Raw genomic sequence first — 56,091 nt, 5'->3', positions numbered from 1 at the left:
CGGCCCTGGCGGTGTGGAGGTGAGCGAGCATCGCCGTGGCCGAGTCGAAGGCGGAATGCACATCGGTCGTGGCGATGATCTGCCGCAGCTGTCGGGTCATGGAGTGACCTCGCAGATGTCGGCGCCGAGGGCGTGCAGCTTGGTGGGCAGGTCGGCATGGCCGCGGCGGAGCTGTTCGAGCCCGCCGAGGGTGGTGACGCCACGAGCGGTAAGGCCGGCGATGAGCAGGGCAGAGCCCGTGCGGATGTCGGTGGCCTCCACCCCGGCGCCGGTCAGCTGCTGCGGGCCGGTGAAGCGGCACTCGGTGGGGGAGAGCTCGTGGAACTCGGCACCCAGGCGAGCGAGTTGGGGCAAGAGGTTGCCGTGGCGGCCCGGGTTGATGGTGTCAGCGAACAGATGGGTGCCGGGGCGGGAGAGGGCAAACGCAATCAGCGGTGGTTCGAAGTCAGCGTCCAGACCGCCAGGGGAGAGGGAGGCGATGGCTCGCAGTGGCTTGTCGGCGGGGTGGGCGTCCCGGGCCTGCACGGCGAGCATGTCGTCCTCGGTGTCGGCGGGTACACCGAGCGATCGCAGGGCGGCGACCAGAGGAGCGACGTCATCGCCGCGCACGCCGCAGATGCGCGCGTCGCCGCCGGTCGCCGCGACCGCACAGGCCAGTGTTCCGGCCTCGATCTTGTCGCCCGGAACCCTCCAGGTGATGGTTTCCGTGGGGGCGGCAGGGTGCGGCGCGAGCGTTAGGACGGACTCGCTGACCCGGCATTCCCATCCGGCCACCTGCAGCGCTTCGACGATGCTGAGCACTTCCGGTGACAGGTTGGGCTGGCCAAGACGCAGCGGCCGTCCGGCTACGACCGCGCGCAGGAGAGCGGCGATGCTCGCGCCCCGTGAGCGGAAGGGCAGCATGATCGAAACCGTTCCGGTCGGGGCGGATGCTGCCTCTACGAGGTAGCCGTGGTCGTCGACGGTCGTGCGGTCACCGAAGCGCTCGTAGACCTTGAAGTGCTGCTCCATCCCGCGTTCCCCGATTCGGCAGCCGCCAGGCCAGGGAAGTCGGACTCGCCCGTATGCGCCCAGCAGCGCGGGTACGAGGTAGTACGAGGCCCGGATGCGGGCGGCGGTTTCGGGATCAGGGCCCGACTGGATTCTGTCGCTCGGCAGGATCACCACGGTGTGCGGATCACTGACGGGGCGGGCCGTGTGCCAGCCGGCCTGCTGAAGCAGGGTGAGCATGGTCTCGACGTCGGTGTTGCTCGGAACGTTGCCCACATGCACCGGTCGGTGCATGGCCGCGGCGGCGGCCAGCAGTGGCAAGGCCGCGTTCTTAGACCCGTCGACACCGACGGAGCCGGTAAGGGGGCTGCCGGGCCGGATGGCGACTACTTCGGCTGCGACTGGGGGAATCCGTACGGCTGTCAACAGTCAACTCCTCTGCAGGGGAAGGTGTTGTGGGGGCTGGCACGGTGCGCTGACCTTGAACTCGGCCCAACAGCGCTTGCCTCGTGGCACCTGATCGAATCCGTGGCGATCCGCGAGCGCGGCGACGAGGAACAGGCCGCGTCCTCCTTCCTCGTCCGCTTCGGGCAGACCGACCTGCGGGACGTCGGGGCTGGTGTCTGTCACCTCGATCAGCAGACGTGCGGCGCTCAGGCGCGCGCCGGCCGAGATCGGCCCGTTTCCCGCGTGCCGCACCGCGTTAGCGATCAGTTCGGCGGCCACCAGCTCCGCCGTGTCCAGGAGTTCCGGCCCCAGGAACGCATCCCAGTTCCGTATCGCGCCCGCGAGCTGCCGCCGCGCGGACGCAGCGGCAGCAGGTGTGCCGGAAACGGGAAAACGGACTTGGTGCACTTCCATGAGAGACCTCCTGGATCGGTGCGGCTCCTCCACGCAACCGCGCCAAGCGCAAGCGGAGCCAGGCCATGTGCCGGGGCTGCATCACTTATGCAGGAGCTGCATCACGGCCAATCGCCCCTCGGATACGCTCCGTTGAGCAGGCAGGATCGGCGACGGCAGGAGGAGCCGTGGCACAGATGGCCGAGGCACAGAACGAGGCGAGACGGATCGGCGAAGTGATCCGTCAGGCACGCGTGTTACAGCGGCGCTCGCAAAAAGACGTCGCCGCCGCACTGGGGTATCACCAGTCGAAGGTGAGCCGCCTGGAGAGTGGCCGGGGTACCGATGATGTCCGCATGCTGCGCGAGGTCGCACAAGCACTGGACATTCCGCTGCACCGCCTTGGCCTCGCTGCCGCGTCGAGTACCAGCACCTCGGACCTTGAGGCAGAGGACATGCACCGCCGTACCTTCCTTGCCGCGGGCGTGGCCGCGCTCGCGGTTCCGCCTTCGCCCGCCGCAGCCCACCACGATCTGGTTCAGGTCCTGCTGCCCGGTACGAGTCCAGAGGCCACGGGCCAAGCTTTGGACATCAATGGGCTGCGCGATCGGACACGGGCCGTGCGGCGGTTGTTCTGCACGTGCGACTACACGGAGTTGGAGCGCACCCTGCCGGGGCTGATCGCCGACCTGCGCCAGGAAGCCGGTGGCTCGTCCGGCACGGCTGAGGCGTCCGGATTGCTCGCGACCGCGTACCAGACGTCAGTGAGCCTCTTGCTGAAGCGGGCTGATCAGGGCAACGCCTGGCTCGCGGCCGGTCGCGCCATGGCCGAGGCGGAGCGGTCCGGGGACCCCGTCGTCCTCGCCGCCAGCGTCCGCGTTCACGCCCACGTCCTCGTCCGCGAGAAGCACACCTCGCAGGCCGTGAACATCATCCGCCACACCGCCAATCAGCTCACCGGCTCCTACGATCAGCGGCCGCCGCGCTACCTGGCAGCAGTTGGCCTGCTGCTGCTCCGTGGGGCGACCGCAGCCAGCAGGAACGGAGACCGCGGCACCACCGAGGACTTCCTCACCGAAGCCCGAGAGGTGGCTCGCTACGTCGCTTTCGACCGGCCCGACGCCTGGGCGAACTTCAGCCCCACCAACGTTGCCCTCCACCAGGTCAGCGCGGCCGTCTCCTTCGGTGACGCAGGCATCGCCCTGGAAGCAGCCCGGCCGCTCATGCGCCGGCACATCCCGGTCCCCGAGCGCCGTGCCGCCCTGTGGGTCGACGCCGCCCGCGCCTACAGCCAGCAGGGCCGCCTCGCCGACGGCTACCAGGCGCTGCGCATTGCCGAGAGCTGCGCGGCCCAGGACATCCGCCGCCCCGCTGTCCGGGAGCTGGTCGCCGACATGGCAGCTCGCGATCGCCGCCGTACGCTGCCTGCACTGCACCACTTCACCTGTCAACTGGGAGTCCCTGCGTGAGCGACCAGCCCGACCAGCAGACCAAGAAGCCGTTCCTGTACGTCGTCGTGTGCGCGGCCGGAGTCGCCGGCGACGTCGGCAAGCTGATCAGGGCCGCCCAGGAGGCGGACTGGGACGTCGGCGTCATCGCCACCCCGCAGGGCCTGGGCTTCATGGACGCGACGGCCATCGAGACCCAGACCGGCTACCCGATCCGCTCGGCATGGCGCTCCCCCGGCGATCCCCGCCCGCTGCCGCCCGCCGACGCCATCGCGGTGGCCCCGGCCACCTTCAACACGGTCAACAAGTGGGCCGCAGGGATATCCGACACGCTCGCCCTGGGCATCCTGTGCGAGGCGTACGGCTTCGGCATCCCCACCGCCGTCCTGCCGTACGTGAACTCGGCACAGGCCGCCCACCCCGCATACGGACAGAGCCTCGACCGGCTCCGCGAGATGGGCGTCCTGATCGGTTCGTACGAGCCGCACCGGCCGAAGGCCGGCGGAGGGGCCGACCGCTACCGGTGGGAGGAAGCGCTGGAGCTGCTCACCCCTAGGTTGTCCGAGCGGGTGTGATCAGCGTCGTCGAACGTGCGGCGCCTGCGGGGGCAGGGCAGCTGTTGCCGCCGGTATCGGTTCGCCGGGGCGCCATGCTGCGCTGCGGGCCTGCGCTGCACGGGCGCGTGCGCTCGGCGCTGGCCTTGCGCTGAGACGCTGGACACGCCAGGTCAGGACCCGTGCCGGGTGGCGAGCATCGTCCAGGGCACGCTGATCGGCGGCCTGCTGGAGGAGTTGCTCGGGGTCGTGTCCTGCGGCCTCGGCCTCGGCGAGTGTGGCAGCGAGGGCGTCGAAGGCCGCGTCCTCCAGCACCTGCTCCGCGTGTTCGGGCACGGACCGTCGGATGACGTGGACGTGCCGCTCGACCGCCTGCTGCGGCGGTCGGCGCTGGGCCAGGGCGGCTAGGGGCGCAGCAGCCACCTGGTCGTAGGCCGCCTGGAGGTGGATCACGGCCTGATGGGCGGCTGCAACTTGCTGATCGTGGTGGCGGAGCTGGTGCCAGCGGGTGGCGGCGATGACAACGAGGATCGCGGCGTCGAGGAACATCGCCAGGGCAGCTCCGTCCCTGGGGGCAGTCTCGCGGAGCATGGCCCGCACGGCGCCGCGAAGAGCGCGGGCGTGGTGGTGATCGGCTCGGATGCGCGAGCGGGTGGCGCGCTCGAATTTGGTGGCCGCCTCTCGGAGCTGAGAGCGGATGGGTGTGGGTGCGAGGAGGGGGAGGGCGTCCAGGGCTTCGCCGAATGCGGCGAGGTGGGCCTGGGCGGCTTCATCGTCGGCCTGGTCGAGGTGGTGGGGGATGCGCTCGGTGGCGGCGGTGGCCTGGTGCCAGGAGTTGGGCCTGCGCCGGCCCGGCTGGTCGATGGGCTGCGTGGCGGTGGCTTCGAGGCGCTCGCGGATCTTGGGGAAGGACAGGTCCAGGGCGAGTTCGGAGCCCGAGAACCAGACGGGCTCGTTGCTGGCGGTGGTGGTGTCTTCGCAGGCGACCTTGTAGCCGCGTACGTCGCCGGAGGGGAAGTGCACGACCTCGACGAGCACTCCGTCGACGTGGCTCAGCAGGTGTACGAACTCCTCGGTGCTGGTGGCAGCGGCTACTGCGGTGCGGACAGTGGAGCGCAGACGTTCTCGGGCGGGCTTCTGCTGGCCTTGGCGGTGGGCCTTTTCCTGCTCGGCGCGGGTCGAGCGCTTCGCGGCGGTGCGGTCACCGCGTACGACTTGCCGCAGGCCGTATTCCTTCTCGATGGAGGCGAGTTCGCGGTCGGCAGTGACGTAGTCGTTCCAGTGGCGGGCGGTGCGCATGTCGCGGCGGACTTTGGTGGCGGCGATGTGGATGTGGTCGGGGGCGTGGCGGACGGCGACCCAGCGGCAGCCGTCCGGGTCGCCGTCCGGCGCGATGCCGGTGGCGGCGACGATCCGGCGGGCGATGTCGGCCCACTCCTCGTCGCTGAGGATGCGGTCTTCGGGTGCGGCGCGTACCGAGCAGTGCCACACGTGTCGCTCGGGAGCGCGGCCGAGCCGTGTGGCCTGCTTGACGTGCAGGTCCAGGTCCGCCACCAAGAGGTTCCTTGTGGCGTCGACGTCCTCGGATCGGCCTGGGTCGGGGGCGAAGCCGTCCCAGGAGGCGACCAGATGCGGGTCTGTGTGGTCCTTGGCCCTCTTCGTGTCGAACAGGTACCGGATGAGGCCGGCGGTTTCCTTGCCGCTTCGGATGTTCGCGATCATCAGGCCGTCTTCTTGGCGGCTGCCTGGTTTGTGGCTGCCGCGATGTGGCGGACGGTGGTGCTGACCACGTCCAGGGTGCGGTCGACCTGGCTCAAGAGGGCGGGGTCCCCAGGGTGTGAATGACCACCAGAGTTGAGCTTCCTGGCGATCTGGTTGATGTTGTGGCCGATCTTGGCGACCTCGCCACGGAGGGCGGTCAGCTCGTCGATGTAGTCGTCGATCGGGGTGCGCTGGCCGGGCAGGGCGAGGTCGCCGTGGACGTGGGCCATGACGACGGCACCGACGTAGTGGGCGCCGGTGATGTTCAGCGACCTGGCCGTGCGGAGGATGTCGGCCTTCTCGTCGACGCTGTAGCGCACGTCGACACGCTCCTTGCGCTGGGTGTCTTTGCGCTGGCGGCGTCGGGCGACGCGGTGCAGCGCGGCGGCGTCGGCGGCTCGCGTCAGCGGAACGGCGGCGGTATCGACGGGCTGTTCCCCCTCGGGCACCCCCTGGTGCCCGAGGGCCTCCGCCACCCCCGGGGCGGAGGCTGCCTCGTTGGACCGGTCCTTGGACGGTCCAGCGGCATACCTTGCTGGCTGGGTAGCGGTGGTCGTCATCGCCTGCTGGGTGGTGGGGAGTTCGTCGTGCGGGTCGTGCATGGGGAGGTTCTCCATGGAGCGTTGGTGGTGCGGGGTGATGTCGGGTGGACTCGTTGCGGGTCGAGCACCCGTCCCCGCGCTGACCTGCGCGGGGACGGGTGATGCGAGTCGAGAGGGAGGGCGACGGGAGCGGTCGTAGGCTCAGAAGGCGCCAGCAGGGACCTTGGTCAGTCCGGTCTGCTCCTGAGCGGCGGCCTCGTCGAGTTCGGCCTGTAGGGCTTTCTTGATCGTCTCTGCCTCGGCCTTGCCGATGGTGAGGCCCTCGCCGCGGATCGCATCCTCGATGTGGCGACGTGAGGCGCGGCCACCGCGTCCTAGCGGCGCACTGCGGGCGATGGTGAGGAGTTCGTCGGACACCGTGCGGAGCTTCTGGACTTCCGGCTCGGCAGAAGGCTGTGGCTTCCGCGCCTTGGCGGCGCCCTGTGCCAAGTCGGCGGAAACCCGAGCCACGTCGATGTGGTCGTCTGTCACTTCGAGAGCGAGTGGGTTCGGGCGATCGGGGTCCTCTTCGGCGGGGGTGGCGGGCTGGGCGCCATCGGTGCCGCTGGGGATGTGGTCGGCAGGGGTGTGGCGTACGACGGCGCTTACCTCCTGGGTGCCAGGCGTGGGACGACGGCGGATCACGATGTAGAGATGGACGGCGCCGGCCAGGGCGAGCGGGGCGATGGCGGACAGGACGCCGACGGTGATGTCGTCCAGGTGCAGTCCGTCCGGGCGGGTTTGTTGGTTGAGGCGGACGGCGTGCAGGGCGTTGGCCCAGATGCTCGTGGCGGTGGCCAGTCCGACGAGTGCCCACACGTAGAGGCGCGAGAGCAGCGGTGCGGTGCGCAGGATGAGCAGGGCGCCGACGCCGATGGCGATGAACCCGTCGATCACGAGCGGGAAGGCGTAGGTGAGCATTCCGCGGATGTGGATGGCGACGGCCATCTGACGGAGTGCGTCGTAGGAGAGGGCGAAGCCGATGGCGCCGAGCAGGGCGATGCCGAAGCGGATCGCGGAGCTGCCCGGTATGACGGAGGGTGCGGTGAGGGCGGTGCGAGGAGTCAAGCGGAAGCACTCCAGGTGGTGTTGGGCGGCGCTCAGGGGCGCAGGAGGAAGGGGCCGCTGTGCGGTGCGGTGACTCGTACCACCCGTTGCATGCCTGGCCAGGGCAGGTACGAGAGACATGACGATGTCGGGTTGACCCGTTGCGGGCCGATCACCCGTCCCCGCGCTGACCTGCACGGGGACGGGAGTGACGGGTCGAGCCGGGTCAGGCTGCGGTGCTGGTGGCGGAGCCTGCGGCCTCGCGGGGCTCGGCTGTATTCGCCGTTTCGGCTGCCGGTGCGGGGCAGTAGCGGGCCCAGGCGTCGAGGAACTGGTTTCGGGCGTAGCCCTTGGCCTGGCCGCCGCCGGGGAACCGATGATTGCCCGGGCGGATGCCGTAGTCCTCCAGCAGAATCCCGAGGCGGCGCGAGGTCAGCCCGGTAGAGCCGTACTCGGCCCATGGCGCTTCCTCGTCGCTGTTGAGCTCTTCGAGTAGACGGCTCGTGCGCAGCGCGGCGGGGTTGCGCTCGGCGGTGAAGACCCGGCGGATGTCGATCAGGATGCGGGTGCGCAGCCCTGTGTCCGCGTCCTTGCCCGACTCGTGGGCGGTCATCACCCGGCAGGCCGTTCGCGCCAGCATGGGCCAGTCGCCTCCGGCGAGGTCGGCGACGATCACCAGGGGCTCCCAGGTGTCGGCGGCGCGGTCCTCGACCGGCATGCCCGGCTCGGCGTCCATCGCCTCGGTGCGGCGGGGCTGGAGCCAGGCGGTCAGGCGGTCGCGTACGGCGTGCAGGGCCGGGGTGTCACGCCCTGTGCGGAACGCTGCGACGGTCTCGCCTGGTGCCCGGCGGCGCATCCGGATGACCACCGACCGGTCCATGATCGTGTCGGGGAGGTCACCGATGCCCGCCAGGGCGGCCATGGCGAAGGTCGGGAAGGCGACCGGTGTGTGTTCAGGGCCGGTGACACGCAAGGTGGGCCGGTTGCGCTGGTGGCCGGCGTTCAGCAGGCCGCGCAGGTCCTCGTTGCGCTCAGCCGACTTGGCGGTGCCGAACAGCGTGTCGGCCTCGTCGACCAGGAGCGTGGGCGGATCCTCGGCGGTGATCGAGCGGAAGATCGCCGCAGGGCTGGCGTTGACCGTGATCAGCGGTGCATGCACGGTCTCGGTCACCACGTCGAGCAGCCGCGACTTGCCGCACCGCTTGGCCGGGCCGACCACTGCCAGGCGTGGCGCGTGCTGCCACGCGGGCTGCAGATGGGTGGCCGCCACCCACAGGGTTACTGCGGTGAGGGCCTCCTCGCTCGGCATCACGACGAACTGCTTGATCCGGGCCCGCAGGTCATCCAGGATCTGAGCCCCCTCGAACGCAGGCACGACATCGGGTTCGTCGTCGCGGGCCGCGTCTGCGGGTGGCGCGGTGTGAGTCGGCTGGCCGATTGCATCGGCCGGTGTGCCGTCGGCCTGGAGGGATGGCGTATTCGGCTGGGGTTCGGTCATACTGAGCTTCAGCTCCTCTGCTCGCGGGCCATATGGGACGGCAATCCCGGCCACGCGGGTCGATCGCTAGGGATGGCGGTTGAGAGGTTTGCGCTTGGCCCCCGGTGACAGCCGGGGGCTTTTTGCATGTGGGGCTACGTGGGGACTCCTGGTGCTGGTGGGGCGGGGCTATCAGCATGCCACACGAATTGCCGATTGCAGAAGCGCTATGCGTGATGCAGAAGGATGTTATTGTGGGCAGGTCGCTGCGTACGGCAGTGACTCGCTACGAACGGAAGGAGGTGGCCGTGACGGACGAAGACGCCCCGCAGGGCGTGCTGCTCAGCGGTGAGGCGAACGTCGCGGTGCGCATCAAGCTCGAGCGCGAGGCGCATGGATGGAGCACCAACGCTCTGTCCGACCGCCTGAACGAGGCCGGCTTCGACATGAACCCGTCGGCGGTCTGGCGCATCGAGAACGGCAAGCGCCGTATCAACCTTGACGAGGCCATCGGCTTCGCTGAGGTCTTCGGCATCGACCTGCGCAACCTCGTCGGCCCCCCGCAGCTCGCCGCCCAGGCCCGCGCGATGGAACTCATCGACGCCATCGTGGACGCGTACCGCGAGACCCAGCGCGCCAACGCCGCCTTCACCCAGGCACGTGACGCCCTGGATGCGTACCTCGCCGAGCACCCCGACATCCGCGAGGAAGCGGACGTGATGGTCTCTAACGCCATGGCCGAGGCAGCTACCAAGCATCTGCTGGAGTCCTACCGGCCGTCGTCCGCCGAGCATCGCGAGGACACCAACTCCTCAGGCCAGGCGTAGCCGCCGACCCTCATTCACCCCCGTCCTGGGCCCGCAAACCCCCAGCACGGACACTTCACCACATCCCTAGCGATCGACCGGCGGGCCGGTGTTGCCGCACCATGCCTGCCAGAAGAGGACTCATCCCTTGCGCCAATCCGCGATACCCCCTGCCTCCGCGCCAACTCCGCACTCGGAGGCCGCTCTCCCGCGCCTGTATGTCCCGGAGGAGGTCGCCGCCGTCCTCGGCTGCTCCGCCTGGTGGGTCAAGGACCGTGCCCGGCGACGCCTCATCCCGTTCACTCGCGTCGGCCGCGCCTACCGCTTCACCGGCGAGCACCTCGCGGAGATCATCCGCATGCACGAGGCCCGCCCCGCCTCCGCGCGGCAGCAGCTGGCAACTGCCTCAACTCCCAAGCCGCCAACCCGCAAGCCCTCTCCACCGTCTGCAGTCCCCACGGTCTCCCTGCGAGCCCGGCCACCACGCCGAGCACGCCAGAGCCAGTTCGGTACCGCCGCTTAGGGCGACGACGAGGAAAGGGAGGAACACGTGGGTTTCGCGGAGAAGCGCGGAAACTACTGGCGCGGCCGATACAAGACCGCGCCCGGCAAGCACCTCACGGTCGTCGACGAGACGGGCAAGGCGATCAGGTTTGCCACCAAGGGCGAGGCTCAGCGCGCTGCGAGCGAGGCCGAGAACAAGTACCGGCGCGGCGACTGGCGCGACCCGGCGCTCGGCCAGGAGACCTTCGGCGAGTACGCCAACCGCTGGTACGAGAGCCAGGACCTGGCCGCCTCGACTATGCAGAACTACAAGCGCCACATCGAGGAGCACCTGCTCCCCGAGTTCGAGGACAAGGCGCTCGCCGGCATCCTGCGCACGGACGTCGACCTCTGGGAGAAGAAGGAGAAGGCCGCCTACGCGGCCTCCAGCGTCAAGACCTGGCGCTCGACGCTCCACCTGATCTTCGAGGACGCGATCGACGAGGGCCTGATCACGTCAAACCCGGCCGCCAGGCGGCGTGGACGCGGCAAGCGCGCGGGCCGGTCCCGAGACCGTGGTCCCGAGAAGGTCGTCACCGACGCGCTCGGCATCCTGCTGACCGCAGAGAGGGCCGCCCTGCTCTCCGGCCGCGACGACGAGTTCGTCGCCGTGGTCCTCAAGGGGTACACCGGCATGCGCTGGGGTGAAATCGTCGGCCTGGAAACCGAGTTCGCCCGTCCTGGGGCTGTCCGCGTCGAATGGCAGCTGTACGAACTCGACACGGGCGAGCTGGTGCGCTGTCCGCCCAAGGACGACAGCTACCGCACCATCGACTCGATGGACTGGCTGTCAGCGCTGGTGGCCAACCACATCGCCCGTACGAAACCCACCCCCTGCCCCTGCCACGGCAAGACCTACGTCTTCCGAGGCCAAGGCGCGGCCCGCACAGGTGGCCATCAGGGCGCCAAGCTCGTCGACGTCGCCCGCCGCGCCGGAGTCTCCACGGGCACGGTGTCCAACGTCCTCAACCACCCCAACCGCGTCACCGAAGCCACCCGAGCAAAGGTGAAGCAGGCCATCGCGGACCTCGGGTTCGTACGGGGCGGCGCCGTACCGGAGCACGCTTCCCACTGGCGCCGAAACGGCTTCGCCACCTGGCTGTTCACCCCGGCGGTCTCCGGCTGGTACCCGAAGAAGGCCCCGCAGGAGGCGCGGCCCGTGCCCCTGCTCGGTGAGCCGTGGCCAGGAGTGCCGGCGCGGGGGCGCGGCGCCAGCGAGCGGGCCGACTCCTGCTGGGTTCCGATCGCCAAGGGCCTCACCCCGCACGGCCTGCGCCACACCCATCGGACGATGATGGAGGACGTCGGCACCGAGAAGGTCCTCATGGACGAACGCATGGGTCATATCGACGGCTCCGTTTCGGCGCGCTACGCCCATGTCACTCCTGGCATGCGCAGGCGCCTCATGCTCGGGCTGACCGAGCAGTGGGATGCGGCACTCGATGTGCGTTTGGCAATGAGTCCCACGTCATCGGTGCGCGTACTGCGCGATCTCCTGCACGCACGCACTGTCGCGCAGCAGTAGCTCCCTGGCGGTGCCCCCCCGCAACGGTAGTGCGAGGGCACCGCCAGGGAGCCGGGGATCTGTTGAGGGGGCGTGGCACCCCCCAGCGTCGTCGGTTTCGAAAGCAGCGCGAACTGTCATGCAACAGCTCAAGCGTCAAAAGGCACGGGTGTAGCGAGTCCCGACGTCAGGGGCACGAATGGGTGGGCTGGGGTAGACAACGACGCCGATCTGCTGGGCTGTTAATCACTGCTGGATGCAACTTCTCTGGTCGGGAACCTCCTTGACGCTGCAACAGGCAGGTATGGGAGGGGCGGAAGGCCCCCAATCTTTGCAACTCGGAAGCAGTGAACGAGAGTTCCTGAACCAGAGATGCAAAAAATTCATGATCAACTGAAGTGTGGGGTGTATGGTATCTGGCCAACCGCTAGTTTCGGATCGGAGTGGTACGTGAACAGTTCGACCCCCCAGTGGGCTCGCGAGCAGTACGGCGATGACGCTGATTCGATCCGCGCCGCCGTTTGGTGGGCTCTGGAGGACACTCAAGAGGCGACGCTCGATGTGCGAGCATCGGCGCGATCCAAGTACGGGTTCGCGCCTGGCGGCGCACGCATGACTAATCAGTTCGAGCGGCTCGTTGAGCGCATCCTCGACCTGGGGCTCGAAGGTACCGAGGTCGTGAAGACCGGTGCCTGGTACAAGCTTCCACTGGTTCACAACACCGTGCTGTTTCCTGTCTGTGCCGATGTGGAGGGTCCGGAACCGCCCAATCACTGGCCGCGGAACAAGCGGTTGTCAGGGCTTGTGAAGGAGATCTTTGTCGCCACGAGTCCATCGGCCAAACTTTGGGTAGCGGAGCCGTTGCCTGACCTCGACGTGCAGGAACTGATTCTGCGCCCGTCCCTGGAGGAGCTTGCGGAGCGGGATCCGCGCCCGCAGCTCGTCCTCGTCGTCTACGAGATGGACAGTTCTGGTCTCAAGCGTGCGTGGTGGGGCAAGGCCGCGTTGCTTGACGAGGAGACGGGGAGCCTCGAATGGATTACGGAGCGATCGGTGCTGAGTGCGCCTAAGGGCACCCCCCTGTTCGCCGTTCCTGATGCAGGCGCGGATGATGATCGCTTCGACTCCGGTGACCTGCCGGAGGTGCCGATGAGTGGTCGTAGTGAGGAAGAGCGCAAGCTCGAGATCCCCCCGACTACCGAAGTGGCCGAAGAGACTGAGGACGACTCTGCTGAGAGCGATGAGGACTGATCATCCGACACTCCCCGGACTGGGTCTGGACGACGCGAGGCTGAAAGCCATCTGGGATGGCTTTCATCCGCCCAGACTGACTCAAGCACGCCATCTCGCGGGACTGACGAAGAAGGAGGTGGCGCAGGGGATCGGAGTATCACCCGCAGCCATCGGGCAATACGAGACAGGCAGCAGCAAGCCCCGCATGGGGCTGATCCCGCGGCTGGCTGAGGTTCTTGACGTGCCAGTCCAGTTTTTCCTGGCCGGCCGTCCCATGGGCAAGCTAGATACGTCCATGGCTCACTTCCGAGCATTGCGCTCTACCAGCGGGGCGCAGCGCAACACGGCACTCGGCTTCGCGGGGCAGACGTGGGAGCTAACGTACGCGCTCGAGAAGCGGGTTCGACTGCCACTCGTCGACCTGCCGGGCTTTGCTGGTGGAGAGATCCATCCCGGTACTGACCTTCCTGCGGACCCCGTAGAAGCTGCACGCGAGCTGCGGAAGTGCTGGCAGTTGGGCAAGGGGCCGCTTCGTCACTTGGTCCGGCAAATGGAGGCACACGGGATCGTAGTGGTCTCTCCGTCCGAGGCGGACCGAGCGACGGCGAAGATCGACGCCTTCGCAAGTGGGGGGCTCCCACGCCCCCTGGTCGTTCTGACACCAAACCGCGCAGATGATGTGTACCGGCACCGGTTCAGTGCTGCTCACGAGCTTGGTCACCTTGTGCTGCATGCGGCATCTACAGGGGACGCCCGCCAAGAGCGTGAGGCCGATGCGTTCGCGGCTGAGTTCCTCACACCTCGGACCAGCATCCTTCCCTTGCTGCCCGGAAGGATGGACCTGGCGCGGCTGGCCGACCTCTCGCGGACTTGGGGTGTGTCAGTCAAGTCCTTGATCTACCGGTGTCGCGAGCTGGGGCTCGCCTCGGATGCCACGGCAAGCCGGGCCTATCAGCGTCTCAACGGGCTGGCTGGCCAGCCCGGCTTCTCGGCCGAACCGGTGAGTGGATTCCCGGGAGAGCAGCCGGTGATGCTGCGCCAAGCCTTTGAGCTGGCGGAAAAGGATCAAGGGTTGAAGATCAGTGAGCTAGCGCGGGAGCTGGCCTGGAAGCCGGCGCGGGTTAGGGAACTGCTCGGGATGCCTGATAGCCGTCCGGTGCTGCGCTTGGTGTGAGTCACAGGAGGGGCCGGATGCTCATCCGGCCCCTCCTTTTGTGCATCCCGCACAGGGATGAGTCAGGGCGTCCAGTTCCCGGACATCTGAAGCGGAGGAGGCGGCGCATTCATCTGAGGTGTGTGCACCTGCTGGCCGCTAGTGGAGTCGGGGAGCCGTTTGGGAGTCAAACCTCAGGGTCGGCTCCCAAACGGCTCCCAAGGTGCCCTCGGAAACCACTCAGGGGCCTGACCCGCTAAGCGGATCAGGCCCCTGACCTGGTACTACGGCTGTCGGGGTGGCGGGATTTGAACCCACGACCTCTTCGTCCCGAACGAAGCGCGCTGCCAAGCTGCGCTACACCCCGATGTCGCTGCTGTCCTGCTTGTCGCGGCGACGTCGTTTACTTTAGCCCACCGGCGGCTGGAGACGAAATCCGGTTTATGGGCGGCGGCCGACCGGGTTCGGGCGGGTGTGGTCCAGGGCTACCAGGAGTACCGCCAGGGTGTAGAAGGCGAGGCCCAGGAGGAGGGCGTTGGCGAGGGCGCCGCGGTAGCCGTGCTGCTCTGCGTCCAGGAAGGGGTAGAGGTAGCGGCCCGGCGTGCCGGGGAGGAGCAGCTCCGCTCGGGTGAGGAAGAACGCCAGGTAGGCCAAGGGGTAGAGCATCCAGCCCGCCGTCTGGCGAAGGCGGAGGCGGGCGGGCGGCGTGAGGATCAGCCAGTCCACGAGGGCCGCCACGGGTGCCGCCGTATAGAGGAGCTGCAGGGCCAGCCACTGGCCGTGCCAGGCCACCGGCGGGTGTGTCGCGCCCGTCATGGAGAAGGGGGGCGTGGTGTGGCCCAGGAGCAGGTGGTAGACCAACCCCGAGATCACGATGTAGAGCAGTGCCGCGCCCGTCAGGGACGAGGACAGCGGGCGGGACGCCTGCCAGGCGCGGCGGGCCGAGGCCAGGCTGACCAGGGCCAGGAAGATCGCCGCCTGTATCCCGAAGTAGCTCATGATCTGGCCCGGGCTGCCCAGCAGCAGCTCCAGGGCCACGCCCGCCGACGCCAGTGCGGCGGTCAGGAGGCGGAACACCGCGGTCAGGGGGCGACGGGTGGGGGCCACCACCGCCGTCGCCGGAACGTGGCCGGGCAGCAGCACGGGCGTGCCCGGGACCGCGGGGAGGTCCGGGATGTCCCGGGGTATCGGAGCCGTCATGCCCTCAAGGTAGGAAGAAAGGGGCATGACCGGCATATTGGCCTACGCCGAGTGGGTTACGAGGTGAGTGGGTTCCCGGGTGGGGCATCCCCCGGCCGGCCGGCTCCCCGCCTCGCCCCCCTTCCTCCCCTCCCCTCCCCTCCCCTCCTACTCCCGCCCCACCAACGTCAGCAGCGTCGCCTCCGGTGGGCAGGCGAAGCGGACCGGGGTGTAGCGGTTCGTGCCGCAGCCCGCGGAGACGTGGAGGTACGACGTACGGCCCTCCGCCGTGTGCCGCGAGAGGCCCTTCACCCGTTCCGTGTCCAGGTCGCAGTTGGTGACCAGGGCGCCGTAGAAGGGGATGCAGAGCTGGCCGCCGTGCGTGTGGCCGGCCAGCAGCAGGGGATACCCGTCGGCCGTGAACGCGTCCAGGACGCGCAGGTACGGGGCGTGGACCACGCCCATCGAGAAGTCCGCCGTACCGGACGGGCCGCCCGCCACCTGCACATACCGGTCCCGCTTGATGTGCGGGTCGTCCAGTCCCGTCAGCTCCACCGTGACGCCCTCGACCTTCAGGACACCCCTCGTGTTCGTCAGGTTCAGCCAGCCCGCCCCGTCGAAGGCGTCCCGCAGGTCCTCCCACGGGTTGTGGATCACGCCGACCGCCGGCGGGTTGCCGTTCAGGCCGTGATTGCCGCTCGTCTTCTCCAGCAAGTAGCGGGCGGGGTTGCGGAGTTTGGGGCCGTAGTAGTCGTTGGAGCCGAAGACATACGCGCCGGGGAAGTCCATCAGGGGGCCGAGCGCGTCCAGGACCTCCGGGACGCCCTCCGGGTCGGACAGGTTGTCGCCCGTGTTGATCACGAAGTCCGGGCGCAGACCCGCCAGCGACCGCAGCCAGCGCTGCTTCTTGCGCTGCCCGCTCACCATGTGGATGTCGGAGACCTGGAGCACGCGCAGCGGGCGCATCCCCGGCGGGAGGACCGGGACCGTCACCCGGCGCAGGCGGAACGAACGGACCTCGAAGCCGGCCGCGTACAACACACCGGCGGCACCGAACGCCGCGATTCCCAGGGGTACTCCGTATCGAGCGCGCATACGACCATCGTGTCAGACGGAGAGAGGGCCCAGAGACCGGGCGGTGCAAAGAAAGAAGGAGAGGGGTGGGGGAGAAGGGCCGGTTAAAACGGCGGGCGGCCCGCGTGCGGCACCTGCGACAATCGGGACCATGACCACCACGCTCAAGTCGAAGCTGCACGACGACCTCAACTCCGCGATCAAGGCACGTGACGAGCTCCGCTCCTCGACGCTCCGGCTGACGCTCGCCGCGATCACCAAGGAGGAGGTCGCGGGCAAGGAGAAGCGCGAGCTCTCCGACGACGAGGTGCTCAAGGTGATCGCCAAGGAGGCGAAGAAGCGCCGGGAGGCGGCCGAGGCCTTCGCGCAGGGCGGCCGCGCCGAGAGCGCCGAGCGGGAGAAGGCGGAGGGCGAGCTCCTCGACGAGTACCTGCCCAAGCAGCTCAGCGACGAGGAGCTGGGCGGGATCGTCGCCGCGGCCGTCGAGGAGGCGAAGGCGGCGGGCGCCGAGGGGCCGCGGGCCATGGGCGCCGTGATGAAGATCGTGAACCCGAAGGTGGCCGGGCTGGCCGAGGGCGGCCGCGTCGCCGCCGCGGTGAAGAAGCGCCTCCAGGGCTGACACCGGAGGCGACACCGGAAGCGCTCCAGGGCTGACTTCGGAAGCACCCGAGGCTTCGGGAAGTCCTGGAGGCTTCGGGCGGCACGACGGCGGGGCCGCACCTCTGCGAGAGAGGTGCGGCCCCGCCGTCGTACCCGTGGGAAAGCAGTAGGAAAGCAGGAGGCAGGTCAGCCCCTGCCTCCCCCGTTCCCGTTGTTCCCGCCGTTCTCGTTGCCCTGGATGAAGCCGTCGGGGAAGGAGAAGGTCGGGTTCGGGGTGGTGGTGCCCGCGGTGGTCGCGCCGTCCGTCGTGCCGCCGTCGCCCGTGCCGCCGCCGATGAGACCGCCGATCAGGCCGCCCGTGTCGTCGCCGTGGCCGTTCCCGTTGCCGTTTCCGTTGCCCTTGTCGTGGTCGTCCTCGTCCGGGATGTCGATGAGGTTGAAGGACTCCGACTGCTTGCCCTCCAGGGCGCCGGTCATGGCGTCCTTCCAGATCGGGCCGGGCGTGTCGGCGCCGTAGACCTCGCTGTGGAAGACACCGCCGATGGTGATGTTGGTCATCTCGATGTTCTGCTTGGCGCTGCCGACCCAGACCGCGCCCGCGAGGTTGGGCGTGTAACCGACGAACCAGGCGTTCTTGCGGGAGTCCGTCGTACCCGTCTTGCCCGCGCTCTCGCGGTCGTCCAGGCCGGCCTCCTGACCGGTACCGGAGTCGACCACTCCGCGCAGCAGGGTGTTGATGGTGTCGGCGGTCTTCTCGCTCATCGCCCGCGAGCAGGTCGACTTCGGCACGGCCAGGGACTTCTGCTCGTTGCCGACCTTCTGGGTGATCGACTCGATGGCGACCGGCGTGCAGTACATACCGCGGTCGGCGAAGGTGGCGTACGCGCTCGCCATGGTCAGCGGGGAGAGACCGATCGCGCCGAGGGCGATGGACGGGGTCTGCGGGAGCTTCGAGCCGTCGCCCTGGTGGACGTGGAGCGCGTCGGTCATCTTGACCACCGGGCACAGGCCGATGTCGGAGATCAGCTGGACGAAGTAGGTGTTGATGGACTTCGCCATCGCCTTCTTCATCTGGTACGGCCCGACCTCGGACTCGCTCTCGTTCTCGACCTGCTCGTTCTCCGTGTTGACCCACTGCTTGCCGTCGCACTGCTGGACGGGGCTCGGGTAGTTCATCTTGTACGGCGCCGAGTACTCCTGCGTCGCCGGCTTGCCGCCCTCGATGGCGGCCGCGGCCACGAACGGCTTGAACGTCGAACCCGTCGGGAAGCCGTAGTTGGAGCCGCCGTAGTCCCGGTCGACCGAGAAGTTGTACTCGGTCTCGTTCTTGTTGTAGCCGTACGGCTTCGACTGGCCCATCGCCAGGATCTTGCCGGTGCCGGGCTCCACGAGGGTGGCGGCCGCGGCGACCGAGTCGGCCTTGTAGACGTGGTCCTTGATCGAGGACTGCACGGAGTCCTGGGCCTGCGGGTCCAGGGTGGTACGGATGGTCAGGCCGCCCTGGTTCCAGAGCTTGGCGCGCGCCTCGCGGGTCTTGCCGAAGGTCGGGTCGGTGAGGAAGACGTTCTCGACGTACTTGCAGAAGAACCCGGCGCCCTTGGAGGCGGTGATGCAGCCGTTCTTGGGCTGGGTGACATGCAGGCCGAGCGGGGCTTCCTTGGCCTTGTCGGCCTCCGCCTGGGAGATGTCGCCGAGTTGGGCCATGCGCTCCAGCACGACGTTGCGCCGCTTGGTGGCCTCGGCCTCGTCGTTGACCGGGTCGTAACGGCTGGGCGACTGTACGATGCCGGCCAGCAGGGCCGACTGCTGGAGGTTGAGGTTCTTGGCGTGCTGGGAGAAGTAGCGCTGGGAGGCGGCCTCGATGCCGTAGGCCTGCTCGCCGAAGAAGGTGATGTTCAGGTAGTTCTCGAGGATCTTCTTCTTGCCGAGCTTCTCCTCCAGCTGGATCGCGTACTTCAGCTCCTTGACCTTGCGGCCGAGGGTCTGCTGGGTGGCCTGGGCGACCTTGGTGGGGTCGTCGCCGGCCTCCTCGATGAAGTAGTTCTTCACCAGCTGCTGGGTGAGTGTGGAGGCGCCCTGGGCGACCCCGCCGCTCACCGCGTTCTTGTTCAGCGCGCGCAGGACGCCCTTCAGGTCGATGGCGCCGTGCTGGTAGTAGCGCGAGTCCTCGATCGCGACGATCGCCTTCTGCATGTACGGCGAGATGTCCTTGAGCTCCACCACCGTGCGGTCACGGGAGTAGACCTGGGCGATCTGGTTGCCCTGGCTGTCGAGGATCCTGGTCCGCTGGCTGAGCTGCGGGCTCTTCAGGTTGGCCGGGATGTCGTCGAAGCCCTGGACCGAACCCTTGGCCGCGAGGCCCAGGGCACCGGCCGCGGGCAGCGCGATGCCCGCCATCACGGCTCCCGCGAGCACACTGACACCGAGGAACTTGGCGGCCTGCTGCGTGGCCGACAGACCACCGCCCGAGCGCTTCTTTGGCATGGGGGCAGCCTAATCCGTAGGGATGAGCATTCCGCGTGAGCGGGCGGCTCTCGGGATGTTCGAGTGCCGGATCGTGACATAGAGGGCGACGCGACCGGAACACAGGCTGGGCTGCGGCCGATCCGCCTGACGGCATGGCGGCGCCTCGCCGACGGCGCGACGACATGAACGGCCTACCTTGCCATTCGCCGGACACGCGCGCAGGCCTTGGCCTAAGCTGCTCTCAACTGTCACAGCAGCGCGGCCACGTATCAATACGTCCGGCGACCCCGAATCGTTCCGGAACCTGCCCACTTTTTTTCGGGTGATGTGTTGATGGCGTGTCCGAATCCGCCTCGTGTGTCATCCGGCGTCCGTTGTGGCGCACCACAGCTGTCCCGGTTTGCCGGGATGGTCACGCATGTCGCCAGCTCACTCCCGCGGGTGATCTGCCGCTTACCCATAGTCCGTTCGGGCCATTCAAGATTGGGCCCGAAGGGGGTGTTGCGCTGTGCCCACCTTCCGTAACGTCCTCAACTGGCGGCGGTGAATATGCCGCTGCCGCCGTGGGGGAGCCTCGATTCGGGAGAGGACGGCGCCGGTATGGGCTGGGTAACCGACTGGAGTGCGCAGGCTGCCTGCCGCACTACCGATCCGGATGAACTGTTCGTTCAGGGAGCAGCGCAGAACAGGGCCAAGGCGGTGTGCACCGGATGTCCGGTACGCACGGAGTGCCTCGCCGATGCGCTGGACAATCGCGTCGAGTTCGGCGTGTGGGGAGGAATGACCGAGCGGGAGCGCCGCGCACTGCTGCGCAGGCGGCCCACCGTGACCTCCTGGCGCAGGCTCCTGGAGACAGCGCGCTCGGAGTACGAGCGGGGGACCGGCATCGTCCCCCTCGACAGCGACGAGGTGTACGAGCACTACGCGGCGGTGAGCTGAATCACCCGCCGCACCACCGACTGAACCACCCGCCGAACCTGCCGGGGGGATACGCCCTCCGAAGACTAGACGGGCATACGACTACGGGCCTGTGACCGACTCCGGTATGTATACGGCTGCAGGGCCTGTGACCGACCGGTTATCGGCTACGGCTACGGGCCTATGGCCGACTACGGGCATACGGCTACGGCAGCTCCGGCCGGCCGGCCGCGAGCCGGTCGCCGATGTCCCGTAGTCCCGCGAGGTCGTGCACATCGCCGGGCAGCGCGGCCACTTCCACCACGGCCACCTCGGGGTGGCGCGCGGTGAAGCGGTCACGTGTGCGCTGCTCGCGGGAGAGCAGCTGCATGCGCTCGGCGTGCAGCCTCAGCAGGCCTGCGGTGAGCTGGTCGACGGTGCGGTCCGGGCCGCCGGAGGAGTCGGGCTCGGACGAGTCGGGCCCGGGCTGGGACGAGGGGGATTCGTCTGCCTGGGGTGCCTGGGGCGTCGTCGTCGCATCGAGTCCGGACGAGGGGGAGCCGTCGGACTCGGACGCGGATGATTCAGAACTGCCGTACGTGTCGGGAGAGTTACGAAGTCCAGCTTTCCCGACACCCTGATCCACAATGCGGGGCTCCTCAAGATTTTCCGCGACCTCGAGATTTTCCGCGGCGGCGAGCGCACGCTCGGCGGACAGCCGGTCGGCGCCGCTGCCGTGCACGCGGTTGAGGACCAGACCGACCAGTGGCATGTCCTCCGCGGCCAGCCGCTCCACGAAGTACGCGGCCTCACGCAGCGCGTCCCGCTCCGGAGCCGCCACCACCAGGAACGCCGTACCGGGCGCCTGAAGCAGCTTGTACGTCGCGTCCGCGCGCGTGCGGAACCCGCCGAACGTCGTGTCCATCGCGGCCACGAACGTCTGGACGTCCTTCAGCAGTTGCCCGCCGAGCAGCTTGCCGAGCGTGCCGGTCATCATCGACATGCCGACGTTCAGGAAGGCCATGCCCGCCCGGCCGCCCAGCTTCGCCGGCGCGGTGAGCAGACGGATCAGTTTGCCGTCCAGGAAGGAGCCCAGCCGCTTCGGCGCGTCCAGGAAGTCCAGCGCGGAGCGGGAGGGCGGGGTGTCGACGACGATCAGGTCCCACTCGTCCCGGGCCCGCAGCTGGCCCAGCTTCTCCATCGCCATGTACTCCTGCGTGCCCGCGAAGCCCGCCGAGAGCGACTGGTAGAAGGGGTTGGCCAGGATGGCGGCCGCCCGCTCCGCGTCCGCGTGCGCCTCGACGACCTCGTCGAAGGTGCGCTTCATGTCGAGCATCATGGCGTGCAGTTCGCCGCCGGCCCGTCGCCCGCCGTCCTCGGCCGGGTCGCCGTGCGGTGCCCCTGCTCGCTCCTCGGTGCCCTTCACCTTCCGTGGCACGTTGTCGAGCGAGTCGATGCCCATGGACTGTGCCAGCCGCCTGGCCGGGTCGATGGTGAGCACGACCACCTTGCGGCCGCGCTCGGCCGCCCGCAGCCCCAGCGCCGCCGCGGTCGTCGTCTTCCCGACCCCGCCCGAGCCGCAGCACACCACGATCCGGGTGTTCGGGTCGTCGAGCAGCGCGTCGACGTCGAGCGCGGGCGCGTGGGCCAGCCGGCGCGTACCGTCCTGCGCCGGCTCCGAGTCCGGGTCCGAAGTCATGACATCCCCTGTTTCCGCAGCTCGGTGGCGAGTTCGTACAGGCCCGCCAGATCCATCCCCTCGGCGAGCAGCGGCAGTTCGTGCCGCGGCAGGTCCAGCTCGGCGAGGACCGCGCGCTGCTCGTGCTCCAGCGCGTACCGCTCGGCGTACTCGTTGGCCTGTGCGAGCAGCGGGTCCACCAGCTGCCCGGCCTTCCCGCCGCGCCGCGCCCCGCCCAGCCCCGCGGCCGACAGCGCCTGCGCCACGGCGGTGCGCGGCACCGTCCGTACGAGTTCCAGATCGGCCGCGTCCAACACCTCCGGCCGGACCATGTTCACGATGACCCGGCCCACCGGCAGGCGCGCGGCGCGCAGTTCGGCGATGCCGTCGGCGGTCTCCTGGACCGGCATCTCCTCCAGGAGGGTGACCAGGTGCACGGCCGTCTCCTTGGACTTCAGCACCCGCATCACGGCCTGCGCCTGATTGTGTATCGGGCCGATCTTGGCGAGGCCGGCCACCTCGTCGTTCACGTTCAGGAAGCGGGTGATGCGGCCGGTCGGCGGGGCGTCCATGACGACGTAGTCGTAGATGAAGCGGCCGGCCTTGTCCTTCCTGCGGACCGCCTCGCACGCCTTGCCGGTCAGGAGGACGTCTCTCAGCCCCGGCGCGACGGTGGTGGCGAAGTCGATCGCGCCGAGCTTCTTCAGGGCCCGGCCGGCCCCGCCGAGCTTGTAGAACATCTGGAGGTAGTCCAGAAGGGCCAGTTCGGGATCGATGGCCAGCGCATAGACCTCACCGCCTCCCGGCGCGACCGCGATCTTCCGCTCCTCGTAGGGCAACGCCTCCGTCTCGAAGAGCTGGGCGATGCCCTGCCGACCCTCGACCTCCACGAGAAGCGTCCGCTTCCCCTCGGTCGCGAGGGCCAGCGCGAGTGCGGCGGCGACCGTCGTCTTTCCGGTCCCGCCCTTGCCGCTGACGACCTGGAGCCTGCTCACATCTTCGAGACTAACCAGTCGGCCGGACACTCACGCGGGAGGCTGTGGACAACCGTGCGTGCGGTCGGCCGCCGAGGCCGGTGGCAACGGGCCGTGACCTGCCCGGCGGTCGGCCACGTGTCCCGTCCGTCACAGCGGATACAGTCGGCCCCATGACCAAGTGGGAATACGCAACCGTGCCGCTGCTCGTCCATGCCACGAAGCAGATTCTGGACACCTGGGGCGAGGACGGCTGGGAGCTCGTCCAGGTCGTGCCCGGGCCCAACAACCCCGAACAGCTCGTGGCCTACCTGAAGCGGGAGAAGCCGTGACGAGCGCCGTCGAGGCCAAGCTGGCCGAACTCGGTCTTTCGCTGCCGGCGGTCGTCCCGCCGCTCGCCGCCTACCAGCCGGCCGTCCGGTCGGGTGCGTACGTCTACACCAGCGGCCAGCTGCCGATGGTGGACGGCAAGCTCCCGGTCACCGGCAAGGTCGGCGCCGAGGTCACCGCGGAGGAGGCCAAGGCACTGGCCCGCACCTGCGCGCTGAACGCCCTGGCCGCCGTGAAGTCCGTCGCCGGTGACCTGGACCGCATCGCGCGGGTGGTGAAGGTCGTCGGCTTCGTCGCCTCCGCGACCGACTTCACCGGCCAGCCCGGCGTGATCAACGGCGCCAGCGAACTGCTCGGCGAGGTCCTCGGCGACAAGGGCGTGCACGCGCGCAGCGCGGTGGGCGTCGCGGTGCTGCCACTGGACGCACCGGTCGAGGTCGAGGTCCAGGTCGAACTGCTGCCGTAACCGCGACCGGCCGGCCGCCGACGTAGCCGCACCCGGCCGCTGCTGAAAACGGCATCCGGCTGCCGTGGCGACCGCGTCCGGCTGCCGCCGCGACCGCATCCGGACGCCCCCGTGGCACCTCCGGGTGCCCCGGAGCCCCTCTCGAACATTCGCTCCCCACGGGATAGCCTCCGGTAATGGCCGATGGACAGTGGTATCCCCCGGAGTGGCCGGACCGCATCCGCGCGCACGCGGAGGGCACCCTCGTACCGGTGTCCCCGAAGCGCGCGGCGACCGTCCTGCTCCTGAAGGACACCCCTGGCGGCCCCGTCGTCCACATGCTGCGCAGACGCGCCTCCATGGCCTTCGCCGGAGGCGCGTACGCGTATCCCGGCGGCGGTGTCGACCCGCGTGACGACGACCACCAGGTCCGCTGGGCGGGCCCCACGCGCGCGTGGTGGGCGCAGCGGCTCGGCGTCGACGAGGCGGGCGCCCAGGCGATCGTCTGCGCGGCCGTGCGGGAGACGTACGAGGAGGCCGGCGTCCTGCTCGCGGGCCCGGCCGCCGACGCCGTGGTCGGGGACACCACCGGGGACGACTGGGAGGCCGACCGCGCGGCCCTGGTCGTCCGTGACCTGTCCTTCGCCCAGTTCCTGGACCGGCGGGGCCTGGTCCTCCGCTCGGACCTGCTGGGCGCCTGGACGCGCTGGATCACCCCGGAGTTCGAGACCCGCCGCTACGACACCTGGTTCTTCGTCGCCGCCCTCCCGGAGGGCCAGCGCACCAGGAACGCCTCCACGGAGGCCGACCGCACGGTGTGGATCCACCCGGCGGAGGCGGCCGCCGGCTACGCCGAGGGCGAGCTGCTGATGATGCCGCCCACCATCGCGACCCTGCGCCAGCTGACGCCGTACGCCACGGCCGCCGAGACGCTCGCGGCGGCGCCCGCGCGGGACATGACGCCGGTGCTGGCCCGCGCCCGCCTGGAGGGCGGTGAGATCGTCCTGACCTGGCCGGGCCACGACGAGTTCACCAAGCACATACCGACCGACCTCACGACCGGGGGAGCCTGAGCATGACGAACGCAGCAGCCCTGCCCGGCCAGCCGCGCGGCGGGGTCCTCTCGGGTCCCGCCACCGCGCGGGCCGTCAACGTGCTGGCCCCCAACGCCTCCGTGATGACCCTGGACGGCACCAACACCTGGATCGTCGCCGAGCCCGACTCCGACCTGGCCGTGGTGATCGACCCCGGTCCGCTGGACGACGGCCACCTCGAGAACGTCGTCGACACGGCCGAGAAGGCCGGCAAGCGCATCGCGCTCACCCTCCTGACCCACGGCCACCCCGACCACGCCGAGGGCGCCATCCGCTTCGCCGAGCTGACCCGCACGCGCGTGCGTGCCCTCGATCCGGCGCTGCGCCTGGGCGACGAGGGACTGGCGGCCGGCGACGTGATCACGACCGGCGGCCTGGAGCTCCGGGTCGTAGCCACACCCGGCCACACCGCGGACTCCCTCAGCTTCCACCTGCCGGCCGACCGCGCGATCCTGACCGGCGACACCATCCTGGGGCGCGGCACGACGGTCGTGGCCCACCCGGACGGCCGTCTGGGCGACTATCTGGACTCGCTACGACGGCTGCGCTCCCTGACCGTCGACGACGGCGTCCACACGGTCCTGCCGGGCCACGGACCCGTCCTGGAGGACGCCCAGGGCGCCGTCGAGTTCTATCTGGCCCACCGCGCCCACCGGCTCGCCCAGGTCGAGACGGCCGTGGAGAACGGCCACCGTGGCCCGGCCGAGGTCGTCGCCCACGTCTACGCGGACGTGGACCGCTCCCTGTGGCCGGCCGCGGAGCTGTCGGTACGGGCCCAGCTGGACTACCTCGGCGAGCACGGGCTGATCTGACTCCGGGCCTACTCCCAGCCCTCGGGTCTGGGTGTCCTCACGCCGTGCACGCGCGCGTACTCGTCCGCGAGCCACGGGCCCAGGTCGTCGACATACGTCCGCAGCACCGCGCGGTCGCCGACCGGCTCGTACCCCGACTCGGCCGCGCGGCGCAGCTGTTCGGACCGCTCCGGGTAGTAGCCGGCGAACGCCTCGGCCATCTCCCGCAGATCGCTGGTCCAGCCATTCCAGCGGGGCATGACGAGGGTGAAGCCGGTGCGCACGAGGTGCCGGGACATGAAGCGCACCAGGGGCCGCAGAGCCTCCTCGCTGTCGCCCGCGGCCGCGATCCGCTGCCGCCAGCGCGGCAGGTACCGGGCCAGGTCGCCGTTGGTCTCACGGGCGAGCAGGGAGTCGGGGCGGTAGCGGGGCAGGAACTCGGCGAGGTCCTCGCCGAGCAGCGGGGTGCACAGGCAGGCCACGAACCAGCCGATGTCGTACCGCTCCAGCTCGCTGAGCACCCGCGCGCGGGAGTAGAGCAGGGTCCCGACCCCGTCGATCTCCGGGAACTCCTTGTCGACGGCCTCGCCGAGGGCACCGGCCGCGTCCCGGTCGGCGTCGGTCGGCTCCGCGCGCAGGACGGCCACCAGGTCCAGGTCGCTCCGTCCCACGCGCGCGGTGCCGCGCGGGATCGACCCGTAGAGGTAGGCGCTGTCCAGCCGCGCCCCGAAGACGTCCAGGAGCCGGTCGCGGGCGGTGGCGACCACCGGGCGGAACACGTGCGGCACGCGCGCGTGCGAACCCTCACGCTCGATGAAGCCCAGGGGGTCGAGACCCCGGGACGCGACTGTTTCAGTCATGGGGAACCAGATACCAGCCCGTCCGGCGCTTGCGGACGAGGCCGAAGGCCGATGATGCGGGGCTCTGGGGGCGGCAGCCCCCAGGAACCGGCGCCTACCGAGAACGCTTCGCCAGTCGCTCGACGTCCAGCAGGATCACGGCCCGCGCCTCCAGGCGCAGCCAGCCACGCTGGGCGAAGTCCGCCAGCGCCTTGTTCACGGTCTCGCGGGACGCGCCGACCAGCTGGGCCAGCTCCTCCTGGGTGAGGTCGTGGACGACGTGGATGCCTTCCTCGGACTGCACGCCGAAGCGACGCGAGAGGTCCAGCAGGGCGCGCGCGACGCGGCCCGGGACGTCGGAGAAGACCAGGTCGGACATGGCGTCGTTGGTCTTGCGCAGCCGGCGGGCGACGGCGCGCAGCAGGGCGGTGGCCACCTCCGGGCGGACGTTCAGCCAGGGCTGGAGGTCACCGTGGCCCAGGCCCAGCAGCTTGACCTCGGTCAGCGCGGTCGCCGTCGCCGTACGCGGGCCCGGGTCGAACAGCGACAGCTCGCCGATCAGTTCGCCGGGGCCGACGACGGCGAGCATGTTCTCGCGGCCGTCGGGGGAGGTGCGGTGGAGCTTGACCTTGCCCTCGGTGACGACATACAGCCGGTCGCCCGGGTCGCCCTCGTGGAAAAGGGAGTCGCCACGCGCGAGGGTCACCTCACTCATGGAGGCACGCAGCTCCGCGGACTGCTCGTCATCGAGCGCCGCGAAGAGCGGGTTGCGCCGCAGAACGTCGTCCACGAGTTCTCTCCTTGTCGACCTGCTCAGGGGATCTTGCTCCCCCTTGGTACCAGGGGACCGTGCTCCCCATTTTGCCGGAGGATTCAAACAGTGTGATCTGTCACAAGGATGCCGCACCGGTGTCCCGAGGTAAGCGGCAGGGGTCCAATCGGGGGCTGATCTTCCGGGTCCGGGGCGGATGTCGGTGCCGGGCTCTAGGCTGGCCGGGTGTCCAAATCGCCGGTGAGAGCACAGGCCAAGGGGGCTGGGCGGGTGGTTGTACGTCGTGATTCCGCTGTGGGCGAACAGGGGTCCGATACTGCCCCTGCCGAGTCGAAAAAGGCGACTAAAGGGGCGAAAGCCGTAAAGAAGGTGGCTGCCGCGAAGACTCCGGCCGCGGCGAAGAAGACGGTGCAGAAGAAGGCCGTGGCGAAGAAGACGGCACCGGCGAAGACCGCGGCCGGGCAGACGGCTTCGAAGCGGCCCGCGTCCAAGGCCGCCGCGTCCAAGAAGGCCGCCGCCGAGAAGCCGCAGGTGGCCTGGAAGCCCGAGTCGCACACCGCGCTGGTCCGCCGTGCCCGCGGGATCGACCGCGAGCTCGCCGAGGTCTATCCGTACGCCCACCCCGAGCTGGACTTCGAGAACCCCTTCCAGCTCCTGGTCGCCACGGTGCTCTCCGCGCAGACCACCGATCTGCGCGTCAACCAGACCACCCCGACACTGTTCGCGAAGTACCCCACCCCCGAGGAGCTGGCCGAGGCCAACCCGGAGGAGGTCGAGGAGATCCTCCGGCCGTGCGGTTTCTTCCGGGCCAAGACCAAGTCGGTGATAGGGCTCTCCAAGGGCCTGGTGGAGTCGTTCGGCGGTGAGGTCCCGGGGCGGCTCGAAGACCTCGTCAAGCTGCCCGGCGTCGGCCGCAAGACCGCCTTCGTCGTGCTGGGCAACGCCTTCGGGCGCCCCGGCATCACCGTGGACACGCACTTCCAGCGCCTGGTCCGCCGCTGGCGGTGGACGGCGGAGACCGACCCCGACAAGATCGAGGCGGCCGTCGGCGCGCTGTTCCCCAAGAGTGACTGGACCGACCTCTCGCACCATGTGATCTGGCACGGCCGCCGGATGTGCCACGCCCGCAAGCCCGCCTGCGGGGTCTGTCCCCTCGCGCCGCTCTGCCCGGCCTACGGCGAGGGCGAGACCGACCCGGAGAAGGCGAAGAAGCTGCTCAAGTACGAGAAGGGCGGCTTCCCCGGCCAGCGCCTCAAGCCGCCGCAGGCGTATCTGGACGCGGGCGGCAGGCCGGCGCCGCCGCTGGGCGCCGCATCAGGGACATGACCTAGGGATCTTCTGAGGGGCGAGAAACGGAACGATCAAGGAGTCTTCGGGCGTTGGAACGGGCAGGCGGGGGCAGCAGGGCAGGACGGGGGATGCCATGACACAGGGCGGCAAAGCGCACACGGGGGATCCGCGCGCGGGCGTGGCGCTGAGCAGGGACGGCCTGCCGGAGTGGCTGGACCCGGTGGTGCGGGCCGCCGAGACGGTCCAGCCGGTCCAGCTGAGCCGCTTCCTGCCGCCGGAGAACGGCGCGGGACGGCAGTCGGCCGTGCTGATCCTGTTCGGCGAGGGCGAGCAGGGGCCGGAGCTGCTGCTCATGGAGCGGGCCGGTTCGCTGCGCTCGCACGCCGGGCAGCCCGCGTTCCCCGGTGGCGCCCTCGACCCCGAGGACGGCGACCCGAAGGCCGACGGGGCGCTGCGGGCCGCTCTCCGCGAGGCCGAGGAGGAGACCGGGCTCGATCCGGCCGGCGTCCAGCTGTTCGGGGTGCTGCCCAGGCTGTACATCCCGGTGAGCCACTTCGTGGTCACTCCGGTGCTGGGCTGGTGGCGCGAGCCCAGCCCGGTGGGGGTGGTGGATCCGAACGAGACCGCGAGGGTCTTCACGGTCCCCGTGGCGGATCTCACGAATCCGGCCAACCGGGCCACCGCCGTGCACCCCAGCGGCCACCGAGGCCCGGCATTCCTGGTCGAATCGACCTTGGTGTGGGGGTTCACGGCCGGGGTGATCGACCGGTTGCTGCACTACGCGGGATGGGAGCGCTCCTGGGACCGCGAGAAGCTGGTCCCGCTCGACTGGCGGTCATGACAGGGTGTCCACCGTGAATGTGCTGGACATCCTGTTGCTGGTCGCCGCCGTGTGGTTCGCGATCGTCGGCTACCGCCAGGGGTTCGTCGTCGGCATCCTGTCGGTGATCGGCTTCCTGGGCGGCGGACTCGTGGCCGTCTACGTCCTGCCGGTGATCTGGGACGCGGTGACCGACAACGCCGAGGTGGGCACGACCGCCGCGGTGGTCGCCGTGGTCGTCGTCATCGTCTGCGCCTCCGTCGGCCAGGCCCTGACCACGCATCTGGGCAACAAGCTGCGCCGGTACATCACCTGGTCCCCGGCCCGCGCCCTGGACGCCACCGGCGGCGCGCTGGTCAACGTGCTGGCGATGCTGCTGGTCGCCTGGCTGATCGGCTCCGCGCTCGCGGGCACCACGCTGCCGACGCTCGGCAAGGAGGTCCGTAACTCCAAGGTGCTCCTCGGGGTGTCCAGAGCGCTGCCCAACCAGGCCGACACCTGGTTCGCGGACTTCTCCGCGGTCCTCGCGCAGAACGGCTTCCCGCAGGTCTTCAGCCCCTTCGCCAACGAGCCGATCACCGATGTCTCGCCGCCCGACCCCGCCCTCGCGAACAGCGCGGTGGCCACCACCGCCAAGCGGTCCATCGTCAAGGTCACGGGGACCGCGCAGAGCTGCGGCAAGATCCTGGAGGGCACCGGCTTCGTCTTCGCCGACCGCCGTGTCATGACCAACGCGCACGTGGTCGGCGGCGTCGACGAACCCACCGTCCAGATCGGCGGCGAGGGCCGCAAGTACGACGCCAAGGTCGTCCTCTACGACTGGCAGCGCGACATCGCCGTACTCGATGTGCCGGACCTGCCGGCGAAGGCCCTGAAGTTCTCCACCGGGGACGCGGCGACCAGCGACAGCGCGATCGTCGCCGGGTTCCCGGAGAACGGGTCGTACGACGTCCGTGCCGCCCGCGTGCGCGGCCGTATCACCGCCAACGGCCCGGACATCTACCACCGCGGCACCGTGCGCCGTGACGTCTACTCGCTGTACGCGACCGTCCGCCAGGGCAACTCCGGCGGCCCGCTGCTCACGCCCAAGGGCCAGGTGTACGGGGTCGTCTTCGCGAAGTCACTGGACGACGCCGACACCGGGTACGCCCTCACGGCCGACGAGATCCAGGCGGACATCGCCCGGGGCCGTACCGCGAATCAGCAGGTCGGGACCGACAGCTGCGCACTGTGAGGGATCATGCGCGAGTATGGCGCAGACGGACCGAGACCCAGCGGGCCCGGCGCCGCAGGATGTGCGGAATCCCCACCCTGAGGTCCGTGCCCGGCAGCTGCGGGGCGGCTCCTCGATGGGAGTTCAGACCGCCTGTCGTACGGCGGTTGCGGGGTGCGTCACTGTAGTCGTGCGTCCAGCCCATACCCCGACGTCTGCCCCCGCCCCAAGGTCGATAACCTCCGGCGTGGCCTTCAATCGGCCTATGCGCGGGGCATGTGGCCGTTCGTAGAACAGGTGTACAGATCCGGATACCGGGCGCATCGGCGCGGTCACCGATCGGGCTCGGGGTCTTTCAGCCAGTTGACCAGTTCGGTGGAGAACGCGGCTGGGTCCTCCTCGTGCGGGAAGTGCCCGAGCCCGTCGAACAGCCGCCAGCGGTACGGGGCTTCGACGTACTCGCCGGAGCCGGCCGCGCTGCGGGTGCGGGCCACCGGGTCCAGGGAACCGTGCAGATGCAGCGTCGGGACGCGCACCGGGCGCTTCATCCGGCGGTTGAACTGGATGCCGTCCGGGCGGGCCAGCGAGCGGACCAGCCAGCGGTAGGGCTCGATCGAGCAGTGTGCGGTGGACGGGATGCACATGGCCCGCTGGTAGGTCTCCACCGTCTCGTCCTCGGGCAGCCGGGGCCCGGACCAGTCCCGGATCAGCCGGCCGACCAGCGCGCCGTCGTCGGCGATGAGCTGCCGCTCGGGGACCCACGGCCGCTGGAATCCCCAGATGTAGGAGGCGGCGGCGGACTGCCGGCGGTCCCGGAGCATCGCGGAGCGCCAGCGCCGCGGGTGCGGCATGGACACGACTGCGAGCCGTCGTACCAGCTTGGGGCGCATGGCGGCCGCCGTCCACGCCAGATAGCCGCCCAGGTCGTGTCCGACCAGCGCGGCGTCGGGCTCGCCGAGGGAGCGGATCACGCCGGTGATGTCGAGGGCGAGGTTGGCCGGGTCGTAGCCGCGCGGGGTCCGGTCGCTGCCGCCGACGCCCCTGAGGTCCATGGCGACGGCCCGGAAGCCCGCGTCGGCGAGCGCGACCAGCTGGTGCCGCCAGGCCCACCAGAACTCCGGGAAGCCGTGCACCAGCATGACCAGCGGGCCGTCGCCGAGTTCGGCGATGTGGAAGCGCGCACCGTTCGCTGCGACGTCCCGGTGTGTCCAGGGGCCTTCGAGCCGTACGGCCGAGGGGGCGGGATCGCTCATGACGACGAGCGTCCCACAGCCTCGATGGCCGGCACGTCATCCCTGGGGAGTGCCGGACGCGGATGCGGCTTGGCGTTCTGCAGTACGCCCGCCGTCTGCTTCACCGACGCGGCCACCTTCTGCGGGCCCTGGCCCTTCTTGGCCTTCTTCGCGAACACCACGCCGATCAGCGCGAGGGCGACGGCCACCAGGACGTTCGCCGCGAAGGAGAGTAGGAAGCAGATCGCGAGGTTCCAGTGGCTCCAGGTCCGAATGCCGTACGCCAGCGCGAAGTTGAGCATCGGCAGGGAGAACAGCAGGAGCACACCGGCTGCCGAGAAGGCGCCGCCGCTCGTCGCGCCCCGCTTGACGTCCTGCTTCAGCTGGGCCTTGGCCAGCGCGATCTCGTCGTGCACCAGCGCCGACATCTCGGCCGTGGCCGAGGCGAACAACTGGCCGATGCTGCGTTCGGCACCGACCGGGCTGCCGTCGGGTGCGCTCATCGCGGTCTCCTCCTGCGTACTTGTCATCGTCTTTTGTACCGTCTCGTCAGATCATGCCGGACGGTTGCCCTGCGCGCCTGCCCCGCCCGGCACTTCGGCACGCGCGTCGTGCCCGTGCGGGCCCTCGCCGGCCCCTATCCGGCGCCCTGCCCGGCTTTCTCGGCGGCTATCCGCCGGTGTTCGGCGGCTTTGCGGTCGTAGATCTCCGCCATCCGCAGGTGGTACGCCGGGTCGTCCTGTTCGTAGACGTCCGGGATGCCGTCGAGGTCCTCGTCCCGCTCCTCGGCCTCGACCAACCGCCGGTAGCGGGTGTTGCGTATCTTCAGCAGCACCGTGGCGCACAGGGCCGCGATCAGCGAGCCGGTGAGTACGGCGGCCTTGACCTCGTCGGTGAGCACGGCGTCGCCGTCGAAGGCGAGTTCGCCGATGAGCAGCGACACGGTGAAGCCGATACCGGCGAGCGAGGCGACCGCGAAGAGGTCGCCCCAGGCCAGATCCTCGCTGAGCGAGGCCCGGGTGAAGCGGGCGGTCAGCCAGGTCCCGCCGAATATCCCGACCGTCTTGCCGACCACCAGGCCGAGCACCACCCCGAGCGTCTCGGGTCTGCCGAACACATCCCCGAGCGCCCCTCCGGACACCTTCACGCCGGCGCTGAAGAGCGCGAACAGGGGCACGGCGAGCCCAGCCGACAACGGCCGCACCAGATGCTCGATGTGCTCGCCGGGGGAGTGGTCCTCACCCTCGCGGGTGGTGCAGCGCAGCATCAGGCCCATGGCGACACCGGCGATGGTCGCGTGCACGCCGCTGCTGTACATCAGCGCCCAGATGACGAGCGCGAGCGGTACGTACACGTACCAGCCGCGTACGCCCTTCCTCAGCAGCAGCCAGAAGACGGCCAGGCCGAGGATCGCCCCGCCGAGCGCGGCGAAGTCGATCCGGGCGGTGAAGAAGACCGCGATGATCAGGATCGCGAACAGGTCGTCGACGACCGCGAGGGTGAGCAGGAAGGCGCGCAGGGCGCTCGGCAGCGAGGTGCCGATGACGGCCAGCACGGCCAGCGCGAAGGCGATGTCGGTGGCCGTGGGCACCGCCCAGCCCTGGGTGGAGCCGCCGCCGGCGAGGTTGGTGAGGGTGTAGACGAGCGCCGGTACGGCCATGCCGCACAGCGCGGCGACCACCGGCAGCACGGCCGCCTTGGGGTCCCGGAGATCTCCGGCCACCAGTTCTCGCTTGAGCTCGATGCCGGCGACGAAGAAGAAGACCGCGAGCAGGCCGTCGGCGGCCCAGTGGGTGACGGAGAGGTTCAGGCCGAGGGCGCCGGGGCCGAGGTGGAAGTCGCCGACGGTCTCGTAGCTGTGGTGCAGCACCGGTATGTTCGCCCAGGTCAGCGCGGCTATCGCGGCGAGCAGCAGCAGTACACCGCCGACGGTCTCGGTCCGGAGCGCGTTCGCGACGAAGGTCCGCTCGGGCAGCGAGAGCCGGCCGAGGGCCTTGCGGGTGGGGGTGGCGCGGGGCGCGGACACGGGGACCTCCGGTCGGTGGGCAGGACGGGCTACTTGCCGACCAGACTTCCCGGCACACCTTGAGGATCACGCTACTTTGCTTAGTTTACCTAAGGTGTGGCGGGAGTTGCCAGGTGAGTCCCACGGTAGGTGCAAAAAGGGCGCCCGGCGCGTTTCGCGCCGGGCGCCACTGGGGCCGTTGGTCGGGGTCAGTCCTCGCTCGGCGCCGCCGGGAGCTTCGCCTGGATGAGGTCCATGACCGTCGAGTCCGTCAGCGTCGTCACATCACCGAGCTGGCGGTTCTCGGCGACATCGCGCAGCAGCCGGCGCATGATCTTGCCGGAGCGGGTCTTCGGCAGCTCCGCCACCGGCAGCACCCGCTTGGGCTTGGCGATCGGGCCGAGCGTGGCACCGACGTGGTTGCGCAGCTCGTTGACGAGGCCCTCGTCCTCGGCGTTCGCCGTGCCGCGCAGGATCACGAAGGCGACGATCGCCTGCCCGGTGGTCTCGTCCGCCGCGCCGACCACCGCCGCCTCGGCGACCGACGGGTGCGACACCAGCGCCGACTCCACCTCGGTCGTGGAGATGTTGTGCCCGGACACCAGCATGACGTCGTCCACCCGGCCGAGCAGCCAGATGTCGCCGTCGTCGTCCTTCTTCGCCCCATCACCGGCGAAGTACTTGCCCTCGAAACGCGACCAGTAGGTGTCCAGGAACCGCTGGTCGTCGCCCCAGATCGTGCGCAGCATCGACGGCCACGGCTCGGTCAGCACCAGGTAGCCGCCACCGCCGTTGGGCACCTCGCGCGCCTCGTCGTCCACCACCGTGGCCGAGATGCCGGGCAGCGGGGTCTGCGCGGAACCGGGCTTGGTCGCGGTGACGCCCGGCAGCGGCGAGATCATCATCGCGCCGGTCTCGGTCTGCCACCAGGTGTCCACGATGGGGGTCCGGTCGGCGCCGATGTGCTTGCGGTACCAGATCCAGGCCTCGGGGTTGATGGGCTCGCCCACCGAACCCAGCACCCGCAGCGAGGACAGGTCGAACTTCGCGGGGATGTCGTCGCCCCACTTCATGAACGTCCGGATCGCGGTGGGCGCGGTGTAGAGGATCGTCACCCCGTACTTCTGCACGATCTCCCAGAACCGGCCCTGGTGCGGGGTGTCCGGGGTGCCCTCGTACATCACCTGCGTCGCGCCGTTGGCCAGCGGTCCGTACACGATGTACGAGTGGCCGGTCACCCAGCCGACGTCGGCCGTGCACCAGTACACGTCCGTCTCCGGCTTGAGGTCGAACACCGCCCAGTGCGTGTACGACGCCTGGGTGAGGTAGCCGCCCGAGGTGTGCAGGATGCCCTTCGGCTTGCCCGTCGTCCCGGACGTGTAGAGGATGAACAGCGGGTGCTCGGCGTCGAAGGCCTCGGGCGTGTGCTCGGCCGACTGCCGCTCCACGACCTCGTGCCACCACACGTCCCGCGTGTCGTCCCAGGCCACTTCCTGCCCGGTGCGCCGGACGACCAGCACATGCTCGACGTTGCCGGCCTTGCCGACCGCCTCGTCCACGGCCGGCTTGAGCGCGGACGGCTTGCCGCGCCGGTAACCGCCGTCGGAGGTGATGACCACCTTGGCGTCCGCGTCCTGGATACGGGTGGCGAGCGCGTCCGCCGAGAAGCCGCCGAAGACGACGGAGTGCGCGGCGCCGATCCGGGCGCAGGCGAGCATCGCGATCGCCGTCTCCGGGATCATCGGCATGTAGACCGCGACCCGGTCGCCCTTGCGGACGCCCAGCTCCAGCAGGGCGTTCGCCGCCTTGGAGACCTCGTCCTTCAGCTCGGCATAGGTGATCGCGCGGCTGTCGCCGGGCTCGCCCTCGAAGTGGATGGCGACCCGGTCGCCGTTGCCGGCCTCCACGTGCCGGTCCACGCAGTTGTACGCGACATTGAGCTCGCCGTCCTTGAACCACTTCGCGAACGGCGGGTTCGACCAGTCCAGCGTCTCGGTCGGCTCCTTGGCCCAGGTCAGCCGGCGGGCCTGCGCGGCCCAGAAGCCGAGCCTGTCAGCCTTGGCCTGTTCGTACGCCTCGGCCGTGACATTGGCTTTCTCGGCCAGGTCAGCGGGCGGCGCGAAGCGTCGCTCCTCCCTCAAGAGGTTGGCCAGGCTTTCGTTGCTCACGACATCTCCCTTTCCAAGGGTGTCCGTTGTGTCCCGGGCCACAGCTCATCAGACCTGGGGTCCGGTGACAAGGGCCGTCAGATAATTGGTTTAGACCTATTGGGCAGGCAGGACGTGCGGGCCCGCCGGTGCCGGCCTGGACGGCGCCGACAGGCCCTCGCCGCCCTTTCCTCAGGCCGGGCTGCGCAGTTCCTCCGCGCCCGGTACCCCCTCGAACACCTCGCCCTCTTCTTCACCTTCGGCCCGGCGCAGCAGATACGCCTGCGCCTCGCCCACATGGAAGTACATCCCATGCAGCTCCAGCTCACCGGCCGCCAGTGCCCGCGCCACCGAGTCGTGCGCCCGCAGATGCTCCAGCTGCTGGACCACATTGATCAGACAGAGCCGCTCCGCGGTGTCCGCAGCCGCCCGCCCGGCCAGCCGGACCCCTGGCCAGCCGTCGTCGGCCAGCCGCGCCAGGCTCGGCAGCCCGTGCCGCAGCCAGCGTCCGAGCGGACTCGTGCCGCCCCCGGACCCGGAACTCAGCAGCGCCTGCATCGCCCCGCACCCGGAGTGCCCGCACACCGTGATGGACCGCACCTTCAGCACGTCCACCGCGTACTCGATCGCGGCCGACACCGAGTCGTCGCCGTTCTCCTCACCCGGAAGGGGGACCAGGTTGCCGACGTTGCGGACCACGAACAGGTCACCCGGACCACTGGAGGTGATCATCGAGGTGACGAGCCGGGAGTCGGCGCAGGTGAGGAAGAGCTGCGACGGCCGCTGCCCCTCGCGCGCGAGCCGGGCCAGCTCCTCCCGCACCAGGGGCGCGGTGTCGCGCTGGAACGCGCTGATCCCACGGGCGAGTTCATGACCGGCGCCGTCCGCTCCGCCGCCGCCCCACCGGGCGAGGCCCGACCTGACGAGGCCCGGTCCGTGGGCGAGGCCCGGTTCCCGGCCGTGACTCGCGCGAGGCTCGCGACCGTCCTCGTCCGGTCCTCGGCCGTATCCCGGTGAGCGCACGCCCACCCGGCAGCCGGTCAGCTCGGCGGAGCCGCCCTGCGCGGTGTGGGCCCTGCGCCAGTCCCGCAGTGACTCGTACGCCGCGTGGTCCATGAACGAACCGTCCAACTCCACCACGGCGTGGGCGCCTTGGGGTACGAGGTGCAGGGCTCTGCTGAGCCGGGGCACGGCGAGGAACGTCAGCTGACCTCTTACATGTACGCGATGGACTCCCCCCTTCTCTTCATGGGTGATACGGGTGCGGGCGAGGCGGCGCAGGGCGACGGCGACGGCCACGGCGACCCCGAGGAGCACGCCCTCCAGGACGCCGAGGACCACGACGCCGAGTGTGGTGACGACGTACACCGCGACTTCACGGTGGCGGGTCACCGTGCGGATGTGGTGCAGGGACACCATCTGGATGCCGACGGCCATCACCAGGGCGGCGAGCGAGGCGAGCGGGATGAGATCCAGGACCGGGACCATCAGCAGCGCGGCGGCTACTACGAAAACGCCGTGCAGCATCGTGGAGTTCCGGCTGACGGCACCGGATTGCACATTCGCCGAACTGCGCACCGCGACCCCCGCGACCGGCAGGCCGCCGAGCGCCCCCGACACGATGTTGGCCGCGCCCTGACCGAGCAGCTCGCGGTCCAGGTCGGAGCGGCCGACCCGGGACTGGGGTCCGGGGCGGCCGGCCACCAGCTTGTCCACGGCGACCGCGCCGAGCAGCGACTGCACGCTGCACACCAGCGTGGTGGTGAGGACGGCGGCGACGATGCCGAGCACCGGCCCCTCGGGCAGCCCCGCCAGGGCATGGCTGCTCCAGGACGGCAGGTCGACCCGGGGCAGGGCGAGCCCGGTGAGCGAGGCGGTCGCGGTGGCACCGGCGACGGCGACCAGGGCCGCCGGGACCGTGCGCAGCAGACGGCCGGCTCTGCCGGGGATCCGGGGCCAGCCGAACAGCAGGGCCAGGGTCAGTGCGCTCATCGTCACGGCGGCCGGGTGCAGGTTCGCCAACTGGGCGGGCAGCGCCCGGACATTGGCGAGGACCGAGCTCTGCGGGTTGCCGCCGAGGACGATGTGCAACTGGGCGACGGCGATGGTGACACCGATGCCGGCGAGCATGCCGTGCACCACGGCCGGGCTGACGGCGAGTGCGGTGCGGGCCACACGCAGGCAGCCCAGGCCCAGTTGGGCCAGTCCGGCGAGGACCGTGATGCCGCAGGTGGCCCGCCAGCCGTAACGGTGGATCAGGTCGGCGGTGACCACGGTGAGCCCGGCGGCCGGGCCGCTGACCTGGAGCGGGCAGCCGCCGAGCCGCCCGGCGACCAGTCCGCCGACGGCCGCCGCGACCAGCCCGGCCTGGAGCGGGGCGCCGGTGGCGAGGGCGATACCGAGGGACAGCGGCAGGGCGATCAGGAACACCGAGACGGACGCGGACAGGTCGGCGCCCTCGACCCGGAAGCGGCGGCGCGGGGGTGTGGGCGGGCTCGGTGGCCGGTCGGCGCCCTTGGCGGGCTGGGGACTTGTGGCTCCGGCCCGGGCTCCGGCCTGGGCCAGGCCGAGGCTCTCGGGGTGGGTGGGTACGCAGGCTGATGACATGTTTCCCGTCTCCTCCGGGCAGCGCGGTCGCGGATCAGGGGGTCCCCTCGCCAGTGGGCTGGGGCTCGGTCGCGGCCGTGGGTCACGGCGTGCAGTGGCGGGATGAATCAACAATCGGTAAACGAATCGTAATGCAGAGTAAAGGTCAAGCATGGATTTTCTGCGCAAATGGGGCACCTCTTCACCTCCATGGGTGAAGTGAGCAGTTCATCGGCTTGTCGTATTAATCCCTCTCTCGGTCCTATGCGACCTTGGCGGCGCTGTCGGCACATACCCGGCACACCGCCATAAAACGCCGTGATCGGCGTTCGCCGAGAGAAGGAAGAAGGTGGGCGGAATTGGCCGCTACCCAGAGGATCGCCGTCGGCGCCGTCGGCGCCGTGACCGCCGCGGCCTGTGCCGCGTCGCTGGCGGGCTGCGCGACCGGCACCAACTCCAAGGAAGGGGCGTCCGGGCCGCAGAAGGGAGCGCCGGCGCCCCAGAGCGTGGTCCGTCTGATCGGCGACGGTTCCACCGCGTACACCGGGGCGCAGCCGCATCTGCCCCGGCCGGAGAAGCTCCAGCCCGGTGAGAAGCCCCCGCAGTTCGTGGTGTTCTCGTGGGACGGCGCGGGTGAGGACAGCCAGAAGCTGTTCTCGCACTTCCGCAAGGTCTCCAAGGAGAACAACGCGAACATGACGTACTTCCTCAGCGGCGTCTACATGCTGCCCGAGGAGAAACGTGACCTCTACCGGCCCCCGCAGCACTCGCCCGGCCGCTCCGAGATCGGCTTCAACGACGAGCAGGGCATCTCCGACACCGTCAGGCAGCTACGGCTGGCCTGGCTGGAGGGCAACGAGATCGGCACCCACTTCAACGGGCACTTCTGCGGCCCCGACGGCGGTGTCGGCGAGTGGTCGGTGGCCGAGTGGAAGAGCGAGATCGCCCAGGCCAAGCAGTTCGTGAAGAACTGGAAGACCAACACGGGCATGAAGAACGCCGCACCGCTGCCCTTCGACTACGACAAGGAGCTCATCGGCGCCCGCACCCCCTGCCTGGAGGGCCAGAAGAACTTCATGAAGGCGGCGAGCCAGTTGGGCTTCCGCTACGACACCAGCGGAGTCAACGACCAGGTCTGGCCCAAGAAGAGGGAAGGGCTGTGGGACCTGTCGATGCAGCTCGTCCCCTTCCCCGGCCACTCCTTCGAGCAGTTGACCATGGACTACAACTTCATGGTCAACCAGTCCGGCACCTCGACCCAGGGGGACCCCGACAAGTACGACTACTGGGGCGACCAGATGCGTGACGGGCTGCTCCAGGGCTTCAACCGGGCCTACAACGGCAACCGCGCGCCGCTCGTCATCGGCAACCACTTCGAGTCCTGGAACGGCGGCACCTACATGCGGGCCATCGACGAGGTCGTCGGGAACGTCTGCAACAAGCCCGAGGTGCGGTGCGTCTCCTTCCATCAGCTGGCCGACTGGCTGGACGCCCAGGACCCGCAGGTCCTGGCGAGACTTCGCACCCTGAACGTGGGCGAGGCCCCGCGTCAGGGCTGGGCGTCCTTCCTCTCCGGCCGTCCCGCCCCGGCGCCGAAGGGGGTGCCCGGAGCGCCGGCGGTCAAGCAGTAGGTGACGGGCGGGAGTGGGCGCACCGCCGGCGGAGTGCCCATCTCCGTCAGACGGACGCCGCCACTCCCTCGCCGAGCACGAAGCCGGGGTCGATCTGCGCCGCCAGGTCGGCCCCGGTGCGCTCGTTGCCCCACGACTGGGCGTTCTTCAGGTGGAAGTGGACCATCTGCCGGGTGTACCGCTCCCAGTCCCGCAGCTCGTACGTCGCGTCGGTGGCGACCTTGAGGGTGTGCAAGGCGCGGGAGTTGGTGTCCTCCAGGAGCTCGAACCGGGGCGGGCGGCCCTTCTCCATGGCGCGCACCCAGTCCGAGTGCCCGACCGTGACCAGCAGGTCGTCCCCGACCTCCGCGCGGAGGAAGTCGATGTCGTCCTGCCCCTGCACCTTGTTGCCGACGACCTTCAGCACGACGCCGAAGTCCCGGGCGTACTCCTTGTACTGGCGATAGACGGAGACCCCCTTCCGGGTCGGCTCGGCGACGAGGAACGTGATGTCGAAGCGGGTGAACATGCCGGAGGCGAAGGAGTCCGAACCCGCCGTCATGTCGACCACGACGTACTCCTCGGGCCCGTCGGCGAGGTGGTTCAGGAACAGTTCCACCGCTCCCGTCTTGGAGTGGTAGCAGGAGACCCCCAGGTCGGCGTCCGTGAAGGGCCCGGTGACCATCAAACGGACGGCGCCGCCGTCGAGTTCCACCGGGCGCGCACAGGCGTCGTACACCGGATTGGGCTCCCGTACCCGGACCAGCCGCGAACCCTCGCCGGGCGGGGTGGTCTTGATCATCGTCGCGGCGGAGGCGATGCGCGGGTTGTTGCCGCGCAGGTAGTCCTTGATCACGGAGAGCCGCTCGCCCATCGCGGGCAGCGCCGCCGACTCCCTCTCGTCGAGGCCGAGCGCGGGGCCAAGGTGCTGGTTGATGTCGGCGTCGACGGCGACGACCGGCGCACCGGCGGCCGCGAGATGGCGGATGAACAGGGAGGAGAGCGTGGTCTTGCCGCTGCCGCCCTTCCCGACGAAAGCAATTTTCATGTTCACGAAGGGTAGTCGCATGATAGCTGTACGTGTCAGGCGAAGTGAAGAAGACCACTCCTTCGTGGAGTGGCGGGCCGGGGGTGCGTAGGGTCGTACTCATGAGTACGACACGTGCGACCGCCGATCCGCTCGCGGCCCTGGGTTCGCTGCCCGGTGTGGCCGAGTCCGTGGAGTCCATGCGCAAGGCCGTGGATCGGGTCTACGGGCACCGGGTCATGCGGCGCCGCAGCAACGCCGTCACCTCCGAGGCCGCGCTGCGCGGCGCCCGGGGCAGTGCGGCGCTGTCCGGCGCCGACTGGGCGCTGGAGGAGGTCCGGCGGCGCTCCGACTTCGGTGTCGACGACGACGCGCGCGTGGTGGGTGCGGCCCTGCGGCTGACCGCCGAGGCGGGCCAACTGCTGTCCATCTGGCGGCAGTCACCGCTGCGCGTGCTGGCCCGGCTGCACCTGGTGGCGGCCGCGACCGGCGACGACGAGGTGGGCCGGCCGCGCCGGGCCGGTGAAGGTGTCGAGGAGCCGCTGATCGAGCTGCCGCTGCCGGACGCCGACGAGGTGTCGGGGCGCCTCGACGGACTCTCCGAGCTGATCATCGCGGGGAGTTCCGCGCCGGCGCTGGTGACGGCAGCCGTGGTGCACGGCGAGCTGCTCGCGCTGCGGCCCTTCACCTCGCACAACGGGCTGGTCGCGCGCGCGGCCGAGCGGATCGTGCTGATCGGCAGTGGCCTCGACCCCAAGTCGGTCTGCCCCGCCGAGGTGGGTCACGCCGAACTGGGCCGTGCCTCCTATCTGGCCGCCCTGGACGGCTATGTCTCGGGCACTCCGGAGGGCATGGCGGCCTGGATCGCGCACTGCGGCCGCGCGGTGGAGCTGGGTGCGCGGGAGTCGACCGCGGTGTGCGAGGCGTTGCAGCGCGGGGCGGCATAAGGCCCCTGGCGTGGCCGGGCGGCCGCGGAGACGGGTTGCGGCGGTACGAGTTCTCGTACCGCCGCTGGCATGTTCACCGGGTTACCAGGCGTCCTCGAAATGTCGCCCATCAGGTCGGTACTTTGCCCGTCACCTGGTGCGGCTGGCCCGTAATCGACGGGTCGACGTCGCGTGGGTGCTCGGTGTCCATGCTGGGTCCGTGGGGCCAAATGCGTTTTAAAGGTGATCCTCTCGGATGTCCTTCGGTCTCGCGGGCCGCTAACCCCTTTGTACTGCAAGCCGGGAGCAAGCGGAACCCCTGCCTGCAGTTCTTTACTTTCAGGTTCAAAGACGCATTAAGTGTCGCTAAAGGGGCACTGTTGGGCCGAACGGGCGAAGGGGGGTGGTGTGCCGGTTCAGGCGACCGGGTTCCGGCGCCGGCTCGCGTACCAGACCAGGCCCGCGGTGGCGGCCGCCGCTCCTATCGCGGCCGCGGCGACCAGGGCCGGACGCGGAGGTGCGGAGATCCGCTGCTTGAGCCGGACCGGACGGTGGAAGTCCAGGATCGGCCAGCCGCGCCCGAGTGCCTCACGGCGCAGCGCCCGGTCCGGGTTCACCGCGTGCGGATGCCCGACGGCCCGGAGCATCGGCAGGTCGGTCGCCGAGTCGCTGTACGCGTAGCAGCGGTCCAGGTCGTACCCCTCGGACGCGGCCAGCTCCCGGACCGCCTCGGCCTTCGTCGGACCGTAGGCGTAGTAATCCACCTCGCCGGTGTAGCAGCCGTCGTCGCCGACGACCATGCGGGTGGCCACCACCCGGTCGGCGCCCAGCAGTTCGCCGATCGGCTCGACCACCTCGGCGCCCGAGGTGGACACGATGACGACGTCCCGGCCGGCCCGGTGATGGGCCTCGATGAGGGAGGCGGCCTCGTCGTAGATGATCGGGTCGATCAGGTCGTGCAGGGTTTCGGCGACGATCTCCTTGACCTGCTGGACATTCCAGCCACGGACCAGACCGGACAGGTACGCGCGCGTGCGCTCCATCTGGTCGTGGTCCATACCGCCGACCAGGAACACGAACTGGGAGTACGCGTTGCGCAGGACCGCCCTGCGGTTGATCAGACCGCCTTGGTAGAACGACTTGCTGAAGGTGAGCGTGCTCGACTTCGCAATGACCGTCTTGTCCAGGTCAAAGAAGGCCGCTGTGCGGGGCAAGGAGTGGTTTTCCACGTCCCCGAGCATAGGCGCCCACCATTCGGCGTAAGGTGGGGCGCGTGGGTTTGCCTGAGAGGGCTCTCGGGTACACCATGGAAGTCACGGATCGTTCGCGACCGTGCTAACCCGGTCCGGCTCCTCCCCCCCCGAGTCGGCCGTGGAGACGACCCCCACTCTCCCCCCCGGTGGGGGTCGTCGCATGTCCGGACGCGTTTTTCCTCTCTTCTCCGGGCCCTGAGGCCTTGGTCGGGCGGCTGCTGCCGCCCTTTCGCATACCCATGATCCGTCACGCTGGGTAGTCGTAGCGCTGCTCTGTGGAAGTCGCACAGAGCCCGGAACGGGCCTCACCGGTATGGGTGACAGCGATATTCACAACCATCGAGTTGTCCACAGTTTTGGACCAAGATCCACACGATTTCCGGGTTCGTTGCACCGTGATTCCAGCGCGCTCCGGCGGCGGCGAGTTCATGGCCGGTTCCGATTGCCCGGGCGCCAATGGCCGGTTTCTGTCGGCCGTGCATATGGAGGCCGCTTGCCGGTTCTTCACACGTATGGGAATCGCGTGGCCCCGGAGGCCGCGCGCAAGAACGCAGCCAAGGGGGAAGCTCACGTGGCCGGAACTGTCACCCACGAACCACCGTCCGCCGCCCCGGGACGGCCCGGACGCCCGATGATCGTCACCGAGGACGCCGAACTCCTCGACGACCTGTTGCGCCTGTGCGCGGCGGCCGGCGCGAAACCCGAGGTCCACCCCGGGGTCCCGGAACGCGGCGGCGGCTGGGAGTCCGCACCGCTCGTCCTGGTCGGCGACGACGCCGCGCGCCGGGTGCGCGGGGCCGCGCGCCGACGCGGGGTGGTGCTGGTCGGCCAGGACCAGGACGACCCCGACGTGTGGAAACGCGCCGTGGAGATCGGCGCCGACCACGTCCTGATGCTGCCCGACGGCGAGCAGTGGCTGGTGGACCGGATCGCCGATGTCGTCGAGGGTGTGGGCCGCCCGGCCCTCACCGTCGGGGTGATCGGCGGCCGGGGCGGGGCCGGTGCCTCCACGCTGGCCTGCGCGCTCGCCGTCACCTCCGCGCGGGAGGGACTGCGCACCCTCCTCGTGGACGCGGATCCACTGGGTGGCGGAATCGACGTACTCCTCGGCGCCGAGACGGCCGAGGGCCTGCGCTGGCCCGCGTTCGCCGCCTCGCGCGGCCGGCTCGGCAGCGGCGCCCTGGAGGAGTCGCTGCCGGAACTGCACTCGCTGCGGATCCTCAGCTGGGACCGCGGCGACAGCGTGGCGATCCCGCCGCCCGCCGTCCGCGCGGTGCTCGCCGCCGTCCGCAGGCGTGGCGGCACGGTCGTCGTCGACCTGCCGCGCCGCCTGGATGACGAGGTCGCCGAGGTCCTCACCCAGCTGGACCTCGCCGTCCTGGTGGTCCCCGCCGAACTCCGCGCGATCGCGGCGGCCGGCCGGGTGGCGGCCACCGTCGGCATGGTCGTGCGCGATCTGCGGGTGGCGGTACGGGGCCCGTACGCGCCGGGACTGGACGACCGCGAGGTGGCCCGGCTGCTCGGCCTGCCGCTGGCCGGCGAAGTGCCCGGCGAACCGGGGCTGTCCCGCCCCAACCGGAAACCACCGGGGTCCGCCGCCCGTGGCCCGCTGGCCCGCTTCTGCAAGGGCTTCTGGGAGCGCACGCTGGTCGAGGCGGGTGGCGTATGAGGCCCGGCACCGCGGGCGCGGACGGCCCGGCCCTGCTCGACGGGGTCCGGCGCTGGCTGGCCGAGAGCGGCGCCGAACCGACCCCCGCGCGCGTGGCGCAGGCGCTGCGCGCACAGGGCCGGGTGCTCGGCGACGCCGAAGTCCTCGGCGCGGCCGAGCGACTGCGCTCCGAACTGGTCGGCAGCGGCCCCCTGGAACCCCTGCTCGCCGATCCCACGGTCACCGACGTCCTGGTGTCCGCCCCGGACCGGGTCTGGGTGGACCGCGGCGGCGGCCTGGAACTGACCCCGGTCACCTTCCCGGACGCGGCGGCCGTACGGCGCCTCGCGCAGCGGCTGGCCGCGGTGGCCGGCCGGCGCCTGGACGACGCACGCCCCTGGGCGGACGCCAGGCTGCCCGACGGCACCCGCCTGCACGCGGTCCTGCCCCCGGTGGCGGTCGGCTGCACCTGCCTGTCCCTGCGGGTGGTGCGACCGCGGGCGTTCACGCTCGACGAACTGGTGGCGGCCGGGACCGTGCCACCGGGCGGCGACCGGATCCTGCGCGCGCTCCTGGCGGCCCGGCTCTCGTTCCTGGTCAGCGGCGGCACCGGCACCGGCAAGACGACCCTGCTGAGCGCGCTGCTCGGCCTGGTGGGTCCCGGGGAGCGGATCGTGCTCGCCGAGGACTCGGCGGAGCTCAGGCCCGAACACCCGCACGTCGTACGGCTGGAGACCAGACCCGCCAACCAGGAGGGCGCCGGCCTGGTCACCCTGGAGGACCTGGTCCGCCAGGCGCTGCGGATGCGCCCTGACCGGCTGGTCGTCGGCGAGGTGCGCGGTCCCGAGGTCGTGCACCTGCTGGCCGCGCTCAACACCGGACACGAGGGCGGCTGCGGCACGGTGCACGCCAACGCGGCGGCGGACGTCCCCGCCCGTCTGGAGGCGCTCGGTACGGCCGCCGGGCTCGACCGGGCCGCCCTGCACAGCCAGTTGGCGGCCGCGCTGTCGGTGGTGCTGCACCTCGTACGGGACCGCACGGGCCGGCGGCGGATCGCCGAGGTGCATGTGCTGGAGCGGGACCCCTCGGGGCTGGTGCGGACGGTACCGGCGCTGCGCTGGGGGGCGGAGGCCTTCGTGCGGGAGCCGGGGTGGGAGCGGCTGCGGGGGCTGCTGCGAAGTGACGTCAGTGGTCTGTGAGCCCGAAGTGACCTGAGTCATCTGTGGGTTCGAAGTGACCGGCTGGTCCGTGGGCCCGAAGCGGCCGGGTCACCCGGTCCGAAGTGACCCGAATGGTCTGTGAGTTGGAAGGGGTTTGTGTGATGGGTGAGATGACGGTCGGTGCGGCCGTGGTGTGCGGAGGGGTCATGGCGTGGCTCCTCGCCGAACGGCAGCGCGAGGTACGTCGGGCGCGGCTGTTGCTCGCCGGGGGCGGGGCGGTGGCCGCCGGACCGCCCTCCTGGGAGCAGACGGTCGGGGAGGTGCGTCGCCTGTGCGGTCGTTGGCGGAGTGAGTGGTGGGCCCTGGCCGCCGGCATCGCGCTGGCCCTCATCGCCGCCTCGGTGCTTCCGGTCCTCGCGGGGGCGGCCGGGGTGCCGGTGCTGCGCCGGCTGCGGCTGGCCCGGCAGGCGAGGCGGGTCCGGCAGGCGCACGCCGACGCGGTGATCGCGCTGTGCGGGGCGCTCGCCGGTGAGGTGCGCGCGGGACGGCAGCCCGGCGAGGCGCTGCTGCGGGCCGCCCGGGACTCCGGCGGGCTGGGCGAGGCTCAGGCGGCCGTGGTCGCGGCGGCACGCTTCGGCGGGGACGTGCCGGGCGCGCTCGCGACGGCCGCACGCCGGCCGGGCGCCGACGGCCTGCTGGGGCTCGCTGCCTGCTGGCGGGTGGCCGTCGACCAGGGGGCCGGGCTCGCGGCCGGCCTCGACCGCCTGGACGCGGCCCTGCGCGCCGAACGGGACCAGCGCGCCGACCTGCGCGCCCAGTTGTCCGGCGCCCGGGCCACCGCGGTGCTGCTCGCCGCGCTGCCCGCCCTCGGCCTCCTGCTCGGCTCGGCCATGGGCGCCGACCCGCTGCGCGTACTGCTGCACACCGGGGCCGGGCTGGGCTGCCTGGTCGTCGGAGCGGTGTTCGAGGGCGCCGGGATGTGGTGGGCGGCCCGGATCGTGCGGGGAGCTGAGGCGGCATGAGCGCGGAGGTTGTCCACAGGCTGGGGGTGACGGCCGTGGCACTGCTGGCCCTGAGCTGGTCGGCGTGGCGGCTGGAGCGGGCCCGGCGCAGGCGCTGGGCCCGGCGCAGGGCGGCCGAACTGCTGGCCCTGGAGATGCCGGAGCGGCGGTCCGACGTCGGCGATGCCGTGCGCGGGTGGCTGCCGGTGGCCGGTGTGGTGTGCGGCGGTTGGGTGCTGGTCAGCGGGGTCGTCGGAGTGCTGCTGGGGCTGGGCGTCGCCGTGGGGCTGTGGCAGTGGCGGCGCCGGGAGGGGGACGCGGGACGAGCGGCGCAGGCCGAGGCGTCCCGGGCCGCTCGCCAACTCCCGCTCGCCTCAGACCTGCTGGCCGCCTGTATCGCGGCCGGGGCGGGCCCGGTGGAGGCCGCCCAGGCCGTCGGCGAGGCGCTCGGCGGACCCGTCGGGGAAGGGCTCGCGCGGGGTGCGGCGGAGGTCCGGCTGGGTGGTGAACCGACCGAGTCCTGGCGGCGGTTGGCGGCGCTGCCGGGCGCCGCCGCCCTCGCCCGGTTGCTGGAGCGCGCGGACGAGTCCGGGCTGCCGGCGGCCACCCCGGTCGCCCGGCTCGCCGCGGACGCCCGCGCGGAGTGGGCGAGAAGCGCGACCGCGCGGGCGCGGCGGGCAGCCGTGCTGATCTCCGCACCGGTGGGGCTGTGTTTCCTGCCCGCGTTCATCGCGGTCGGGGTCCTGCCCGTGGTGATCGGGCTGGCGGGCGGGGTTCTGCGAGGGGGTGGTGGATGACCAGGGCGACAACGGGCCGAAAACAGGAACTGATCACCGGATTTGCGGAATTCAAGGGATTCAAGGGAGTCGGGATGTACCAGAAGATGCGGAAGTTGCTGCGCGGGGACGCGGGAATGGTCACGTCCGAGTACGCGATGGGGATCATCGCCGCCGTCGCGTTCGCGGCGGTCCTCTACGCGGTCGTGACGAGCGGGCAGGTCAGCACGGAGCTCCAGAACATCGTGAAACGAGCCCTCAGTGCGCGGATGTGAGCAAGGGCGCGGAGCGGACCGCGGGTTCGTGACGGCGGAGGCGGCCGTGGTGCTGCCGGTGCTGGTGGCGTTCACGATGGCGCTGGTGTGGGGGCTGCTCGTGGTGGCCGCCCAGATCCGGTGCGTGGACGCCGCCCGCACCGGGGCGCGGGCCGCCGCGCGGCAGGACGCCGAGGACGCGGTGGTCACCGTGACGAAGCAGGCGGCGCCGGACGGGGCGACGGTCACGATCGGCCGGGAAGGCGATCAGGTTCGGGTGACGGTGGTGGCGAGGCCGCCGGTGCTGGGCGGGTTGCCGTTCCAGGTACGGGAGTCGGCGGTGGCGCTGGCGGAGGAGGCGGGGCCGTGAGACGCCGGTATTCGGATCGGGGGTCGGCCACCGTCTGGAGTGTTGGCGCGATCGGCGTCCTCTGCGTGGTGTTCGGCGTGGTGCTCGGGCTGGGACAGGCTGTCGTGGTCCGGCACCGCGCGGCGGGGGGTGCCGACATGGCGGCCCTCGCGGCGGCGGACCACTGGGTGGAGGGGACCACCGCGGCCTGCGCCCGGGCGGACCGCGTCGCGCGAGCACAGGGCGCACGGCTGACGCGGTGCGTGATCGTGGGAGACGTCTCGGACGTGACGGCGGCGTCGGGAGGTGGGCCGTTCACGGCGGAGGTCCGGGCCAGAGCGGGCCCCACCGCCGCTAGCCCTCCTCAGGCTCCTCCGGCTTCTCCTGCGGTGCCCCCTTCAGCAGCACACTGAGCAGCCGTACCGCCCCTCGCTTGTGCAACGGATCGTTCCCGTTCCCGCACTTGGGCGACTGGATGCAGGAGGGGCACCCCGCGTCGCACTCGCACGCGGCGATCGCCTCCCGGGTGGCCGCGAGCCACGCGCGGGCCGTGTGGAACGCGCGCTCCGCGAAGCCCGCGCCGCCCGGATGGCCGTCGTAGACGAAGACCGTCGGCAGGAGCGTGTCGGGGTGCAGGGGGATCGACACGCCGCCGATGTCCCAGCGGTCGCAGGTCGCGAAGAGCGGGAGCAGGCCGATGGAGGCGTGTTCGGCGGCGTGCAGGGCGCCGCCGAGGATCTCCGGGTTGATCCGGGCCTCATCGAGCTGGTCCTCGGTGACGGTCCACCACACCGCGCGGGTGCGCAGCGTCCGAGGAGGGAGGTCGAGTTTCGTCTCGCCCAGCACCTCGCCGGTGATGAGCCGGCGGCGGAGGAAGGAGACCACCTGGTTGGTGACCTCGACGGAGCCGTAGCAGAGGCGGCCTTCGCCCCAGGGGACCTCGATGTCGGTCTCCAGGACGGAGATGGCCGTGGTGTCGCGGGCGACCGTGGAGTAGGGCGGCTCGGCCTGTTCGACCAGCGCGACCGAGTCCTCCAGGTCCAGGGAGCGCACCAGGTACGTGCGGCCCTGGTGCAGGTGGACCGCGCCCTCGTGGACCGTGGAGTGCGAGGCGCTCGCGTCCACCGTGCCGAGCAGCCGTCCCGTGCCCGCCTCGACGACCTGCACCGGGCGGCCGCCCTCGCCGCGGATGTCGGTCAGCTCGGCGGCCCGCTCCCGCCGGGTCCAGTGCCAGGCCTTGGTACGGCGGCGCAGCAGCTTCGCGGCCTCCAGCTGCGGCAGCAGCTCCTTGCAGGCAGGACCGAACAGGTCGAGGTCGTCGTCGGTGAGCGGGATCTCGGCGGCGGCGGCGCACAGGTGCGGGGCGAGGACGTACGGGTTGTCGGGGTCGAGGACCGTCGATTCCACCGGTTGGTCGAACAGGGCCTCGGGATGATGGACGAGAAACGTGTCCAGCGGGTCGTCGCGGGCCACCAGGACCGCGAGGGCGCCCTGCCCGGCGCGGCCCGCGCGGCCCGCCTGCTGCCACACAGAGGCCCTCGTGCCCGGGTAACCGGCGATCAGTACGGCGTCCAGTCCGGAGACGTCCACGCCCAGTTCCAGGGCCGTGGTGGCGGCAAGTCCGAGGAGTTCCCCGGAGTGCAGCGCGCGTTCCAGGGCGCGCCGCTCCTCGGGGAGGTAGCCGCCGCGATAGGCCGCGACACGCCGGGCGAGGGAACGGTCTACCTCGGCGAGCCGTTCCTGGGCGATGAGGGCGATCAGCTCGGCGCCGCGCCGGGAGCGCACGAAGGCCACCGACCGCACGCCCTGCACGGCGAGGTCGGTCAGCAGGTCGGCGGTCTCGGCGGTGGCGGTGCGGCGGACCGGGGCGCCCTTCTCGCCGTGCAGCTCGGTCAGCGGCGGCTCCCAGAGGGCGAAGACCAGCTCGCCGCGCGGGGAGGCGTCCTCGGCGATCTCCACAACCGGCAGGCCGGTAAGACGGCGGGCGGCGACGGCCGGCTCGGCGGCGGTCGCGGAGGCCAGCAGGAAGACCGGGGAGGCGCCGTAGCGGGCGCACAGGCGGCGCAGCCGGCGCAGCACCTGGGCGACGTGCGAGCCGAAGACGCCCCGGTAGGTGTGGCACTCGTCGATGACGACGTACTTCAGCGACTTCAGGAAGGAGGACCAGCGGGCGTGCCCGGGAAGTATCCCGCGGTGCAGCATGTCCGGGTTGGTGAGCACGTAGTTGGCGTACTGGCGGATCCACTCCCGTTCCTCGTACGGCGTGTCGCCGTCGTACACAGCGGGCCGTACGGCGGTACCCAGCGGTTGTGAAAGTTCCTTCACAGATCGGCACTGATCTGCCGCCAGCGCCTTGGTGGGTGCCAGGTAGAGGGCGGTGGCGCCGCGGCCGTTGGGCGCCTCGGAGCCGTCCAGGAGGGTGGAGAGGACGGGCACGAGATAGGCCAGGGACTTGCCGGAGGCGGTGCCGGTTGCGACCACCACCGAGTCGCCGTCCAGGGCGTGCTCGGCGGCCAGCGCCTGGTGTTCCCAGGGGTGCTCGATGCCGCCCGCCTGCACGGCCGCGACAACCTCCGAACGAATCCGGTCAGGCCAGACGGCATGCCGACCCGCCCGCGGGGGCAAGTGCTCCGTATGAGTGATGCGCGAAGCCCGGCTCGGCCCGGAGGCGAGCCGGTCCAGGACCGTGCCCGGCGAGAACCCGGACGCGGCCGGAACCGAGGGTCGATCGGATCGGTGATTTATGGCCATCGGGACCGAGTGTGTCACTGGCGTGACGGACAATGGGGCCAAGGCGTCGTGCACGCCTGCCGTAAGTGATTGAATGCCATCGCGGCTGGCGTACCGTCCCGGGGGCCGCAAGCCGAGGTGTCCCGAGGGGCGACCGCTCGATAGCAAGGTGCTGGAGGATCCGTGGACCTGTCCCTGTCGACTCGTACAGTCGGCGATCGTACGGTCGTCGAGGTCGGTGGCGAAATCGACGTATATACCGCGCCCAAGCTGCGCGAGCAGCTGGTCGAGCTGGTGAACGACGGGAATTTCCACCTCGTCGTTGACATGGAGGGCGTGGACTTCCTCGACTCCACCGGGCTCGGCGTACTGGTCGGCGGCCTGAAGCGGGTGCGTGCCCATGAGGGTTCGCTGCGCCTGGTCTGCAACCAGGAGCGCATTCTGAAGATCTTCCGAATCACCGGTCTCACCAAGGTGTTCCCGATTCACACCTCGGTCGAGGAAGCGGTGGCGGCCACCGACTGACCCGGGCCGGCCGACGGCTTCCGGACCGCCCATCGGTCCGCGCCGTCCGGCCGGCCTCCGGCACGGGCTCGTACAGAGCCGTACGCAGGCCCGTGTCGCCCCCGCCCGCTCGGGCCCGCGTGCTCGTGTCGGCAGCCGTTCACGGGTCGCAGGCCCGTGGCGGACGCAATTCATCGGGGGGCCGGGTTTTCGGCGATCCGGCCCCCTACCGCACGCCTGTAGTTCCGAGGGGGACGTATGGCCACCGTTGAACTCCGCTTCAGCGCGCTGCCCGAGCACGTCCGCACCGCCCGACTGGTGGCGGCGGCGGTGGCACGCAGGGCCGGAGTGGACGAGGCCGTCCTGGACGAGGTCCGGCTGGCCGTCGGCGAGGCCTGTTCCCGCGCTGTTGGTCTGCACCAGAGCGCCGGCATCACCGAGCCGGTGCGGGTGGCGCTGATCGAGGAGGAGAAGCAGTTCTCCATCGAGGTCGGCGACGAGGCGCCCCGTTCCGTCCCCGTCGACCGGGCACCCGGTGCGGCGCCGGACGCGGACGTGGAGGCCGAGGAGGACGAGATGGGCCTCGCGGTCATCAGTGGTCTCGTCGACGACGTGGAGGTCACCGCCGGGGAGCACGGCGGCCTGATCCGCATGACCTGGCCGACCACCCCGCCCGGAGTCGCGCTCACCTGAGAGCCACCTGATCGTGAGAAGGGCCCTGCTGAGCAGGGCCCTTCTTGTTATTTTCCTTCGGATGTCACCCGGTCGCCGAATTCGTGAAAGAATTCACGATCAATGCCCCGGCGGATCGCCCGATAATTTGATCAAGCGCCGAATAGGCCAATGGTGATCGTCAATGGTTTTAGGGCGTTACCGCTTTCGGGTTCGTTGGCGTGACCTCGATCATTTGCTGAAGAGCACGAGAAGGCCAATTCCGCTTACCGTCCCCTGTTTAGATCACTCGCAGGTACCTAGAATCCGTCCACATCTTGAGCTCAGCCCAAGCGTCAAGGAGGACGAATGGCGGGGCTTTCTACCCCTCATCAGTTGGGTCACCCCACAACCCTCGCGGCCGCGGTCCTGACCGACGACAACCGGGTCCTGGTCGCGGTGATCGCCGTCGTGGCGCTGGCCGCGCTCGTGGTCGCCTGGATCCTGGTCCGCCAGGTACTCGCGGCCGGCGAGGGCACCGACAGCATGAAGAAGATCGCAGCGGCGGTCCAGGAAGGCGCGAACGCCTATCTGGCCAGGCAACTGCGCACCCTCGGCGTATTCGCCGTCGTGGTGTTCTTCCTGCTCCTGCTGCTGCCCGCGGACGACTGGAATCAACGCGCCGGCCGATCGATCTTCTTCCTGATCGGCGCGGCCTTCTCGGCGGCCACCGGCTATATCGGCATGTGGCTCGCCGTACGCAGCAATGTCCGCGTCGCCGCGGCCGCCCGGGAAGCCACCCCGGCGGAAGGCGAACCGGAAAAGGATCTCACCGCCGTCTCGCACAAAGCCATGAAGATCGCTTTCCGCACGGGCGGCGTGGTCGGCATGTTCACGGTGGGGCTCGGCCTGCTCGGCGCCTCCTGTGTGGTGCTGGTCTACGCGGCCGACGCGCCGAAGGTGCTCGAAGGATTCGGCCTCGGCGCCGCCCTGATCGCCATGTTCATGCGTGTCGGCGGCGGCATCTTCACCAAGGCCGCCGACGTCGGCGCCGACCTGGTCGGCAAGGTCGAACAGGGCATTCCGGAGGACGATCCGCGCAATGCCGCGACCATCGCCGACAACGTGGGCGACAACGTCGGCGACTGCGCGGGCATGGCGGCCGACCTCTTCGAGTCCTACGCGGTGACCCTGGTCGCCGCGCTGATCCTCGGCAAGGTGGCCTTCGGGGACGCGGGTCTCGCCTTCCCACTCCTGGTACCGGCCATCGGTGTGCTCACCGCCATGATCGGCATCTTCGCGGTCGCCCCGCGTCGCAGCGACCGCAGCGGCATGAGCGCCATCAACCGCGGCTTCTTCATCTCCGCGGTGATCTCGCTCGTGCTGGTCGCGATCGCGGTCTACGTGTACCTGCCGGGGAAGTACGCCGACCTCGACGGCATCTCCGACGCGGCCATCAGGGCCAAGGACGGCGATCCGCGGATCCTCGCGCTGGTCGCGGTCGCCATCGGCATCCTGCTGGCGGCCGTCATCCAGCAGCTGACCGGCTACTTCACCGAGACCAACCGGCGTCCGGTCATGGACATCGGCAAGTCCTCGCTGACCGGCCCGGCCACCGTGGTCCTCGCCGGCATCTCGATCGGTCTCGAATCGGCCGTCTACACCGCCCTGTTGATCGGCCTCGGCGTCTACGGGGCGTTCCTGCTCGGCGGTACCTCGATCATGCTGGCGCTGTTCGCGGTGGCGCTGGCCGGCACCGGCCTGCTCACCACGGTCGGTGTGATCGTCGCCATGGACACCTTCGGGCCGGTCTCCGACAACGCCCAGGGCATCGCCGAGATGTCCGGCGACGTCGAGGGCGCGGGCGCGCAGGTGCTCACCAACCTGGATGCCGTCGGCAACACCACCAAGGCCATCACCAAGGGCATCGCCATCGCCACCGCCGTCCTCGCGGCGTCGGCGCTCTTCGGGTCGTACCGGGACGCGATCACCACGAACGTGCAGGACGTGGGAGTGAAACTCACCGGTGCGGGAGCTCCGTTGACCCTGTCGATGGACATCTCACAGCCCAACAACCTCGTCGGCCTCATCGCCGGCGCGGCGGTCGTCTTCCTCTTCTCCGGACTCGCCATCAACGCGGTGTCGAGGTCGGCGGGTTCGGTGGTCTACGAGGTGCGGCGGCAGTTCCGCGAGCACCCCGGGATCATGGACTACACGGAGACGCCCGAGTACGGCAAGGTCGTCGACATCTGCACCAAGGACGCCCTGCGGGAGCTGGCCACGCCGGGACTGCTCGCCGTGATGGCGCCCATCTTCATCGGGTTCACGCTCGGCGTCGGGGCCCTCGGCTCCTACCTCGCCGGCGCGATCGGCGCGGGCACCCTGATGGCCGTCTTCCTGGCCAACTCCGGCGGTGCCTGGGACAACGCCAAGAAACTCGTCGAGGACGGCCACCACGGCGGCAAGGGCAGCGACGCCCACGCCGCCACCGTGATCGGCGACACCGTCGGTGACCCCTTCAAGGACACCGCAGGACCCGCGATCAACCCGCTGCTCAAGGTCATGAACCTGGTCTCCCTGCTCATCGCACCCGCGGTGATCAAGTTCTCCTACGGCCATGACAAGAGCATCGGCATCCGGATCCTGGTCGCGGTCCTCGCGCTGGTCGTGATCGTCGGCGCGGTGTACATCTCCAAGCGGCGCGGCATCACCGTCGGCGACGACGAGGACAGCGCGGAACGCGTGGCCAAGTCGGCCGATCCAGCGGTGGTTTCGTAAGCGGTCTTACGACGGCCACCAGGGCTCTCGCGAGGGGGCTCGGCCAACGAGCGGGCGGATGGCGTGTACTGACACGCCGTCCGCCCGTTTCGTGCGCTGGGGGCGCCTGCCGGTTCTCGTGCGCGGTCGGGTGTGGTCGTGCGCTCCGGCTCCGGGTGTGCCCGTCGTCTCGTCGTGAGCCTTCTCTCCCATGGTGCAAACTTGCACAAAAGCGTACTTAGTGCATGCCGTCCATGGGGGTGCTGTCCGTGCGCCGTGTAGATTCCGGGGGCCGAGAGCCATTGAAGGGACCTATCCGGTGAACAAGAAGCTCGCGGCCGCACTGTCCGGCGGTGCGGTACTCGTAGTGGCGCTGTCCGGGTGCAGCAGCAACAAGGGCACCGACCCCAAGCTGATCGCCTGGGCCAAGACCGTGTGCGACGCGGTGCCGGCGCAGGACGCGAAGATCAAGGCGGCCAATGAGGCCATCGCGCAGACGGCCTCGGACACCACGAGTTCGCCCGCGACCATCCAGAAGACCGACTCCCAGGCCTTCCAGGACATGTCCGACGGCTACAAGGCGCTCGCCACGGCCATCGGCAGCGCCGGTGCGCCCCCCGGGATCGACGACGGCGCCAAGCGCCAGCAGGACGTGGTCAAGAACCTCAACAGCCTCTCCGCGTCCTATGCCGACCTGAAGAAGAAGGTCGACGGGCTCGACACGAAGAACCAGGCGAAGTTCGCCTCCGGTCTGCACGACGTCGCCTCCCAGATGGCGGACCTGGAGACGCAGAACAAGAGCGGCACCGCGGCGCTGCAGGCCCTGGAGCAGGGCGAGGTCAAGAACGCGATCGCCGAGCAGGCCAGCTGCAAGAAGGTGTCCGTGACGACGTCGGCTTCCGCGTCGGCCTCGTCGACCGCGAGCTGACGGCACGAGCCGGCGTCCGCTGCGGAGACCTCGCGTTTGTCGCGGAGGTTCGTGGTCCGCTGCGGAGGCCTGGCGTCTGTCGCGGGGTGCGAGCTCCGCCGCGGCAGCCTGGCGTCTGTCATGGAGGTCCGTCGTTCGCTCCGGGAGC

51 protein-coding genes, 1 tRNA gene and 1 pseudogene (1 of these 53 running past the window's edge) are annotated in these 56,091 nt (G+C 70.3%); 29 read left to right on the top strand and 24 right to left on the bottom strand.

The window, feature by feature from the left end; translation table 11 throughout:
• The 3 genes in view from ACGFZQ_RS43330 to ACGFZQ_RS43320 are tightly spaced (at most 3 nt apart) and all read right to left on the bottom strand, a layout consistent with a single transcriptional unit that may run on beyond the window.
• On the bottom strand, positions 1–100 hold the beginning of the coding sequence (locus ACGFZQ_RS43330) for a metallophosphoesterase (protein ID WP_393845052.1). 1,136 nt of this gene lie to the left of the window's left edge; only the first 100 of its 1,236 coding nucleotides appear in the window; the start codon lies at positions 98–100; the stop codon falls past the left edge of the window.
• Positions 97–1,416, bottom strand: coding sequence for a UDP-N-acetylglucosamine 1-carboxyvinyltransferase (locus ACGFZQ_RS43325; protein ID WP_393845051.1), 1,320 nt, complete (start codon positions 1,414–1,416; stop codon positions 97–99). The genes ACGFZQ_RS43330 and ACGFZQ_RS43325 overlap by 4 nt, the downstream gene beginning before the upstream one ends.
• Positions 1,417–1,419: 3 nt before the next feature.
• Positions 1,420–1,851: an ATP-binding protein gene (locus ACGFZQ_RS43320; RefSeq protein WP_393845050.1), complete on the bottom strand. Its 432-nt coding sequence runs from the start codon at positions 1,849–1,851 to the stop codon at positions 1,420–1,422.
• Positions 1,852–2,027: 176 nt separating this feature from the next.
• Between ACGFZQ_RS43320 and ACGFZQ_RS43315 the strand changes: the two genes are divergently transcribed.
• On the top strand, positions 2,028–3,299 hold the full coding sequence (locus tag ACGFZQ_RS43315) for a helix-turn-helix domain-containing protein (protein WP_393845069.1): 1,272 nt from the start codon (positions 2,028–2,030) through the stop codon (positions 3,297–3,299).
• On the top strand, positions 3,296–3,853 hold the full coding sequence (locus ACGFZQ_RS43310; RefSeq protein WP_393845049.1) for a flavoprotein: 558 nt from the start codon (positions 3,296–3,298) through the stop codon (positions 3,851–3,853). Before ACGFZQ_RS43315 ends, ACGFZQ_RS43310 begins: the two co-directional genes overlap by 4 nt.
• On the opposite strand, the gene ACGFZQ_RS43305 is transcribed toward ACGFZQ_RS43310, so the two are convergent.
• The 4 genes from ACGFZQ_RS43305 to ACGFZQ_RS43290 form a co-directional block, all read right to left on the bottom strand.
• The gene (locus ACGFZQ_RS43305) at positions 3,854–5,554 is read right to left on the bottom strand and encodes a relaxase/mobilization nuclease domain-containing protein (RefSeq protein ID WP_393845048.1); all 1,701 of its coding nucleotides are present in this window, start codon (positions 5,552–5,554) and stop codon (positions 3,854–3,856) included. It abuts the gene before it with no gap.
• Entirely contained in the window at positions 5,554–6,195 is a 642-nt protein-coding gene (gene mobC / locus ACGFZQ_RS43300; protein WP_393845068.1) for a plasmid mobilization relaxosome protein MobC, read from the bottom strand. The genes ACGFZQ_RS43305 and mobC overlap by 1 nt, the downstream gene beginning before the upstream one ends.
• A 141-nt stretch (positions 6,196–6,336) precedes the next feature.
• Positions 6,337–7,242, bottom strand: a complete 906-nt coding sequence (locus ACGFZQ_RS43295; protein WP_393845047.1) for a DUF2637 domain-containing protein — start codon at positions 7,240–7,242, stop codon at positions 6,337–6,339.
• Positions 7,243–7,447: 205 nt separating this feature from the next.
• Positions 7,448–8,719, bottom strand: a complete 1,272-nt coding sequence (locus ACGFZQ_RS43290; RefSeq protein WP_393845046.1) for a DUF3631 domain-containing protein — start codon at positions 8,717–8,719, stop codon at positions 7,448–7,450.
• A 287-nt stretch (positions 8,720–9,006) separates the two neighbouring features.
• Between ACGFZQ_RS43290 and ACGFZQ_RS43285 the strand changes: the two genes are divergently transcribed.
• From ACGFZQ_RS43285 to ACGFZQ_RS43265, 5 genes are all read left to right on the top strand, one after another.
• Entirely contained in the window at positions 9,007–9,525 is a 519-nt protein-coding gene (locus ACGFZQ_RS43285; protein WP_393845045.1) for a helix-turn-helix domain-containing protein, read from the top strand.
• A gap of 127 nt (positions 9,526–9,652) precedes the next feature.
• Positions 9,653–10,027, top strand: coding sequence for a helix-turn-helix domain-containing protein (locus tag ACGFZQ_RS43280; protein WP_393845044.1), 375 nt, complete (start codon positions 9,653–9,655; stop codon positions 10,025–10,027).
• A gap of 27 nt (positions 10,028–10,054) precedes the next feature.
• The gene (locus ACGFZQ_RS43275; RefSeq protein WP_393845043.1) at positions 10,055–11,572 is read left to right on the top strand and encodes a LacI family DNA-binding transcriptional regulator; all 1,518 of its coding nucleotides are present in this window, start codon (positions 10,055–10,057) and stop codon (positions 11,570–11,572) included.
• A gap of 429 nt (positions 11,573–12,001) precedes the next feature.
• On the top strand, positions 12,002–12,802 hold the full coding sequence (locus ACGFZQ_RS43270) for a hypothetical protein (protein WP_393845042.1): 801 nt from the start codon (positions 12,002–12,004) through the stop codon (positions 12,800–12,802).
• The gene (locus tag ACGFZQ_RS43265; protein ID WP_393845041.1) at positions 12,792–13,958 is read left to right on the top strand and encodes a helix-turn-helix domain-containing protein; all 1,167 of its coding nucleotides are present in this window, start codon (positions 12,792–12,794) and stop codon (positions 13,956–13,958) included. The genes ACGFZQ_RS43270 and ACGFZQ_RS43265 overlap by 11 nt, the downstream gene beginning before the upstream one ends.
• 272 nt (positions 13,959–14,230) lie before the next feature.
• Here the strand turns inward: ACGFZQ_RS43265 and ACGFZQ_RS43260 are convergent.
• The 3 genes from ACGFZQ_RS43260 to ACGFZQ_RS43250 form a co-directional block, all read right to left on the bottom strand.
• Positions 14,231–14,304 (bottom strand) — tRNA-Pro (locus ACGFZQ_RS43260).
• A 74-nt stretch (positions 14,305–14,378) separates the two neighbouring features.
• Positions 14,379–15,137 carry a Pr6Pr family membrane protein gene (locus ACGFZQ_RS43255; protein ID WP_393845040.1) on the bottom strand — a complete coding sequence of 253 codons (759 nt, stop codon included), beginning with the start codon at positions 15,135–15,137 and terminating at the stop codon, positions 14,379–14,381.
• 147 nt (positions 15,138–15,284) lie between these two features.
• On the bottom strand, positions 15,285–16,211 hold the full coding sequence (locus tag ACGFZQ_RS43250; protein WP_382541623.1) for a metallophosphoesterase: 927 nt from the start codon (positions 16,209–16,211) through the stop codon (positions 15,285–15,287).
• 130 nt (positions 16,212–16,341) lie between these two features.
• Here ACGFZQ_RS43250 and ACGFZQ_RS43245 point away from each other — a divergent pair, with 130 nt between their 5' ends.
• Entirely contained in the window at positions 16,342–16,809 is a 468-nt protein-coding gene (locus ACGFZQ_RS43245) for a GatB/YqeY domain-containing protein (RefSeq protein ID WP_351740336.1), read from the top strand.
• 167 nt (positions 16,810–16,976) lie between these two features.
• Here ACGFZQ_RS43245 and ACGFZQ_RS43240 read toward each other — a convergent pair whose 3' ends face one another.
• Positions 16,977–19,274: a transglycosylase domain-containing protein gene (locus ACGFZQ_RS43240; protein WP_393845039.1), complete on the bottom strand. Its 2,298-nt coding sequence runs from the start codon at positions 19,272–19,274 to the stop codon at positions 16,977–16,979.
• 582 nt (positions 19,275–19,856) lie between these two features.
• On the opposite strand from ACGFZQ_RS43240, the gene wblA reads away from it, so the two are divergent.
• Positions 19,857–20,195, top strand: coding sequence for a transcriptional regulator WblA (gene wblA / locus ACGFZQ_RS43235; protein WP_067046754.1), 339 nt, complete (start codon positions 19,857–19,859; stop codon positions 20,193–20,195).
• A gap of 184 nt (positions 20,196–20,379) precedes the next feature.
• On the opposite strand, the gene ACGFZQ_RS43230 is transcribed toward wblA, so the two are convergent.
• Positions 20,380–21,852, bottom strand: coding sequence for an ArsA family ATPase (locus ACGFZQ_RS43230; protein WP_393845038.1), 1,473 nt, complete (start codon positions 21,850–21,852; stop codon positions 20,380–20,382).
• On the bottom strand, positions 21,849–22,826 hold the full coding sequence (locus tag ACGFZQ_RS43225; protein ID WP_393845037.1) for an ArsA family ATPase: 978 nt from the start codon (positions 22,824–22,826) through the stop codon (positions 21,849–21,851). Before ACGFZQ_RS43225 ends, ACGFZQ_RS43230 begins: the two co-directional genes overlap by 4 nt.
• A gap of 152 nt (positions 22,827–22,978) precedes the next feature.
• On the opposite strand from ACGFZQ_RS43225, the gene ACGFZQ_RS43220 reads away from it, so the two are divergent.
• The 4 genes from ACGFZQ_RS43220 (at position 22,979) to ACGFZQ_RS43205 (ending at position 25,486) form a co-directional block, all read left to right on the top strand.
• Complete coding sequence (locus ACGFZQ_RS43220; RefSeq protein ID WP_019992579.1) at positions 22,979–23,137, top strand: DUF4177 domain-containing protein; 159 nt, start codon at positions 22,979–22,981, stop codon at positions 23,135–23,137.
• Complete coding sequence (locus ACGFZQ_RS43215; protein WP_351713353.1) at positions 23,134–23,601, top strand: RidA family protein; 468 nt, start codon at positions 23,134–23,136, stop codon at positions 23,599–23,601. Before ACGFZQ_RS43220 ends, ACGFZQ_RS43215 begins: the two co-directional genes overlap by 4 nt.
• Positions 23,602–23,777: 176 nt before the next feature.
• Positions 23,778–24,653 (top strand): NUDIX hydrolase, encoded by an 876-nt coding sequence (locus ACGFZQ_RS43210; protein ID WP_393845036.1) that lies wholly within the window; start codon positions 23,778–23,780, stop codon positions 24,651–24,653.
• 2 nt (positions 24,654–24,655) lie between these two features.
• Positions 24,656–25,486, top strand: coding sequence for an MBL fold metallo-hydrolase (locus tag ACGFZQ_RS43205; RefSeq protein WP_393845035.1), 831 nt, complete (start codon positions 24,656–24,658; stop codon positions 25,484–25,486).
• Between the two features lie 8 nt (positions 25,487–25,494).
• Here ACGFZQ_RS43205 and ACGFZQ_RS43200 read toward each other — a convergent pair whose 3' ends face one another.
• A complete protein-coding gene (locus ACGFZQ_RS43200) occupies positions 25,495–26,325 on the bottom strand; it encodes a nucleotidyltransferase domain-containing protein (protein WP_351747256.1) in 831 nt (276 codons plus the stop codon).
• A 94-nt stretch (positions 26,326–26,419) separates the two neighbouring features.
• Entirely contained in the window at positions 26,420–27,094 is a 675-nt protein-coding gene (locus ACGFZQ_RS43195) for a Crp/Fnr family transcriptional regulator (protein WP_030422469.1), read from the bottom strand.
• 252 nt (positions 27,095–27,346) lie between these two features.
• On the opposite strand from ACGFZQ_RS43195, the gene nth reads away from it, so the two are divergent.
• From nth to ACGFZQ_RS43180, 3 genes are all read left to right on the top strand, one after another.
• The gene (gene nth, locus ACGFZQ_RS43190; protein ID WP_393845034.1) at positions 27,347–28,402 is read left to right on the top strand and encodes an endonuclease III; all 1,056 of its coding nucleotides are present in this window, start codon (positions 27,347–27,349) and stop codon (positions 28,400–28,402) included.
• Positions 28,403–28,499: 97 nt separating this feature from the next.
• Positions 28,500–29,207 carry an NUDIX hydrolase gene (locus tag ACGFZQ_RS43185; RefSeq protein WP_393845033.1) on the top strand — a complete coding sequence of 236 codons (708 nt, stop codon included), beginning with the start codon at positions 28,500–28,502 and terminating at the stop codon, positions 29,205–29,207.
• A 13-nt stretch (positions 29,208–29,220) separates the two neighbouring features.
• A complete protein-coding gene (locus tag ACGFZQ_RS43180; RefSeq protein ID WP_351747250.1) occupies positions 29,221–30,420 on the top strand; it encodes a MarP family serine protease in 1,200 nt (399 codons plus the stop codon).
• A gap of 4 nt (positions 30,421–30,424) precedes the next feature.
• On the opposite strand, the gene ACGFZQ_RS43175 is transcribed toward ACGFZQ_RS43180, so the two are convergent.
• The 6 genes and pseudogenes from ACGFZQ_RS43175 to ACGFZQ_RS43150 all read right to left on the bottom strand — a co-directional run bounded on the left by ACGFZQ_RS43175 (position 30,425) and on the right by ACGFZQ_RS43150 (position 38,390).
• A complete protein-coding gene (locus ACGFZQ_RS43175) occupies positions 30,425–30,604 on the bottom strand; it encodes a hypothetical protein (RefSeq protein WP_351713367.1) in 180 nt (59 codons plus the stop codon).
• Positions 30,605–30,731: 127 nt separating this feature from the next.
• Positions 30,732–31,652, bottom strand: a complete 921-nt coding sequence (locus tag ACGFZQ_RS43170; protein ID WP_351747249.1) for an alpha/beta hydrolase — start codon at positions 31,650–31,652, stop codon at positions 30,732–30,734.
• Positions 31,649–32,134, bottom strand: a complete 486-nt coding sequence (locus tag ACGFZQ_RS43165; protein WP_351747248.1) for a phage holin family protein — start codon at positions 32,132–32,134, stop codon at positions 31,649–31,651. The genes ACGFZQ_RS43170 and ACGFZQ_RS43165 overlap by 4 nt, the downstream gene beginning before the upstream one ends.
• A 51-nt stretch (positions 32,135–32,185) precedes the next feature.
• Positions 32,186–33,657 (bottom strand): annotated as a pseudogene (gene nhaA / locus ACGFZQ_RS43160) (Na+/H+ antiporter NhaA).
• A gap of 188 nt (positions 33,658–33,845) precedes the next feature.
• Positions 33,846–35,804 (bottom strand): acetate--CoA ligase, encoded by a 1,959-nt coding sequence (gene acs, locus ACGFZQ_RS43155; RefSeq protein WP_351747245.1) that lies wholly within the window; start codon positions 35,802–35,804, stop codon positions 33,846–33,848.
• Between the two features lie 171 nt (positions 35,805–35,975).
• On the bottom strand, positions 35,976–38,390 hold the full coding sequence (locus tag ACGFZQ_RS43150; RefSeq protein WP_393845032.1) for a SulP family inorganic anion transporter: 2,415 nt from the start codon (positions 38,388–38,390) through the stop codon (positions 35,976–35,978).
• Positions 38,391–38,728: 338 nt separating this feature from the next.
• On the opposite strand from ACGFZQ_RS43150, the gene ACGFZQ_RS43145 reads away from it, so the two are divergent.
• Positions 38,729–40,000: a hypothetical protein gene (locus ACGFZQ_RS43145; RefSeq protein ID WP_393845031.1), complete on the top strand. Its 1,272-nt coding sequence runs from the start codon at positions 38,729–38,731 to the stop codon at positions 39,998–40,000.
• Between the two features lie 46 nt (positions 40,001–40,046).
• Here the strand turns inward: ACGFZQ_RS43145 and ACGFZQ_RS43140 are convergent, their stop codons facing one another.
• Positions 40,047–41,027 carry an ATP-binding protein gene (locus ACGFZQ_RS43140; RefSeq protein ID WP_351747240.1) on the bottom strand — a complete coding sequence of 327 codons (981 nt, stop codon included), beginning with the start codon at positions 41,025–41,027 and terminating at the stop codon, positions 40,047–40,049.
• 101 nt (positions 41,028–41,128) lie between these two features.
• Here ACGFZQ_RS43140 and ACGFZQ_RS43135 point away from each other — a divergent pair, with 101 nt between their 5' ends.
• On the top strand, positions 41,129–41,953 hold the full coding sequence (locus ACGFZQ_RS43135) for an oxidoreductase (protein WP_393845030.1): 825 nt from the start codon (positions 41,129–41,131) through the stop codon (positions 41,951–41,953).
• A 395-nt stretch (positions 41,954–42,348) separates the two neighbouring features.
• On the opposite strand, the gene ACGFZQ_RS43130 is transcribed toward ACGFZQ_RS43135, so the two are convergent.
• A complete protein-coding gene (locus ACGFZQ_RS43130) occupies positions 42,349–43,173 on the bottom strand; it encodes an HAD family hydrolase (protein WP_351747236.1) in 825 nt (274 codons plus the stop codon).
• 583 nt (positions 43,174–43,756) lie between these two features.
• Here ACGFZQ_RS43130 and ssd point away from each other — a divergent pair.
• The 7 genes from ssd (at position 43,757) to ACGFZQ_RS43095 (ending at position 48,786) form a co-directional block, all read left to right on the top strand.
• Complete coding sequence (ssd, locus tag ACGFZQ_RS43125) at positions 43,757–44,854, top strand: septum site-determining protein Ssd (protein ID WP_351747235.1); 1,098 nt, start codon at positions 43,757–43,759, stop codon at positions 44,852–44,854.
• A complete protein-coding gene (locus tag ACGFZQ_RS43120; protein ID WP_393845029.1) occupies positions 44,851–46,032 on the top strand; it encodes a TadA family conjugal transfer-associated ATPase in 1,182 nt (393 codons plus the stop codon). The genes ssd and ACGFZQ_RS43120 overlap by 4 nt, the downstream gene beginning before the upstream one ends.
• A 122-nt stretch (positions 46,033–46,154) precedes the next feature.
• Entirely contained in the window at positions 46,155–47,015 is an 861-nt protein-coding gene (locus tag ACGFZQ_RS43115; RefSeq protein WP_382533976.1) for a type II secretion system F family protein, read from the top strand.
• A complete protein-coding gene (locus ACGFZQ_RS43110) occupies positions 47,012–47,791 on the top strand; it encodes a type II secretion system F family protein (protein ID WP_393845028.1) in 780 nt (259 codons plus the stop codon). Before ACGFZQ_RS43115 ends, ACGFZQ_RS43110 begins: the two co-directional genes overlap by 4 nt.
• Before the next feature lie 74 nt (positions 47,792–47,865).
• Positions 47,866–48,045, top strand: a complete 180-nt coding sequence (locus tag ACGFZQ_RS43105; protein ID WP_393845027.1) for a DUF4244 domain-containing protein — start codon at positions 47,866–47,868, stop codon at positions 48,043–48,045.
• 28 nt (positions 48,046–48,073) lie between these two features.
• Positions 48,074–48,394: a TadE family type IV pilus minor pilin gene (locus ACGFZQ_RS43100; protein ID WP_351747227.1), complete on the top strand. Its 321-nt coding sequence runs from the start codon at positions 48,074–48,076 to the stop codon at positions 48,392–48,394.
• Positions 48,391–48,786, top strand: coding sequence for an Rv3654c family TadE-like protein (locus ACGFZQ_RS43095; protein WP_393845026.1), 396 nt, complete (start codon positions 48,391–48,393; stop codon positions 48,784–48,786). The genes ACGFZQ_RS43100 and ACGFZQ_RS43095 overlap by 4 nt, the downstream gene beginning before the upstream one ends.
• On the opposite strand, the gene ACGFZQ_RS43090 is transcribed toward ACGFZQ_RS43095, so the two are convergent.
• Positions 48,728–51,124, bottom strand: a complete 2,397-nt coding sequence (locus ACGFZQ_RS43090; protein WP_393845025.1) for a DEAD/DEAH box helicase — start codon at positions 51,122–51,124, stop codon at positions 48,728–48,730. The two genes, ACGFZQ_RS43095 and ACGFZQ_RS43090, sit on opposite strands and share 59 nt — an antisense overlap.
• Before the next feature lie 162 nt (positions 51,125–51,286).
• Here ACGFZQ_RS43090 and bldG point away from each other — a divergent pair, with 162 nt between their 5' ends.
• The 4 genes from bldG (at position 51,287) to ACGFZQ_RS43070 (ending at position 55,943) form a co-directional block, all read left to right on the top strand.
• Entirely contained in the window at positions 51,287–51,628 is a 342-nt protein-coding gene (gene bldG, locus ACGFZQ_RS43085) for an anti-sigma factor antagonist BldG (protein ID WP_010986038.1), read from the top strand.
• Positions 51,629–51,865: 237 nt separating this feature from the next.
• Positions 51,866–52,300, top strand: coding sequence for an ATP-binding protein (locus ACGFZQ_RS43080; RefSeq protein ID WP_351747222.1), 435 nt, complete (start codon positions 51,866–51,868; stop codon positions 52,298–52,300).
• Positions 52,301–52,627: 327 nt separating this feature from the next.
• Positions 52,628–55,036: a sodium-translocating pyrophosphatase gene (locus tag ACGFZQ_RS43075; protein WP_351747221.1), complete on the top strand. Its 2,409-nt coding sequence runs from the start codon at positions 52,628–52,630 to the stop codon at positions 55,034–55,036.
• 298 nt (positions 55,037–55,334) lie between these two features.
• Positions 55,335–55,943: a small secreted protein gene (locus tag ACGFZQ_RS43070; protein WP_351747220.1), complete on the top strand. Its 609-nt coding sequence runs from the start codon at positions 55,335–55,337 to the stop codon at positions 55,941–55,943.
• Positions 55,944–56,091 lie beyond the last annotated feature (148 nt).

The sequence above is a fragment of the Streptomyces sp. NPDC048254 genome (assembly GCF_043201895.1).
Classification (GTDB): Bacteria; Actinomycetota; Actinomycetes; order Streptomycetales; family Streptomycetaceae; genus Streptomyces.
This window is presented reverse-complemented; position numbering and strand designations above follow the sequence as displayed.

Excerpts from the sequence above, each read along its gene's own strand:
- ACGFZQ_RS43105 (WP_393845027.1), top strand. The coding sequence starts at position 47,866 with ATGTACCAGAAGATGCGGAAGTTGCTGCGCGGGGACGCGGGAATGGTC.
- ACGFZQ_RS43245 (WP_351740336.1), top strand. The coding sequence starts at position 16,342 with ATGACCACCACGCTCAAGTCGAAGCTGCACGACGACCTCAACTCCGCG.
- ACGFZQ_RS43230 (WP_393845038.1), bottom strand. The coding sequence starts at position 21,852 with ATGACTTCGGACCCGGACTCGGAGCCGGCGCAGGACGGTACGCGCCGG.
- ACGFZQ_RS43110 (WP_393845028.1), top strand. The coding sequence starts at position 47,012 with ATGAGCGCGGAGGTTGTCCACAGGCTGGGGGTGACGGCCGTGGCACTG.
- ACGFZQ_RS43250 (WP_382541623.1), bottom strand. The coding sequence starts at position 16,211 with ATGCGCGCTCGATACGGAGTACCCCTGGGAATCGCGGCGTTCGGTGCC.
- ACGFZQ_RS43120 (WP_393845029.1), top strand. The coding sequence starts at position 44,851 with ATGAGGCCCGGCACCGCGGGCGCGGACGGCCCGGCCCTGCTCGACGGG.
- ACGFZQ_RS43315 (WP_393845069.1), top strand. The coding sequence starts at position 2,028 with ATGGCCGAGGCACAGAACGAGGCGAGACGGATCGGCGAAGTGATCCGT.
- ACGFZQ_RS43175 (WP_351713367.1), bottom strand. The coding sequence starts at position 30,604 with ATGGGCTGGACGCACGACTACAGTGACGCACCCCGCAACCGCCGTACG.
- ACGFZQ_RS43255 (WP_393845040.1), bottom strand. The coding sequence starts at position 15,137 with ATGACGGCTCCGATACCCCGGGACATCCCGGACCTCCCCGCGGTCCCG.
- ACGFZQ_RS43170 (WP_351747249.1), bottom strand. The coding sequence starts at position 31,652 with ATGAGCGATCCCGCCCCCTCGGCCGTACGGCTCGAAGGCCCCTGGACA.
- ACGFZQ_RS43165 (WP_351747248.1), bottom strand. The coding sequence starts at position 32,134 with ATGAGCGCACCCGACGGCAGCCCGGTCGGTGCCGAACGCAGCATCGGC.
- ACGFZQ_RS43140 (WP_351747240.1), bottom strand. The coding sequence starts at position 41,027 with ATGAAAATTGCTTTCGTCGGGAAGGGCGGCAGCGGCAAGACCACGCTC.
- ACGFZQ_RS43200 (WP_351747256.1), bottom strand. The coding sequence starts at position 26,325 with ATGACTGAAACAGTCGCGTCCCGGGGTCTCGACCCCCTGGGCTTCATC.
- ACGFZQ_RS43090 (WP_393845025.1), bottom strand. The coding sequence starts at position 51,124 with ATGGCCATAAATCACCGATCCGATCGACCCTCGGTTCCGGCCGCGTCC.
- ACGFZQ_RS43290 (WP_393845046.1), bottom strand. The coding sequence starts at position 8,719 with ATGACCGAACCCCAGCCGAATACGCCATCCCTCCAGGCCGACGGCACA.
- ACGFZQ_RS43320 (WP_393845050.1), bottom strand. The coding sequence starts at position 1,851 with ATGGAAGTGCACCAAGTCCGTTTTCCCGTTTCCGGCACACCTGCTGCC.
- ACGFZQ_RS43150 (WP_393845032.1), bottom strand. The coding sequence starts at position 38,390 with ATGTCATCAGCCTGCGTACCCACCCACCCCGAGAGCCTCGGCCTGGCC.
- ACGFZQ_RS43135 (WP_393845030.1), top strand. The coding sequence starts at position 41,129 with ATGAGTACGACACGTGCGACCGCCGATCCGCTCGCGGCCCTGGGTTCG.
- ACGFZQ_RS43305 (WP_393845048.1), bottom strand. The coding sequence starts at position 5,554 with ATGATCGCGAACATCCGAAGCGGCAAGGAAACCGCCGGCCTCATCCGG.
- ACGFZQ_RS43185 (WP_393845033.1), top strand. The coding sequence starts at position 28,500 with ATGACACAGGGCGGCAAAGCGCACACGGGGGATCCGCGCGCGGGCGTG.
- mobC (WP_393845068.1), bottom strand. The coding sequence starts at position 6,195 with ATGCACGACCCGCACGACGAACTCCCCACCACCCAGCAGGCGATGACG.
- ACGFZQ_RS43220 (WP_019992579.1), top strand. The coding sequence starts at position 22,979 with ATGACCAAGTGGGAATACGCAACCGTGCCGCTGCTCGTCCATGCCACG.
- ACGFZQ_RS43205 (WP_393845035.1), top strand. The coding sequence starts at position 24,656 with ATGACGAACGCAGCAGCCCTGCCCGGCCAGCCGCGCGGCGGGGTCCTC.
- wblA (WP_067046754.1), top strand. The coding sequence starts at position 19,857 with ATGGGCTGGGTAACCGACTGGAGTGCGCAGGCTGCCTGCCGCACTACC.
- ACGFZQ_RS43130 (WP_351747236.1), bottom strand. The coding sequence starts at position 43,173 with ATGCTCGGGGACGTGGAAAACCACTCCTTGCCCCGCACAGCGGCCTTC.
- ACGFZQ_RS43080 (WP_351747222.1), top strand. The coding sequence starts at position 51,866 with ATGGCCACCGTTGAACTCCGCTTCAGCGCGCTGCCCGAGCACGTCCGC.
- ACGFZQ_RS43210 (WP_393845036.1), top strand. The coding sequence starts at position 23,778 with ATGGCCGATGGACAGTGGTATCCCCCGGAGTGGCCGGACCGCATCCGC.
- ACGFZQ_RS43240 (WP_393845039.1), bottom strand. The coding sequence starts at position 19,274 with ATGCCAAAGAAGCGCTCGGGCGGTGGTCTGTCGGCCACGCAGCAGGCC.
- ACGFZQ_RS43265 (WP_393845041.1), top strand. The coding sequence starts at position 12,792 with ATGAGGACTGATCATCCGACACTCCCCGGACTGGGTCTGGACGACGCG.
- ACGFZQ_RS43115 (WP_382533976.1), top strand. The coding sequence starts at position 46,155 with ATGGGTGAGATGACGGTCGGTGCGGCCGTGGTGTGCGGAGGGGTCATG.
- ACGFZQ_RS43075 (WP_351747221.1), top strand. The coding sequence starts at position 52,628 with ATGGCGGGGCTTTCTACCCCTCATCAGTTGGGTCACCCCACAACCCTC.